Raw genomic sequence first — 56,511 nt, forward strand, 5'->3', positions numbered from 1 at the left:
ATCCTTCAAAAAGGGACCCGCCGTAAGGGCGGAAAGGTGACTATGCGTCGACATCGCCAATGAATGCGCATACAACTCGCAAAACAACCAACAACCTCAACTATCCCGCCGCAAATCCTCAGGAATCGGCAAATCCTTGTTCAACGGATCAGGCGCCTTACCCCTCCCCGCCCGATACTGCCGAATCTGGAACACATAAGCCAACACCTGCGCCACCGCCAGGTAAAGCCCCGCCGGAATCTCCTGCTCAAGCTCGGTGGAATAGTAGATCGCCCGCGCCAGGGCAGGCGACTCGAGAATCTGCACCTTGTGCTCCACCCCGATCTCGCGAATCTTCAAAGCCATGAAATCCGTGCCCTTGGCCAGCAGCAACGGCGCCGAACCACCCTTCTCGGGGTCGTACTGCAAGGCCACCGCATAGTGGGTCGGGTTGGTGATGATCACGTCCGCATCCGGCACCGCCGCCATCATCCGCCGCTGCGACATCTCACGCTGCAACTGCCGGATCCGCTGCTTGACCTCAGGCTTGCCCTCGCTGTCCTTGTATTCGTCCTTCACTTCCTGCTTGGTCATCTTCATTTTCTTGTTCGTCTGGAACAGCTGGTACGGCACGTCGATCGCCGCGATCAGCAACAACCCAGCCGCCATCCACAAGGCACTCCAACCCACCACCTGGACAGCATGGATGATCGCCTGCTCCATGGGCTCGTTGGCGATTGCCAGCAACGCCTCGCGGTCGCTGGCCAGTACCAGCAACGCCACCATCAAGATCATGATGAACTTGGCCACCGCCTTGAGCAGCTCGGTCAGCGCATTCATCGAGAACATCCGCTTGATCCCCGACAGCGGGTTCATGCGACTGAACTTCGGCTGCAGCAGACTCCCGGAGAACAGGAAGCCGCCCAAGGCAATGGGCGCGACGAAAGAGATGACGAACAACAGGATCAGGATCGGCTGCACCGACCAGATCGCCATCTTGCCCGAGGCCAGCAGGAACGCCCCCATGCTCCGCTCATCGACGATCACCTCGCGGGTCAGGCTGAAATTCATGCGCATCAACGTCATCAGCGTCTCGGCCAGGTAGCCGCCGAAGGCCAATAGCCCACCCGCCCCCGCCAAGGTCACCGCGACGGTATTGAGCTCCTTGGACCGGGCAACCTCACCTTTCTCGCGCGAGTCGCGCTTGCGCTTCTCGGTGGGTTCCTCTGTCTTGTCCTGACCGCTCTCGCTTTCTGCCATGCTCAGCGCGCCCGTGCCAGTTCACGCAGCCACTGCAGCGCTTCGCTGGCCAGTGCCTGGTAGTGGGAAAGGATATCGGCCAGGCCAACCCAGAAAATGCCCATGCCCAGCACCAGGGTCAGCGGGAAGCCAATGGAGAAGATGTTCAACTGCGGCGCGGCCCGGGTCATCACGCCGAAGGCGATGTTGACCACCAGCAGCGCGGCGATGGCCGGCAGGATCAGCAGCAACGCCGCCCCCAGCACCCAGCTCAGGCGCCCGGCCATTTCCCAGAAGTGACCCACCACCAAGGCATTGCCCACCGGCAAGGTGGTGAAGCTCTCGGTCAACACCTCGAACACCACCAGGTGGCCGTTCATCAGCAAAAACAGCACGCTGACCAACATGGTCATGAACTGGCTGATTACCGTGACGTTGACACCATTGGCCGGGTCGACCATGGAGGCGAACGCCATGCCCATCTGCACGGCGATGATCTGTCCGGCGATGACGAACGCCTGGAACAGCAACTGGAGGGAGAAACCGAACAACGCACCAACGATGACCTGCTCGGCGCACAGCAACATGCCGCGCAGGCTCAGCGGGTCGACTTCAGGCAACGGCGGCAGGCCCGGCACGATCACCACGGTGATCGCCACGGCGGCATACAGGCGCACCCGCGCCGGCAACATCTTGGTGCCGAAGATCGGCATGGTCATCAACACCGCCATCACCCGGAACAACGGCAGGATGAAGGTGGCGACCCAGGTACCGATCTGTGTGTCGGTCAGCTCCAGCATGGCGGCATCAACCGATCAGCTGCGGAATGCTGGTGTACAGGCCGATGAAGTACTCCATGAACTTCTGCACCAGCCAGGGCCCGGCGACGATCAGGGTGATCAGCATCACCAGCAGGCGCGGCAGGAAGCTCAGGGTCTGTTCGTTGATCTGCGTGGCCGCCTGGAACATCGCCACCACCAGGCCGATAAGCAGGCTCGGCACAACCAGCACGGCCACCATCAAGGTAGTCAGCCACAAGGCGTCGCGGAACAGGTCGACGGCGACTTCAGGTGTCATGCGAAGCTCTCCTTGACGGCGTCAGACACCGCCGAAACTGCCGGCCAGGGTACCCATGATCAGCGCCCAGCCATCGACCAGGACGAACAGCATGATCTTGAACGGCAACGAGATGATCAACGGCGACAGCATCATCATACCCATGGCCATCAGCACACTGGCGACCACCATGTCGATGATCAGGAACGGGATGAAGATCATGAAGCCGATCTGGAACGCGGTCTTGAGCTCCGAAGTGACGAACGCTGGCACCAGGATGGTCAGCGGCACCTGCTCGGGTCCGGCGATGTCGGTGCGCTTGGACAGGCGCATGAACATGTCCAGGTCGCTTTGCCGGGTCTGCGTCAGCATGAACTCCTTCAGCGGTCCCTGGGCCTTGTCGATGGCCTGCTGGGCGGTCATCTGCTCAGCCAGGTATGGCTGCAGCGCGTCCTTGTTCACCCGCTCGAACACCGGCGCCATGATGAACATGGTCAGGAACAGCGCCATGCCAGTGAGCACCTGGTTCGACGGCGTCTGCTGCAAGCCCAGGGCCTGACGCAGGATGGAGAAGACGATGATGATGCGGGTGAAGCTGGTCATCAGGATGACGAACGCCGGAATGAAGCTCAGCGCCGTCATGATCAGCAAGATCTGCAGGCTGACCGAATATTCCTGCTGCCCGTCCGCGCCATTGGACAAGGTGATGGCCGGAATCGACAGCGGGTCGGCGGCCAGGGCCAATGGCGCAGCCAGCAGCAGCGCCAGGGTCAACAACACGCGCAGTGCGCCGCTCATCACTTCTTGTCCTTCTGGTCCTTGCCCATCAGCTCGAGCAGCCGCTGGGCGAATTCCGGCGCGGCCTGGCGGGCGCCGGCGGGCACGTCGACAGGCTCGGCCAGCACATGCAAGGCCTCGATACTACCTGGGGTGTGGCCGATGAGGATCTGCTCCTTGCCCACCTGCACCAGCAGCAAGCGATCACGCGGGCCAATGGCGCGGCTGCCGACGATCTCGATCACCTGGGCGCCACGCTGCACCGAGCCTTGCATGCGTCGCAGCAGCCAGGCCAGGAAGAAGATCAGGCCGACCACCAGCAACAGGCCGAAGACCATCTGTGCCAGTTGCCCGCCCAGCCCGCCAGGCGCGGGCGCCGCGGTCGGCACGGCAGCGACTTCGGCGGCGATCACCACCTCGCTGGACAGCAGCGTAACCAGGGCCGTGAAGGCCCGCACCATGCCCTTCACTCAGCGCAGCTTCTTGATACGTTCGCTGGGGCTGATCACGTCGGTCAGGCGAATGCCGAACTTCTCGTTGACCACCACCACTTCGCCGTGGGCGATCAAGGTTCCGTTGACCAGCACGTCCAGCGGCTCGCCGGCCAGGCGATCGAGCTCGATCACCGACCCCTGGTTGAGCTGCAGCAGGTTGCGGATGCTGATCTCGGTGCTGCCCACTTCCATGGAGATGCTCACCGGGATGTCCAGGATCACGTCCAGGTTCGGGCCTTCGAGGCTGACGTTCTCGTTGGGCTTGGGCGAGCTGGCGAACTCTTCCATCGGCAGGCGGCCGGTACCCGAGGCGTCGGCAGCCAGCAGCGCGTCGATGTCGGACTGACCGGCATCACCGGTCTCTTCCAGGGCCGCGGCCCACTCATCGGCCAGGGCCTGTTCCTCGGGAGAAGTGATCTCGTTTTCGTTAGCCATGATTTCCTCGACAGGCATTCAATACGTTAGAGCGACCGGCACGCCGTCAGCGGCGTTCGATCGGGTCGATGATCTGCAGCGACAAGGTGCCCTTGTGCGAACCCAGCCGCGCCTTGAACGACGGCACGCCATTGGCGCGCAGCACCAGGTGCTCGGGGAGCTCCACCGGGATCACGTCGCCCGGCTGCATGTGCAGGATGTCACGCAGCTTGAGCTGGCGCCGGGCAACCGTGGCCGAGACCGGCACGTTGACGTCCAGCACGTCCTCGCGCAGGGCCTTGACCCAACGCTCATCCTGGTCGTCCAGATCGGACTGGAAGCCCGCGTCGAGCATTTCGCGCACCGGCTCGATCATCGAGTAGGGCATGGTCACGTGCAGGTCGCCGCCGCCGCCGTCCAGCTCGATATGGAAGGTCGAAACCACCACCGCCTCGCTGGGCCCGACGATGTTGGCCATGGCCGGGTTGACCTCGGAGTTGATGTACTCGAAGTTGACCGGCATGATCGCCTGCCAGGCTTCCTTGAGGTCGACGAAGCACTGGTCCAGGACCATGCGCACCACGCGCAGCTCGGTCGGGGTGAACTCACGGCCCTCGATCTTGGCATGACGCCCGTCGCCACCGAAGAAGTTATCCACCAGCTTGAACACCAGCTTGGCATCGAGGATGAACAGCGACGTGCCGCGCAGCGGCTTGATCTTGACCAGGTTCAGGCTGGTCGGCACATACAGCGAATGCACGTACTCGCCGAACTTCATCACCTGCACGCCGCCCACCGCCACGTCGGCGGAGCGCCGCAGCAGGTTGAACATGCTGATGCGCGTATAACGGGCGAACCGCTCGTTGATCATTTCCAGGGTCGGCATGCGCCCCCGGACGATACGATCCTGACTGGTCAGGTCGTAGCTCTTGATGCTGCCGGGTTCGGCGGCACTTTCGGTTTGTACCAGCCCATCGTCCACCCCATGCAACAGGGCGTCGATCTCATCCTGGGACAGCAGGTCCTGCACGGCCATCTATGTGCTCCTACTGCAATACGAAATTGGTGAACAGCAGCTGGTCGACGACCGGCCTGCCGACTTCTTTCTGTGCCACTTCCTGCACCACCGCGGTGGCTTTCTGACGCAGCATCTCTTGGCCGACCGGGCTGCTGGCGAGAGTATCGAAGCCCTGGCCGGAGAACATCATCACCAGGTTGTTGCGGATCACCGGCATGTGCACTTTCAGCGCGTCGAGGTCAGCCTGGCTGCGCCCCTGCATGGTGATGCTCACCTGCATGTAGCGCTGACGGCCATTCTGGTTGAAGTTGACCACGAAGGCCGGTGCCAGGGGCTCGTAGATCGCCGCCGCCTTGACGTTGCTCTGGGCCGCATCTGCCGCGGGCGCCGACTCGCTCTTATGCATGAAGAACCAGGTTGCGCCCACCGACAGACCGACCGCCAGGAGCAGGGCCAGCACCAGCAGCAGGATCAGCTTGAGTTTGCCTTTAGTGGCGGGGTCTTTCACTGCGTCGCTCTTCGCCATGCCAATAATCCGTCGTCCATCGCGGTTTCAAAGAAGGATGACGTGGCTTGAGCAAGTGTTATGCCAGATTTGTCAGAAGCTTACTGCGCGCCCCTGCAGGAGCGGCCTTGTGTCGCGCAAGGCCGCTCCTGCAGGGGCGTGGGCACAAAGCCGTGGAACATCAGGCGTAGTAGTCGACCGCGCTGTCGCCCACCACCATCTGTTGCTCTACCGGGCCCGCAGCACCGGCCACTTCGCCGCCCTCGGCGCCCGCCTCGGCACGCCGCGCGGCGACGCCCGACAGGTTGCTCGAACCACCCTGTTGCGCCTGCTGTTGCTGCTGGCCGCGAGACTGGTCGGCGACGCTGACATCCGGCTGGGCCAGCCCCTGCTGGGTGAATAACTCGCGCAGACGATGCACCTGGCTGTCGAGCGCATCACGCACACCGGCGTGACCGCTGACGAAATGAATCTGCGTCGACTGGTCCGCCGCGACATTGACGCGAATGTCCAGGCGCCCCAGCTCAGCAGGCTCAAGCTGGATGTCCGCCGACTTGAGATTCTGGCTGGACAGGTACATCACCCGGTTGACCAGACCCTCGGTCCAGGCCCCCTGGTTCATCGCCAACGGCTGCTGCAGCGGGCTCGGGTTGACCGGCGCGGCGTTGGCGACCTTGGCGGTCACCGCCTGGCTGAGGTTGGCCAGGCGATTGGCGAAGTCATCGACCCGCGTATCGCTGCTGGCTCCCTTGATATCCTTGAGACCGTCGTCGAGCAGGCCGGCGAACGCCTTGTCGCCGTGCTCGGCATGCCCCGCCTCTGCTTCGCCCTTGCCAGCGAGATTCGCCAAGGTATTGACGGCAACGTTGGTCGGGTCGGCGGGTTGCTGACTAGGCTCACTACGCGGGCTTACCGCATGGGCCGAGGTCGTGCCCTTGGCCTGGGCGTCCTGTTCGAGCGCCAGGCGCAGGGTCGGCATGTCGGCCAGCGGGTCGGCATCAGGGTCGAACGCGGTCTTCGCCGCCTCATCCACCGCACCGAGCGCTACCGGCGCAGGTGCCGGCTGCAGCGGTGACTGCACCGCCGCCTGTAATACCGGCGCCACCGCCTCGGCCTGGGCCTGGAGCAACTGCGCCCCCGGCTGGGCATCGGTTACCTGCCCGGCCACCAGGCTGGCGTCGAGCGGCGCGGTTGCTTCGCCGTCGTCGCTGTCGCTGTCGCTGGCGGGTAGCGGCTTGATAGTGGATGGCAAGCGCTTGCCGTCATCGGCAACCGTCGGCGCACTGCTGCCGCCCGGCTTGCCGTCGGCGGCAGGCTCCGCCGCGTCACGTTTCTTGCCTGGCGCGGCCTTGTCGTCACGCCCCGGCACACTGTCACGCCCCTGATTGGCCATGACCTTGTCGAAGCCGGCCCCCTGCTCGGGCGCCGCCTGCTGCGGCTTGTCCGCAGCGCCGACAGCCGGGCGAGGGGCCTTGCTCAGCAGGCCGGCTTGCAACAATGGATTGGGTGCGACAGGCATTGAAAGGTCTCCGCGCCAGAAACTGAAAAATCACATCTGGAGGAGGGAAAGCAAGACTCGCGCCAAGTTTTCGCTATTGCGCGGAAATTCGTTGTCGCTCGTCACGATAGAAGCGCTGCACCTCAAGGTATTCCTTATCGATGCGATTGATCAGGTCCTCGATGCCGTACAGTGGCTGCTGGCGCACACGATCCTCGAGCTGCTGGCACAGAGCAGCCAACCCCATGGCACCCATATTGCTGCTGCTACCTTTGAAACTGTGTGCCGCCATCCCGAGCTCACTCGCATCCTTGGCCTCATGCAACTGGCTCAGACGCCGCTCGGAATCCTCCAGAAAGGTTTCCAGCAACTGCGGGTAGCCATCTTCCATGACCTCCTGAAGGTCACTCAGCACCTTGTGATCGATATTCACGTCCACTTGCTCACTCCCTGATCAAGCCTGATTACACCGGAGCCCGCACCCATTCACCATTCAAATTCCACCTGCGCCACCCGCCCACCCTCCAACCAGCGGGCCTGGCTCCCCAGGCGTCGCACCAGGCTCAGCCCTCGACCGCTGAAACCGCGGTCAGCCGGACTATCGGCCAGCACCTGCGCCACATCGAATCCGCTGCCACTGTCCCGGACTTCAATCATCAGACGCCCTCCGTCCCCCTGCGGTTCCACCCGCAAGTCAATGCTGACGAAGCCTGCGAGCGGCCCCGCCAAGCGCTCGGCGCGCTGGCGATAGTACTCCGCGAACCCCTGCGCGTCTCGCTTGAGCCGTGAATTCAGCCCAAGCACACCGTGCTCGAGGGCATTGGAGTACAACTCGCTGAGCACATTGTGCAATCGGCCGCTGCTGGGCCGCAGGCCATGGATCTCTTGCAGCAGTTGCACCAGGTAAGGCACGGGGTTGAAACGCCGCAAACTCTCGCCACGCAACTCGAAACGCAGCGACCAGTCCAGCGGGCTGGAACGCCCGCTGTCGGAGTAGACCACCGCCGGCGCGACCACCTGCCCAGGCCCGAGCATGCGAATATCGCACAGGCTGATGTCATCGCGCGTCTGGCCGCCGAAACACGCCAACGCCTGCATGACCTCGTCGAACAGGCAGGCCGGCTCGCGATTGCTCGCCAACACCTCACGCAAGCGCTGAACGCCGAACAGCCGCTCCTGGGCATCCGCGCTATCGACCACGCCATCGGACAACAGGAACAACCGCTCGCCAGCCGCCAGCGGCATGACCTCGGTGCTGTCGTCGAACTGCTCGGCACTCAGGATGCCCAGCGGCAGATGCCGCGAAGGCAGCACCGCCAGCACCTCACCCGCGGCGGACAAGCGGTAGCCATCGGGCATGCCGCCATTCCAAACCTCGACCGTGGCGCGCTGGAAACTCAAGTTGAGCAACAGCGCGCAACAGAACATGTCCACGGGCAGGATGCGCTTGAGCTTGGCATTCATCTCGCGCAATGTCTCGACCAGGCCGTAGCCCTTGGCGGTCATGCCGTAGAACACCTCGGCCAGCGGCATGGCGCCCACCGCGGCAGGCAGGCCGTGGCCGGTGAAGTCGCCGAGCAGCACATGCATGTCGCCAGACGGCGTGAACGCAGCCAGCAGCAGGTCGCCATTGAACAGCGCATAAGGCGATTGCAGGTAGCGGATGTTCGAGGCATTCAGGCAACCGGCATGGGCGACCTTGTCGAACACCGCCTTGGCCACCCGCTGCTCGTTGAGCAGGTGATGGTGGTGCCGGGTAATCTGGTCGCGCTGCTCGAGCACCGTGGCCTGCAGCCGGCGCAAGCGGTCCATGGCGCGGATCTTGGCGTCGAGGATCACCGCGCTGTAGGGCTTGGCCATGAAGTCATCGCCCCCGGCCTCGAGACAACGCACCAGCGCCTGCTCCTCGTTGAGCGAGGTGAGAAAGATGATCGGCACCAGCGCCTCGCCGGCCAACGCCTTGATCCGCCGCGCCGCCTCGAAACCGTCCATCACCGGCATCAGGGCGTCCAACAACACCAGTTGCGGACGCCGCTCGGCAAACAGCGCAACCGCCTGCTCGCCGTTTTCCGCGGTGAGCACCTCATGGCCTTGACGGCGGACGATCTGCGCAAGCAACAGGCGATCAGCGGCACCGTCCTCGGCCACCAGCACGGTCAACGCCTGTTCGGCAGGCACGATGACACTCAACTGATGTCGAACAGTTTTTCGAAATTGGAAATGGCCAGGATCTTGCGCACATCCGGGCTGGCGTGGACCACGCGGATATCCGGCTCCTCGCCGCCGACATGGTCGCGCAGCAGCAACAACATCCCCAGCGCCGAGCTGTCGAGATAGGTCGCTTCCTTGAGGTCGACCACCACCGAGTCCGGGCGCGGGCGCTGGCGCTCGTAGGCGTCCCGGAACTCCTGATGCTTGCCGAAATCGAAACGACCCTTGACCTTGATCGTCAGTTTTTTCCCGTCCTGTGAGAAATCAGTTTCGACTGCCATACGAGCGATTCCTTCGATAATGGCGAATGCAACTCCTGAAGGTTTAGCAGCCAGCCAAGCACCCCGCAAGCCGTAGCAGCCAGCCTTGCTGGCGAACCGGGCAACACCGTGCCTGGCACCGGCTGCGCCGGTGTTCGCGGCTAAGTCCGCTCCCACAGGGATCGCGCCAGATCGAGAAATATCAGCAAGGCAGTTGCGCCGACAAAGGGCGCCGCTAGATATGCCCTTGGCGCGGCAAGCGCTGGGACAGTTCGTCGAGCAGTTTCTGCTCACGCTTGTCCTCGGCCCGGCGCGCCTCGTCCATATACCGCTGCACCAGCTTGCGCAACCCTTCGACCCGGGCATAGGTCTGCTGCCAGGTATTGCGCGCGTTATTGAGGTTGGTCTGATGCCAGGCCATGCTTTGACGCTGCTGGGTCATCGCTGTTTCCAGCTGCCCGAGGAAGCGCTGGTAGTTGACCAGCCAGTTACCGTCGACCCCTTGCGAGCCTCGGTTGATCCACTGCTGCTGGTAGGCCTCGCGAAAACTCTCGAGCTCGGCCAGCTTGGCCTGGGCATCACCGAGCAACTTCTGGAAATGCCCCAGGCGCTGGGCAGCCTTGCGCTCAGCCTCCTCGGCCATCTCCACCACCGGCGCCAGGCGCGCGGCTCGGCTGGGCTGGGCCATGGCCTATCAGCCCGCCGGCGGCGCGAACACCGCGGCCAGTTCTTCACGGCTCTGCGCCATGCCGACGTTTTCATCCAGGCGCTGACGCAGGAAGTCCACCAGCTTGGGCTGCAGGGCGATGGCCAGGTCGGTTTCCGGATCGCCACCCGCCACATAGGCACCGACGCTGATCAGGTCGCGGCTCTGCGACAGGCGCGACCACAACTGCTTGAACTTCTGCGCCTGGCGCAGATGGTCCGGATCGACCACCTGGGGCATGACCCGGCTGATCGAGGCCTCGATGTCGATGGCGGGGTAATGCCCTTCCTCGGCCAAGCGCCGAGACAGCACGAAGTGACCGTCGAGCACACCCCGCGCCGAGTCGGCGATCGGGTCCTGCTGATCGTCGCCTTCGGACAGCACCGTGTAGAAGGCCGTGATCGAACCGCCCCCCGGCTCGCCGTTGCCGGCACGCTCCACCAGCTTGGGCAGCTTGGCGAACACCGAAGGCGGGTAACCACGGGTGGCCGGCGGCTCGCCGATGGCCAGGGCAATCTCGCGCTGGGCCTGGGCGAAACGGGTCAGCGAATCCATCAGCAACAGGACATTTTTGCCCTTGTCGCGGAAATACTCGGCAATTCGCGTACAGTACATGGCCGCGCGCAACCGCATCAGCGGCGCGTCGTCCGCGGGCGAAGCCACCACCACCGAACGCTTGAGCCCCTCCTCGCCAAGGATGTGCTCGATGAACTCCTTGACCTCGCGGCCCCGTTCACCGATCAGCCCAACCACGATAATCTCAGCCTCGGTAAAGCGGGTCATCATGCCCAGCAGCACCGATTTACCGACACCGGTACCGGCGAACAGGCCCAGACGCTGGCCACGGCCAACGGTGAGCAGGCCGTTGATGCTGCGGATGCCCACGTCCAGCGGCTGGCTGATCGGGTCGCGATTGAGCGGGTTGATGATTGGCCCATCCATCGGCACCCAATCCTCGGCCTTCATGCCGCCCTTGCCGTCCAGCGCGCGCCCGGCGCCATCGAGCACCCGGCCAAGCATGCTCATGCCCATGGGCAGGCGACCGCTGTCGTCCAGCGGCACCACTCGCGCACCCGGCGCCAGGCCGACGATACTGCCGACCGGCATGAGGAACACCTTGCTACCGGCAAAGCCCATAACCTCGGCCTCGACCTGCACCGGATGGTAGCTGTCGTCGTTGATCACCAGGCAGCGGCTACCCACCGCCGCGCGCAAGCCTTCGGCCTCGAGGGTAAGGCCGACCATGCGCAGCAGGCGACCTTCGACGATCGGCTGCTCGGGCAGCTTCACCGCGTCGGCGTAGCCTTCCAGGCGCTTGCCGAAACTGGTGCGATCAAGGCGCATCGGCTTGATCCTGGGCGGCGTGAAGTTCGACCGAGATGTCCGGCGCCGCCGGGTGCAGCGCCTGGTCATGGGATTGGTCGAACAATTGCGCGATGGCCTTGTCGATCCGCGTTTCCATGGTCGCGTCGATGCGGCTATGGGCGGTTTCGATGCGACAGCCACCTGGCAGCAGCGCCTCGTCCTCGAGCAGCTTCCAGTTTTCCTCGTGACGCTCGCGCAGGGCCTTGGCCAGCTCGAAGTCCTGGGGGTTGAGGTGGATGCGGATATTGTCGGCACCCATCGGCAGCAGTTTCAGCGCTTCACGCAGGACATGGGTGATCTGGCTGGAGTCGCCGCGCAGCTCGCGGCCGATGACCTGGCGAGTCATGCCCGCCACCAGTTGCACCAGCGCCTTTTCGATCTGGGTGTCCTGTTCGGCGATCGGCTCGAGCAAGTGGCCCATGACCTGCTCGAGGCTGGCCAATTGGGCCGCCAAGGCCACTTCGGCCTCCTGGCGAACCTTCAGCTGGGTGCTGTGGAAGCCCTCCCGCTCACCGGTGGCGAAGCCTTCGTTGTAGGCCTCCTGGCGGATGGCCTCGAGCTCCTCGAGGGTCAGTGGCTGGACTTCATCCAGCGGCACCTCTTCGACTTCGTCCTCGATGACTTCCGGCTCGGGCTCAGGCTCAGGTTCTGGCTGCGGATCGAAGCTGGGCAACGCCCACACGTCGACGCCCTCGAGGTCGCGGGCGCGGATCAGGTCGCTGGGATGTTCGGTGGTGGACATGTTTTCAGGTACTCAAAAGCCATCTGCAAGCAACGCGCCCCCTGTAGGAGCGGCCTTGTGTCGCGAAAGGGCTGCAAAGCAGCCCCGGCAATTTTGCGGTGGCATCAAGATCGCGGGGCTGCTGCGCAGCCCTTTCGCGACACAAGGCCGCTCCCACAGCGTCACCAGTCGCAGGCTCAGATCATTTCCTCGGCGCCCTTGCCGCCAAGCACGATCTCGCCGGCCTCGGCCATGCGGCGGGCGATGGTGAGGATTTCCTTCTGCGCCGTTTCCACGTCGCTGACCCGCACCGGCCCCTTGGCCTCCAGGTCGTCGCGCAGCAGCTCGGACGCACGCTTGGACATGTTCTTGAAGATCTTGTCCTTGACCCGCTCGTCGGCACCCTTGAGCGACACCACCAGCACGTCCGAGGACACCTCGCGCAACAGTGCCTGGATACCACGGTCGTCGACATCGGCCAGGTTGTTGAAGACGAACATCAGGTCTTCGATCTGCTCCGACAGGTCGCTGTCGATCTCGCGGATCGCGTCCATCAGCGCACCTTCCACGGAGCTATCGAGGAAGTTCATGATGTCCGCGGCGCGCTTGATACCACCCAAGGTGGTACGCGCGGCGTTGGAGTTGCCCGAGAACTGCTTCTCGAGGATCTGGTTCAGTTCTTTGAGCGCCGCCGGCTGCACGGTGTTGAGCGACGACACGCGCAAGACGATGTCCAGGCGCACCTTGTGGTCGAAATTACTCAGCACCTCGCCGGCCTGGTCGGGGTCGAGATAGGCGACCACGATGGCCTGGATCTGCGGGTGCTCGTAGCGGATGACGTCGGCCACGGCGCGCGGCTCCATCCACTTGAGGCTGTCCAGGCCGCTGGTGTTGCCACCGAGCAGGATACGGTCGATCAGGCCGTTGGCCTTGTCCTCGCCCAACGCCTGGTTGAGCATCTTGCGGATGTAGCCGTCGGAGCCGACGCCCAGGCTGGTCTGGTCGCCGACGATCTCGACGAACTCGCTCATCACCTGTTCGACCTGCTCGCGATGGACGTTGCCCATCTGCGCCATGGCCACACCGACCCGCTGCACTTCCTTGGGCCCCATGTGGCGCAGCACCTGCGCGGCATCGGTCTCGCCGAGCGAGAGCAGGAGGATGGCCGCCTTGTCGACGCGGCTCAGCTTGGCGGTAATGGCTCGATTGTCACTCATCGGCGTTGATCCACTCTTTCACGACCTGGGCCACGCGGCCCGGGTCTTCGGCCACCAGGCCCTTGATTGCGTTGAGCTGTGCCTCGTAACCCTCGCTCGGGCTTGGCAACAGAATGCTTGTCGGGCCACCCAGGCTGACGCGGTCGTTGGCCAGTTCGCCATCCAGACCGATCATGCCGCCCAGCTCCATGTCGCTATCCGTGGCCGCCTGCTTGCCGCCACCTGTGATGTTGTTGAGCACCGGACGCAGCACGCCGAACACCAGTACCAGGATGAACAGCACGCCCAGCACCTGCTTGACGATGTCCCAGAACCACGGCTGCGAGTAGAACGGAATGTCGCCCAGCTCGTCGCCACGGTCGGCGGCGAACGGCACGTTGATCACGGTCACGCTGTCGCCGCGGCTGGCATCGAAGCCCACCGCGTCCTGCACCAGGCGGGTGAAGCGCGCCAGGTCCTCGGCGCCCCATGGGGTGCGGGTGGCTTCGCCGCTGGCGGCGTCCAGCTTGACCTGGTCGTCCACCACCACTGCCACCGACAGGCGGGTCAGGCGACCCTGCTGCTGGCGAGTGTGGCTGATGGAGCGGTCCAGCTCGAAGTTCTTGGTGCTTTGCTGGCGCTTGTCGCTCGGGTACGGAGCCAGCATTGGCTGGCCGGTGGCCGGGTCCATGATCTGCTGGCCGTTGGCATCCACCAGCGGCTGACCAGGCTGGATGGCGCCGGCCGGGGTGGCGGTGGCCTTGGCATTTTCGGGCGCGGAGGCGCCGGCCGGCGGCTGGTTGCTCAGCGCGCCCGGCACACCCTGCGGACCCTGGCTGCTGGCACGCTGTTCGTTGACCGACTGCTCGCTGCGCAGGGCCGGTTGGTCCGGATTGAACTGCTCGGAGGTGGACTCGACGGCGCTGAAGTCGACATCGGCCGACACCTCGGCCTTATAGCGGTCGTTGCCCAGCACCGGTTGCAGGATGTTGTGCACGCGCTGGGTGAGCAGGCCTTCCATGCGGCGGCTGTAGTCGAACTGCTTGCCGGCCATGGTCAGGGCGGTGTCCTGCAACTGGTCGGAGAGCAGATTGCCTTTCTGGTCGACCACGGTCACCTGGGACTTGTCCAGTTCCGGCACGCTGGTCGCCACCAGGTTGACGATGGCCATCACCTGGCCAGCCTCCAGGGCGCGACCCGGATACAGTTCGACCAGCACCGAGGCGCTGGGCTTGCGTTCGTCACGGACGAACACCGAGCTTTTCGGAATCGCCAGGTGCACGCGGGCGGCCTTGACATTGTTCAGGCTCGAAACGGTGCGTGCCAGCTCGCCTTCCAGGCCACGGCGGTAGCGGGTGGCTTCCATGAACTGGCTGGTACCCAGTCCCTGGTCCTTGTCGAGCAGCTCGAAGCCGACGTTGCCGTCGCTGGGGGCCACGCCGGCGGCGGCGAGTTTCAGGCGCGCACGGGAGAGGTCGTCGGCCTTGACCAGCAGCGCGCCGGAGTTGGGCTCCACGCGGTAGGGAATGTCGGCCGAGGCCAGGGTATCGATCACCTGCTTGGTGTCCATGCCCGCCAGGCTGCCGTACAGCGGCCGGTAGTCCGGCTGCTGCGACCAGAGCACCACGGCAAAGCCGATGGCCACGCTCGCGGCCAGGCCGACCAGCAGGCCAACCTGACGCAGCATGGGCATCTGCGAGATGTTTTCCAGGAACGCCATGCCGAACAGCGGCGGCTTGGCGACTGGCGGGCCACTTTTGGCGGGGGCGTTATCGACGACTGCTTCGGCCATGACTCACTCTCGCCCTTATACCGGCATCTGCATGATGTCCTGGTACGCCTGTACCAGCTTATTGCGCACCTGGGTCAGGGCCTGGAACGACACGGAGGCTTTCTGCGAGGCAATCATCACATCGGTCAGGTCGACACCGCTCTTGCCGATCTCGAAGGCATTGGCCAGTTGGGTGGACGCCTGCTGCGTCTCATGCACCTTGCCAATGGCCTGGCCGAGCATGTCGGCAAAACTGCTCTGCCCTGGCGCCAACTCGTGCGCGGCAGCCACCTTGGGCAGGGACATGGCATCGGCCTGCATGGCACGCATGTCCAACATCAGACGATTGAATTCAACACCTTGGGTCATGGACTTCTCTCTCCGGCGGCCGCATTTTTTTGACACTCATGCAGCGAATGAGCTGGAACTAGCAAGAGGAGTGCCAGCCAGCCCAGGGACTATTCAAAACAGTGGCTCAACCGAACAGGCTGGCCTCGACATCGAAGCCGGCGTCACGCATCTGCGCCAGCTTGTAGCGCAGCGTGCGCGGGCTGATCCCCAGGCGCTCGGCGGCTTCCTTGCGACGCCCGCGCTCGGCGCGCAGGGTGTCGATGATCATCTGGAACTCGTGGCGGCGCATGTCGCCTTCCAAGCCGCCTACCTCTGCCCCCGCCCCGCCAGCCGTATCGACGGATAATGGCTCAATAGTGGCCACTTTCGCCGACGACAATGGAATGGCGCCAGCCAGACAGAAATCCGCCGCCTCGATGACGCCACCCTGCTGCAGGATCAGCGCCCGCTGCAGGGCGTTGTCCAGTTCACGCACGTTGCCTGGCCAGGGGTAGGCTTGCAGGCAGGCACGCGCGTGCGCAGACAGCGTTACCCGGGCATGGCGCATCTTCGCCACATGTCGCGCCAGCAGGCGCTCGGCCAACGGCAGGATATCGGCAGGCCGCTCGCGCAATGCCCGCCAGGCCATGGGGAACACCGACAGGCGATAGTAGAGGTCTTCGCGGAAACGCCCCGCCGCGACCTCGCCAGCCAAGTCGCGGTTGGTGGTGGCCAGCACCCGGATATCCAGCGCGATCGGCTTGCGCCCGCCGACCCGCTCGACCTCGCGCTCCTGTAACACACGCAGCAACTTGGCCTGCAAGCCCAGCGGCATTTCGGAAATCTCGTCCAGCAGCAAGGTGCCACCATCGGCCTGCTCGAACTTGCCCGCCTGGGCGGCAATGGCCCCGGTGAACGCGCCCTTCTCGTGGCCGAACAACGTGGCCTCCAGCATGTTGTCGGGAATCGCCGCGCAGTTGATCGCGACGAAGGCCTGCCCGGCCCGCGGCGACTGCTGGTGGATATAACGGGCGAGCACCTCCTTGCCCGTGCCCGACTCACCGGAAATCAACACCGTGGAATCGCTACGCGCAACACGCACGGCCAATTCCAGCAATTGCCGACTGGCCGGCTCGCAGGCCACCGGCCCCTCCTCTTCCGCCGCGCCCACGGCATGCCGCGCCACCAGGCTGAGCAGGGCCTTGGGCTCGAATGGCTTGACCAGGTAATCGGCGGCGCCTTGGCGCATGGCGTCGACCGCCCGCTCCACCGCGGCGTGGGCAGTCATCAGCAATACTGGCAGCTGCGGCTGCTGGCGACGCAATTGCGCGAGCAACTGATGACCGTCCATGCCCGGCATGTTCACATCGCTGACCACCAGGCCGAACGCCTCTTCATCCACCACACGCAACGCCTCTTCGGCGCTGCCAACGGCACGGTGGGCGAACCCGCCGATCTCCAGGGTATCGGCCAGGGCCTGACGCAACACGCGATCATCCTCGACCAGCAGCACCTTGATACTCATCACCCCCTCTCCTCACGCGCCTCGAACAGCGGCAGCACCACCGTCACACAGGTACCGCGCCCAACCTTCGAACGCAGGCGCAACTCGCCACGATGGGCGCGGACCACGGCCTGGACCACCGCCAGGCCCAAGCCGGTGCCAGTGGCCTTGGTGGTCAGGAACGGCTCGCCCAGACGCTCCAGCAACTGCGCATCGATGCCGCTGCCGGCATCGCTGACACACAGCTGCAAGCCCCCCTCGCGGCGCATCAGGTGCACCTTCAGCCGCGCCGGCTCGACGCTGGCCTGCAAGGCGTTCTCGATCAGGTTGAGCATGGCGCCGACCAAGGTATCGCGATTGCACAACACCTCACCCAGGTGGCTATCGCACTGCCAACGCACCGCATGCCCCTGCACATGGGCTTGCGCCGCCTGCTGCAAGGCCTGGAACAACGCCTTGGGGCTGACCCGGTCGTTGAGCGGCAGCTCGCCGCGGGCGAACACCAGCATGTCGCGCACCTGGTGCTCCAGTTCGTGCAGGCGCTCCTTGAGATTACCGGCGAAACGCTGGCGGGTTTCCCCTGGCAGTTCCTGCGCAGGGTCCGCCAAGTGGCTGGCATAGAGCATCGCGGCCGACAGCGGCGTGCGGATCTGGTGGGCCAGCGAAGCCACCATGCGCCCCAGCGACGACAGGCGCTGATGGCGCGCCAATTGATCCTGTAGACGACGGGTTTCGGTCAGGTCGTTGAGCAGCACCAACTGCCCGGGCTCGGCATCCAGCGAGCGCGTGGCGATCGACAGGCGCCGACCGTCACGCAGGGAGACCTCATGGCCATCGTCCTCGCGCGGCGCGAAGCTGCGAGCGATCACTTGCCGCCAGAGCTGCCCCAGCAACGGCTCGCCAAGCAACTCGCAAGCGGCCGGATTGGCCTCGCGCACGTAACCGTCGCCATCGATCACGATCACCCCGCCGGGCAACAGGTCGAGCAGGTTTTGCAGGCGATTGGCCAGGCGCTCCTTCTCATCCAGCTCGGCCATGCGCTGACCACTGACCACCGCCAACTCACCCTTGAGTTCACTGACCCGGGCCTCGAGCAGGTTGTAGGACTGACTCAGCTGGCTGGAAACCTGGTCGAACAGGGCGAATGCCTGTTCAAGGCCCTGCCGGCTTTCCTGTTCGAGCGGGGTGTGCCCGCGCGGATCGGGGGCTGGGGAACGGTGGGCGGCCTGGGGCATCGTGCTCTCTCGCATGGCTGACCGTCATAAAAACGGTATGTTACCTGCGGTGTAGCAATAGCCGTGCCGGAGATGGGGATAAAGGAAGGTTGGCGGGCGGGTTGTTGATCAGGCTCAAGGGGCTGGCCATAAGCCTGACCCGACCTGATTTCTGTGTGAGCGGCCCCTAATTACAGCGCTGAGCCGATGCCGCCAGGGCCGCTGCGCGCCCCTTTCGCGACACAAGGCCGCTCCTACAAGGTACGCGCAAACCTGCCCAGCCGGCAGCCCATCACTCGTCGGCCTGTTCCTCGCCGCCTTGGCGGCTCATGCCGTACTTGCGCATCTTCTCCACCAGCGTGGTGCGGCGAATGCGCAGACGCTCGGCGGCACGGGCGACGATGCCGTTGGCATCGTCCAGCGCCTGCTGGATCAGCCCCTGCTCCAGGCTGCCAAGGTAGTCCTTGAGGTCCAACCCTTCGGGCGGCAGCATGGCATGGTTGGCGAAGTTCGGCGCGTGGCCATTGATCGCCACGCGCTCCTCGAGATCGGAACGCAGGCTGTCGACCAACTGCTCGTCCTCGTCATCCACATAGCGGAACTTCTTCGGCAGTTCCGCCACGCCAATCACCCCGTACGGATGCATGATCGCCATGCGCTCCACCAGGTTGGCCAGCTCGCGCACATTGCCCGGCCAACCGTGACGGCACAGCGACATGATCGAGGCAGAGTTGAAGCGAATCGAACCGCGCTTCTCGTGCTCCATGCGCGAGATCAGCTCGTTCATCAGCAGGGGGATGTCTTCCACCCGCTCACGCAACGGCGCCATCTCGATGGGGAATACGTTCAACCGGTAATACAAGTCTTCGCGGAAGGTACCGTCCTCGATCATGCTCTCGAGGTTCTTGTGGGTCGCGGCGATGATGCGCACGTCGATGCTCTGGGTCTTGTTGCTGCCCACGCGCTCGAAAGTACGCTCCTGCAACACCCGCAGCAGCTTGACCTGCATCGGCAACGGCATGTCGCCGATCTCGTCGAGGAACAGGGTGCCGCCGTTGGCCAACTCGAAGCGTCCGGCACGGCTGGTGATCGCCCCGGTGAAGGCGCCCTTCTCGTGACCGAACAGCTCGCTCTCGAGCAGTTCCGCCGGGATCGCCCCGCAATTGACCGGCACGAACGGCGCCTCGCGACGCTTGGAGTGGTAGTGCAGGTTGCGCGCTACCACCTCCTTGCCAGTGCCGGACTCACCGAGGATCAACACGCTGGCGTCGGTGTCGGCCACCTGCTGCATCATCTGCCGCACGTGCTGGATGGCACGGCTGGTGCCCACCAGGCTGCGGAACAGATTCGGCTCGCGCTGACGACCGCGCTCGCGGGCCTGGTCGTACATCTCGCGATAGACCTGGGCACGGTGCAGCGAATCGAGCAACTGGCTGTAGCTGGGCGGCATCTCCAGGTTGGAGAGCACACGACGGCGCAGGTCCTCGGGGAACTCCGCGGAAGAAATTTCACCCAAAAGCAGCACCGGAAGGAACTCATCCCAGCCAGCCACTGTCTTAAGGAGCCCCAGCACACTGGCTGGCGCATTTACGGTCCCGATCAGGACACACAGCACTTCACGGCTGGAAGACAAACCTTCGACCACCTGCTGCCAGTCCTGGCTGGAGCAAGAAAGGTTTTCTTCGCCGAGAAAATTCAGGACCACCGCCAGATCGCGGCGGCGTTCGCTGTCGTCATCGATCAGGAGAATCTTGGTTTCACGCCACATGCAATAGCAACTTCCCTAGTCATATCGGCGCCCGAAGGCGTGCACGACATCATTCCGACTGAATGGTCAGTGTTCGGACGTCTGAATTTCGAAAACAGCCACTAGTAAAGTCAAAAAGACCGTAACAGTCAAATTTATGGCGCATCTTACTCAGTTCGGTGCATCTTAACTGAATAAATGGTAAACCTTCGAAGCATTCTTTGCTTGCTTGATCTGGGTCATCTCATCGGCGATTGCCTGGCGCTCGCCGATGGTGGCATCGAGCAGGTCGCGGTAGACCTCCAGCAGCCCCTCCAGACGCTCCTTGACCAGCGCTTCGTCGAGGCTTGGCGCACTGAGCATGTCGTCGATGCAGGTGCGGCAACTCTCGTCGAGCGTGCGAATGGCCTCCCAGTCACGGGCAGCCAGGGCATCGCGCAAGGCGTCCTGGGTTTCTTCGAAACGTTGCAGCGCGCTGCTCATGGTTGACTCCTCAGCCGGCCGGCTGTGCATCGGCAATGGCATCCCAACCGCTCTTGACGGTGATCAGCAGTTGCGCGACCTCGTCGATGATCGCCGGGTCGTTGTCGATGTTAGCCTGCATCAGGCGGTTGGTCATGTAGGCGTACAGGCTCGACAACTGCTCGATATAGGCAGGGTCCGCGCTCTTCTGCGCATCGAGACCGTCGCTCAGGCCAATGATGATATCGATCGCCTTGCCCAGCATCAGGCCTTTTTCGGCGATGTCGCCACGGGCCAGCGCACCTTTGGCCTGGGCCATGCGATCGAGCCCACCCTCCATCAGCATCTGCACCAGGCGATGGGGCGTGGCTTCGGAAATCTGGGCATGGGAATTGACCTTCTGGTACTGACGAAGGGCTCTCATGGGATTCATCTTGCGACCTCGTGACGGGCAAAAACGACTGGTTCGATAGTCTTTGTATCGGGCCGGCGAAGAAAAACTTTACCGACCGCTGAGCTGAAGCCGGGCATCATGCCCGGACTTCAGCCGACGTTCACGGATTATTTATCGTTCTTGGCGTTGTTCAACGCGTTGAGCGTCCCCAGCACGTTCTGCTGCTGCTGACGCAGCTGCGAGACCAGGGTATCCATGTGGTTGTACTTATCCTGCAAGCTGACCCGCAGGGCTTCCATGCGTGTATCGAGGGTGTCCTGCTCGGTCTTGAGCTTGGTCAGGCTTTCAGACAGCGTTTTGGAACGCTCAGCGAGGGTACCGGTGCTGGCCTTGGCATAAGGTTCGGTGACCTTCTGCAGGCGAGCGAGCATGCCGTCCTTGCCATTGAAGATACTGGTCAGGTCAGCGGCATTGGTGGCCGCGGCCTTGTCCCACTTCTTGTCGTCCAGGCTCAGTAACCCACCATCCTGTGACGAGGTGACGCCAAACGCGGCCAGCGACTTCATCGTGCCGTTGCCGGACAGCGCGTTCATCTCTTCACGGATCGACGATACCAAGGCACGCATGGAGGCATCCCCGGTAAGCGCCGCCGGCGTCATGGTACCATCGGCGTTCTTGGTCACCCGGGTTTCGGCATTGACCACTTTCATCAGTGCGTTATAGCTGTCAATAAAGCCCTTCAGGCCCGACTTCAGCGCAGTGGTGCTGGTGGTCAACGACAGCGTGGTCTTGACCAAGGCTTCGCCTTCCTTTTCCTTGGGAGAGACACCCACCAGCTTGATATTCAGACCGCTCACCGCGTCACTGATATCGTTGGTCTTGGACTCCATGGCAATGCCATCAAGCGTGTACTTGGCGTTCTCAGGCTTATCCACAACGGTGTAGCCAGTATCAAGACCGGAATTGCCCGACAGGGTGATATCGGAGCCAACGCCCATCTTGTTGGAGGTGATCACCAGGCGCGAACCCGAGGCATCGGTCAACACGTTGGCACTCAGACCGGCGGTCCCGAACTGACTATTGATCGCCTCGCGCACCTGTTGCAACGTGGCGCCCGGCGGGATGCTGACGTCGTGATCCTTGCCATTCTGGGTGATCGTCAGCTTGGTGGCGGTGGTCCCGGGGTTGACCACGCTGTTCGCGCCATTGGAGTAAACCTTGGTGGACACCTTGGATGCAGACGCCAATTTTTCCACTTGCAGACTGAACGAGCCATTGGCCGCGCCCGCGCCAGCGGTAATGGTGGCAACCTTCTCATCCGAAGACTTCAATGCCAAACCGCCGAAGCTGTTGTCGTTGGTCATGCTGGTCAACGCGCCACGGAAGGCATCCAGGGCCGCCTGGATCTTGCCGATCGAGGACAATGTGGTGGTTGCCTTCAGTGTCTGGGTATTGATCTGTGCCTGCTTCGGCGCCTTTTGCGCGTCCACCAGGGACTTCACAATCGCCTGGGTATCGATGCCCGAACCGATACCGCTGATTGTTGAACCTGCCATCATTGCTCTCCTTGTACGGTGGCTGCCGGATCCTTGGCGGAAAAATCCCTAGAAAGATCGGCAGCAACAAAAATCATGCCAGCCCGTCGAACAGCAGGCTACTGGCTTCACTGAGGCTTTGCGCCAGCTTCAGCGCGGTTTCCGACGGAAGTTGGCGGATCACGTCACCCGATTCGGTGGCGATCACCTTGACCACGACCCGGCCGGTGGAATCATCGATGGAAAAATCCAGCTTGCGCTGGCTCGACTGGACGAAATCACGAATTTCGCCAACCGCCTTTTCCAGATCCTCGCGGGTATGCGGCTTGTCGTCCGCGGCCGCCGCCTCCTGCACCTTGACAGGCGCCAGTGGCTCCTTGACAGCGGTCACCGCCTGGGGCTGCAGCGAAGGATACACCTGGTTGAGCTTGACACTCATGTCCATGTTTCGAACTCCTCATGTCAAAAAGGCGAAAGGGCACGTAAACGCGCCCTTCCACCTCTTACTCAGACGCCTGAATTACTGAAGCAGTTTCAGGACCGAGGAAGGCAGCTGGTTAGCCTGCGACAGGATCGCAGTCGAAGCCTGCTGCAGGGTCTGCTGCTTGGTCAGCTCTGCAGTTTCCGAAGCGAAGTCCACGTCCTGCACGGTGGAGCGGGCAGCGGTGGAGTTCTTCTGGATGTTCTGCAGGTTGTCGACAGTGGTGGCCAGACGGTTCTGGGTAGCACCCAGGCCCGAACGGACGCTGTCAATCGAACCAATGGCCTTGTCGATAACGGCCAGGGCGTTTTGGGCCTTGGTAGCGTCGGTGACGTCGGTGTTGGAGATGGTGGTTTTAGACGAAGTGGCCGCAGTGGTACCAGCAGCAGCAAACAGACTGTCAACACCAGCACCGTTCAGAGCGTAGCCCTTGGCGGAGTCCAGCGACACAGCGCCAGTGGCGATGATGTCGGTGGCAGCCAGAGCGGTACCAGCAGCAGCGTAGGCACCTGCGCCATCACGAGTATTGACCTTGATACCAGCCTGAGCACCGGCATCGCTGGCGCTGAACTTGATGTTCTCACCGGTATCGGACTTGATCGACAGGGCGCCGTTCGACTCGTCGTAGTTGACGCTGATACCCAGCTTGGCGGCGTTGGACTTCAGCTGGTCAGCCAGACCGGCAGTATCGGTTGCGCCAACGATCTTGACCGACTGGCCACCGACGTCCAGGGTGAAGTTAGCCGACTTGGTGGCAGCACCAGCGATGGCGGTGGCGTCCACTTCCAGCTTGACTTCGGTGCTGGCGGTAGCGGTCAGGCCACCGATTGCGCCGTTCATGTTGGCAGCGATTTTCTTGGCCGAATCACCAGCAGCGACGGCTACGTCTTTGGTCTGGCCGTTACCGGTAACGGTGATGGTGCCAGCCTTGACGCCAGTGTCGTTAGGGGTGATAGCAACGCTCTTGATCTGCTGGGAACCGATGTTGCTGGCAGCAACGTTTTCCAGAGTCAGGTTGATGGTTTCGTTGGCGTTGGCGCCGACCTGGATGGCCTTGGTGCCGTAGGAACCGTCCAGCAGCTTCTGGCCACCGAAGGTGGTGGTAGCGGAAATACGGTTCAGCTCGGCGGTCAGAGCCTGGTATTCGTCGTTGTTCGACTTACGGTCGTCGGGGCTCAGGGAGCCAGTGGCCGAGGACAGAGCCAGGGTACGCATTTTTTGCAGGATGTCGGTCGAAGCCTGCATCGCGCCTTCGGCGGTCTGGGCGATCGAGATACCGTCGTTGGCGTTCTTGACTGCTTGGCCCAGGCCGTTGATCTGGCTGGTCAGGCGGTTGGCGATCTGCAGGCCGGCAGCGTCGTCTTTGGCGCTGTTGATGCGCAGGCCGGAAGACAGGCGCTGCATCGAAGTGGTCTGGGCGGTGCTGGCCTTGTTCAGGTTAACCTGAGTAGTAACCGAGGCAATGTTGGTGTTTACAGTTAAAGCCATGACGAAATCCTCGTTGGATGGGTACTGCGGCTTCCGGCCCTGGCATCCGCCGGGTATGGCCTAGAGAACCTTCGTAATGGTTATCGTCGTTTGCGGGGGTTGCTTGAGGGCATTTTCAAAAAAAAAATGCCATCACCCCGCCACCCCTACAAAATCAGGGGGTTAAGGTACCGATAGACGATCAACGGGCAAAAAAAGCGCCTGGCGGGATACGCCAGGCGCTGCTTCGTGCAAGCGCTGATTCAGCCCCGGTAAAGGATCGCCGAACCCCACGACAGACCGACACCGAAGCCACTGATGGCCACGCGCTTCCAGGTACTGTCGAGCATGTGCTTCTGCAACAGCAACGGCACGCTGGAGGACACGGTATTGCCGGTCTCGAGCATATCCTTGACGAACTTCTCCGGGTGCTGCTCTTCAAAGCGGCGCGCCACGGCATCGACGATGGCCGCACTGCCCTGGTGAATGCAGAACGCGTCGATATCCGCCGACTGCAGGCCACTGGCCTCGAGCAGCTCATGCAGGTGCGCCGGCACCTTGACCAGGGCGAAGTTGAACACCTGGCGGCCATTCATGAAGAAGGTGCCATCGCTGACCTTCAAATGCTCGGCACCCGAGCCGTCGGTGCCGAAACGCGCCTCGCCCAACTGCCACACGGCATCTTCGCCCATCCAGGTGGCGGTGGCGGCATCGCCGAACAGCATGGTGGTGTTGCGATCTTCCGGATCGACGATCTTCGAATAGGGATCGGCGGTGATCAACAGGCCGTTCTTCAGCCCCGCCGCCTGCATGAAGCCCTTGATGGCATACAGGCCGTAGACATAGCCGGAGCAGCCCAGCGACACGTCAAAGGCCGCCACGCGGGTCGACAGGCCCAATTTGTTCTGCACGATCGCCGCCGTGTGCGGCAGCCCTTCTTCGTCACCGTTCTGGGTGACCACGATCAGCACATCGATCGCCTGCGGATCCAGCTCCAGGTTGTTGGCGAACAACGCGCGGGCGGCCTCGACGCAGAGGTCGGAGGTTTCCTGCTCATCGGCCTTGCGCGGCAGGAACGAGGCACCGATCTTGCCGAACATGAACGCTTCGTCCTTGCCGAACTTCGCACCCTGGACGTAGTTGTCCAGGCCAGCGGTAGGCACGTAACTCGCAATGCTTTTGATGCCAATCATTCTGGCTTCCCAATGAAAACAGCCAAAGACCACCACTCGATGAATTGAGGGCGCCAATACCGGGTCGAAACCACTGCAGCCCGAGACAGGCCGAAACCAGACTGTCGCTCGCACACCGGTAACAAAATGCTGCAGCAGCTGCCGCATAGAATACAGGGAAGATGCGCGTTTTGACTCATTGGTCACACTCATTTATCGGCAAAAGCGCCCCAGCGCCGCGCCACAGACACGAAAAAGCCCCGGCAGCACACAGCTGACCGGGGCTTTTTTAGCGCAGGCGCGATCAGAGCTTGTTGAACAGGCTCAGCTGCGAGATCCGCGAGAACGCCAGTTGCGAGGCCTCGAGCATGGCTTGCTGCAAGGTCAGCATGATCGATGCTTCGGCCATGTCGGTGTTACCGATGGCATCCTGGGTGACCTTGTTGGCCGTGCTCAGGCTGGTGTTTTCCTGACGCTGGATATCCAGCGAGTTGCCACGGGCGCCGATCGAGCCCCGGGTGATATCGACCTGTTCGCGCGCGCTGGCCAGGTTGGCCACCGCCGAGGCGACGGCGTTCTTGATGGCGAGGTTGTTGCCCGCGGTGCCGGGCGGCGCGTCCAGCGCCGAGCGCAACTGGCTGATGGTCTCCAGCACGCTCTGGTTCTGGTGGTTGTTGGCGTTGATGGCGAACTGATCACCCGCCTGCGGCGCGCCGGACACCTGGTAGGTCACGCCAGCGACCGTCAACGACGGCGCGGTGAACGTACCGCTGGCCACCGGCTTGCTGTCGGCGGTCAAGGGCTGGGCGTAGAACTCGTAGGTGTTGGCCCCGGTGAACTTGATCACCGCGCCATTGCTCGGGAAGGTGCTGCGGTAAGCCGCCTGGTCGGTCACGGCGCTGCCGGTCACCTGGGCGCTGGACGGGTTGCCGGCACCGCGCACGCTGGTCAGCGAATCGGGGCGCGCCTGCACGCTGAATTCACGGCCAGCGACGATGGCATCGGCGTCCTCGCCCTCTTTGAGCGACACATTGACTTCGAACTCGACGCCGCGCAGGGCGATGCGGTTGCCACCCTCGGTCTTGCTGTCGAAGGTGCCGTTGGTGGGCGTCTCGGCGGTGATATCGTTGCCCAGGGCATCGGTCACCTTGTACTGGGTGGCACTGGTGAAGGTGATCTTGTACGGCTGGCCTGCGGTGAAGCTGTCGTTGAAGCTATTGTTCGAGGTCAGCAGGCCCGGCGACAGCGCGACCTTGCCATCGTCGACCGGCGGCGCCACCAGGGTGGACTCGGTACGGCTCTTGTTCTTGGCCGAATCGAAAATGCTGAAACCGGTGTCGTTGGTCGCCAGGCTCAGGGTGTCGGACACCTGCAGGCTCAGCTGGGTCTGGTCGCCCTGGTAGCTGTAGGTGCCGTCGGCATTGCGCACATAGGGCGGCGACGAGGTCTTGGTGCCACCGAACATGTAGTCGCCGTTGGCGTCGCGGGAATTGAGCAGGCCGAAAATGTTGGCCTCGATCTCTTTCAGCTCGCCACTGATGGACACGCGGTCGGCATCGGTCACGCCAGCCCCGCCAGCGCGCAGGGCCAGTTCACTGGCACGCTGCATGGCTTCGTTGATGGTGGCCAGCACGCTCTCTTCCTGCAGCAGCGAGTTGTTCACCGTGGTCATGTTGCCATCGTACTGCTTGAGCAACGCCTGCTGCTGCTGCAGCAACAGCAGGCGCGCGGCACCGACCGGATCGTCGGCGGCGGTCTGGATACGCACGCCGCTGTCGATCTGAGTCTTGCTCTTCATCAGGTCGGCGAAGTTCTTGGTGTAGCTACTGGCGCTCGCCTCATAGAACTGAGCGGTGGAAATACGCACGATGGCTACTCCTTACAAAGCGTTGATCAGGATGCTGAAGGTTTCTTGCGCCGCCTTGATGATCTGCGACGACGCGGTGTAGTAATGCTGGAACTTGATGAGGTTGGCCGCCTCATCGTCCAGGTTGACACCGGAAACCCCGTTGCGGCTTTCCTTGGCCGAGTCGAGCACGGCCTTGGTCGCAACGGTATCGATTTTGGCCTGGTTGGCCTTGGCGCCGACGCGCTCGACCAGCGAGGCATAGGCCGAGGTAAAGCTGGAGCCGGTACCGGAGTTCAGGCCCACCGTGGACTTGGTCTGCAACCCGAGCAGCGCCTGGGCGTTGCGGTTGTCGGACTTGCCGTCGGCATTGAAGCCGAAGGTAAAGCTGTCGTTGGTCGCCGGGCTGCCGCCAACAGTGGTCTCGACGCTGAAGGTCCGCGGATTGCCGCTGCCATCGAGGATCGGCGCTCCCGCGGCATCGCGCATCGGCACATTGATGGTCAGCTTGTTGTCCTGGCCCGGCACGATGGTACCGGTGCCGATGGCCACACCCTTGGAGTCGTACAGGGTGTAGCCCTGGGTGCCGCCGCTGGCGCCCTGGAACACCATGCGCACCGGCATCGAGTGCTTGATCGAGTCCTGGATCAGCGCGGTATCGGCACCGCCGTAGATATCCAGCTTGGCCCCCAGGTTCGGCTGGGTGATGGTGCCACTGCCGGTGTTGCCACTACCGACCACGCCGTTGATCGGCCCGGCGAAAGCCAACTTATTGGCATCGGTGAGCACGGTATTGATCGAGCCTGCCGCCGAACGGGTCGGGCTGACCTTGAAGCTGTCGCCAGCCGCCAGAGCGCCCCCTTGGAGCTTGAGGGTGAAGCCGTCGATCACCGGCGGTGGCGTGGTGGTCAGGTCGAAGCTGCCCATGTCGGTACCGTCGGAGCGACGCACGCTGTACTGGTTGGGGCCGGTGAACTTGACTTCGTAGTCGTAGGTGGTGAGCGCACCGCTGTTGGCGATGGTCACGTCCAGGTTACCGGAGCCGGCGCTGTTGTTCGACGAGGCCAGGCTGCGCTGGCTGATTGCCGCGGCGCTGTTGATGCTGGAGAACAGCGCACTGCCGAACTGCCCATTGGCGTCCAGGCCCTGCCCCAACTGGCTGTTGATACTGTCGGCCACCACCAGGGCGACACGCCCCAGCTCGTTCATCGACGGGTTGAGCACGTCGTTGCGATAGCGCAGCAGACCGCCGATCTGCCCACCACTGACCACCGAAGTGACGTCCGAGGAGAAGTTCGGGTAGTTGATCTGCAGGCTGTACTGGCTCTTGTCGGCAGCGCTCGGCACGGCGCTCAGGGTGTTGGCGCGATTACCGGTGACCAGCGACTGGCCATTGCCCATGTACACATCGTAATTGCCGTCGCGCTCCTGCACGGTAACGCCGACCAGCTCGTTGAGCTGGCGCACCGCTTCGCTGCGCGCATCCAGCAGGTTGTTCGGCGAAGCGCCGGACGCCGACAACTGGGTAATCTGCTTGTTGAGATCGGCGATGCTCGAGGTCAACTTGTTGACCTGGCCGGACAGCGTATCCAATTGGCTGTTGATGCTGTCGTTCTGCTTGCTCATCTGGCTGGAGATGGCATTGAAGCGGTTGCTCAAGGTCTGCGCCTGGGTCAGCAGCAGTTGCCGCGACGCCACATCGCTGGGCTTGGCCGACGCGGTCTGCAAGGCCGAGAAGAAGGCGGTCAGTACCGAGCTGATGCCGGTGTCGCTTTCGGCCAGCAACTTGTCGATACCCGTGATCTGATCCTGGAACGCCGCCGCATCGGTATTGAGCGAAGTCGCGGTCTGCAGCTGGTTGTCCAGGTAGGCGTTATAGATGCGACGCACATCCGACAACGTAGTGCCCGTGCCCACGAAGCCCGTGCCGATGTTGTGCGACGGCCCCGTAGTCTGGATGGTTTGCTGCCGCGAATAGCCGGAAACCGCCGCGTTGGCGATGTTGTTACCGGTGATGGCCAACGCGGTCTGGCTGGCATTCAGGCCCGACAGCCCGATCGAGATCAGGTTAGACATGGTTCAATCCTTATAGATTCGTGGTAGTGCCAGCCATGGCGTATTCCTGGGTCGGCTGCAGTTGCCGGGCAATGCTGATGATCTTGCGGGCGTAGTCCGGGTCGGTGGCGTAGCCAGCCTTCTGCAGCTCTCTTGCAAACTGTTCCGGTTTATCGGCCGAGCCGACCGCATCTTTATAGCGACTGTTGTTCTGCAACAGGCTGACCAGGTCGTGGAAGCTGTCCTGGTACGAATCGTAGGAACGGAACGCCGCCGTCTCCTTGACGAACTGGCCACCGCGGAATTCGCTGGTGATCGCCCTCGCCTCGCCACCCTGCCAGTTGCCGGTGGCCTTGATGCCGAACAGGTTGTGGCTGCTGCTGCCATCGGGGTTGCGCATCACCGACTTGCCCCAACCGGTTTCCAGCGCGGCCTGGGCCACCAGGTAACGCGGGTCGATGCCAATGCGCTTGGCCGCTTGCTCGGCCATCGGCAGCATGGTGGCAACGAACGCGTCGCTGTCGCTGAAGGCCTTGTTCGGCGCCAGTGGCGGCTGGGCCACGGCGCGGCCGAGGATGCGCATGCCCTCGCGCTCACGCGGCGCGGCGAAGCTCTGCGCTGGTTGCCAGTCGCCGCGGGCGACACCGGCCAGCGATGGTCCGCTGCGCTGTGGCAGGGCCGTGTCGCCTGCCGCGGCGGCCGACGGCACGATGCCGGCCAGCAGGCGATCGGTAAGCTTACCCGGCAGCGCCAGGCGCCGTGAATTGAGCGCCGCCACATCGTTGCGCCCGGCCGCGGCCTGCTCGCCACGCAGCGGCTGGGCGACACGACCGCCGCCCCACAGCGCTGGCGCCGGGCCGTCGATACGCGGGAACGGGCTGTTGTTGGGCGCAGCGCCCTTGTTCTTGCTCAACTGGCGCACCAGCACGTCCTGCAGGCCGATACCACCACCTTCGCGGGACATGCTGACCGCCAACTGCTGGTCGTACATGTCGCGGTACTGCTTGGTGGTGTCGCTGTTCATCGGGTTTTCTTCGTCGGCCAGCACATCGCTGGCCTTGCGCGAGGCCTTGAGCATCTCGCTGACGAACAAGGATTCGAACTCCTGGGCCACCTTGCGGATATTGCCCTCGCTGTCGCGATCACCGTGCTTGAGCGAACTCAGGCGATTGAGGTCGGTGAAGGCACCGCTGTCGGCCGGGCTGGAAATCAGGCTCTTCGGGTTCATCCCAGGCGTCCTCAGATCACGATCAGGTCGGCTTGCAACGCGCCGGCCTGCTTCAGGGCTTCGAGGATCGCCATCAGGTCGCTGGGCGCCGCGCCGACCTGGTTCACCGCGCGGACTATCTCATCCAGCGTGGTACCCGGGCCGAACTTGAACATCGGCTTGGCTTCCTGCTCGGCATTCACCCGCGAGCGCGGCACCACCGCGGTCTGGCCGTTGGAGAATGGCCCCGGCTGGCTGACGATCGGGTCTTCGGTGATGGTCACGGTCAGGCTGCCGTGGGTCACCGCCGCCGGCGACACCTTGACGTTCTGGCCGATGACGATGGTACCGGTGCGCGAATTGATGATGACCTTGGCCACTGCCTGGCCCGGATCGATCTCGAGGTTCTCCAGGATCGACAGGTAGTCGACACGCTGGCTCGGGTCCATCGGCGCGGTCACCCGCACCGAACCACCATCGATGGCCTGGGCGACACCCGGGCCGAGCAACTCGTTGACCTTGTCGACGATGCGCTTGGCGGTGGTGAAGTCCGGGCGATTGAGGTTCAGGGTCAGGCTGTTGCCCTGGTTGAAACCACTCGGCACCGCACGCTCGACGGACGCGCCGCCAGGGATCCGCCCGGCCGACGGAACGTTGACGGTGATCTTCGAGCCGTCGCGACCCTCAGCATCGAAACCACCCACCACCAGGTTGCCCTGGGCGATGGCGTAGACGTTGCCGTCGATACCCTTGAGCGGCGTCATCAACAGGCTGCCGCCGCGCAGGCTCTTGGAGTTACCGATGGACGACACGGTGATGTCGACCACCTGGCCCGGCTTGGCGAACGCCGGCAGATCGGCATGCACCGATACCGCGGCGACGTTCTTCAACTGCACGTTGCCCGACCCCGGCGGCACCTTGATGCCGAACTGCGAGAGCATGTTGTTGAAGGTCTGCAGGGTGAATGGCGTCTGGGTGGTCTGGTCACCCGTGCCATTGAGCCCCACGACCAGGCCGTAGCCGATCAATTGGTTGGCGCGCACGCCAGAAATGCTGGCGATATCCTTCAGACGCTCGGCGTGGGCACCGAACGCGCAGGACAGGAGCAAGGTCGCGGCAATCAACCGCCTAGCGTTGAACATGGTCATCCGTACTCAGAAAGGCCAGAGCGGGCTGATGAAGAAACGGTCCAGCCAACCCGGCTGGCTGGCATCGGCGAACGAGCCGGTGCCCGAATAGGTGATGCGCGCGTCGGCCACGCGGGTGGACGGCACGGTGTTGTCGGTGGCGATGTCGTCGGCGCGCACCAGGCCAGCGATGCGTACCAGTTCTTCACCGGTGTTCAAGGTCATCCACTTCTCGCCACGCACGGCGATGATGCCGTTGGGCAGCACCTCGGCCACGGTGACGGTGATCGAACCAGTCAGGGTGTTGCCCTGGGTGGCCTTGCTGTCGCCCTTGGTGCTGCGGTCACCGCTGTAGCCGGCTTCCAGGCTCAAGTCGCCGCCACCCAACGGGTTGTTGGTGTTGGGCACGGTACCGAACAGCGAGGTCAGGCCAAGGTTGGCCTTGCTGTTCTTCTGGATCTGCGAACCTGCGTTCTTGCTCGCCGAGGTGCGCTCGTTGAGGGTGATGGTAATGATGTCGCCGACCCGGAACGCCTTGCGATCGGTGTACAGGCCCTGCTCGAAGCCGGCCTGGTAGATCGAGCCGTTGTTGGCCGCCGCCGGCAGCGGGGTGCGCGGCAGCACCGGCGCATAGTACGGGTCGTTGGGCTTGGGCGTCGGCGCGACGCAACCGGCCAACAACACCACCCCCCCCAGGGCGAATACGGACAACGAACGCATCATGACACTTACCTCACGGTGAAACAGGCGCTGCAACAACGAGCGCAGAGTCAACGGCCCACGCCAGGCGGGCCGCCAGGGCTTACAACTGCTGGGTGACGAACGACAGCATCTTGTCGGCGGTGGAGATGACCTTGGAGTTCATCTCGTAGGCGCGCTGGGTGGTGATCATGTTCACCAGTTCCTCGACGGTGCTGACGTTGGAGGCTTCCAGGGTCTGCTGCTCGGTGGTGCCGAAGCCGTTCAGGCCTGGGGTGCCGACCTGCGGCGCGCCGCTGGCGGCGGTCTCCAGGAACAGGTTGCCGCCGATGGCCTGCAGGCCGGCCGGGTTGATGAAATCGGCGGTCTGGATGTTGCCGATGACCTGCGCGGCCGGGTTGCCCACGGTAGTGATCGAGACGGTACCGTCCTTGCCGACGGTGAAGGTCTGCGCATCTGGCGGCACGACGATGGCCGGCTCCAGGGCAAAGCCGTTGGCGGTGACGATCTGACCGTCGGAGTTCAGGTGGAAGGTACCGTCACGGGTGTAGCTCACGGTGCCGTCCGGCTGCAGGATCTGGAAGAAGCCACGGCCGTTGACCGCCATGTCCAGCGGGTTCTCGGTGGTCTGCAGGCTGCCGGCGATGAAGCTCTTCTGGGTGCCGACGATGCGCACACCGGTACCGACCTGCAGGCCCGAAGGCAGTTCGCTGTCCTGGGTCGACTGAGCGCCAGGCTGACGCTTGATCTGGTACAAAAGGTCCTGGAACTCGGCGCGATCACGCTTGAAGCCGGTGGTCGAGACGTTCGCCAGGTTGTTGGAGATGACCGCCAGGTTGGTGTCCTGGGCGGACAGGCCGGTTTTCGCGACCCAAAGAGCTGGAAGCATTTAGTGTTCTCCTCGTGCGCCTGATTTTCGGCACCCGTTCAAATGTGATTAGCCGATTTGCAAGACGCGGGCCATGGCTTCATCGCCTTCCTTGGCCGCGTTCATCATCTTGACGTGCAGTTCGAACTGGCGGGACAACGCCAGCACCGAGGTCATTTCCTCGACGGCGTTGACGTTGCTCGACTCCAGGAAGCCCGAGACCACGCGGACATTTACGTCGGCGTCGGCAGGCTGGCCATTGCTGGTGTGGATCATGCCGTCCAGGCCCTTGGTCAGGCCCTTGATGTCGGGGTTGACCAGCTTGATGCGGTCGACCTCGGCCATCACCCGCGGATCCTCGCCCATGGCGCGGATGCTGATGGTGCCGTCGTCACCCACCTCGACCTGCTGCTCCGGCGGAATGGCGATCGGACCGCCATTGCCAATCACCGGCATGCCGTTGCCGGCACGCAGCACGCCCAGGGCGTCGATGTTCAGGCTGCCGGTGCGCACGTAGGCCTCGCTGCCATCGGGCGCCTGCACGGCGATGAAGCCCTTGCCGGCCACGGCCACGTCCAAAGGACGGCCGGTCTCGACCAGGGCACCTTCGCTGAAGTCGGTGGCCGGACGCTCGGTCATGGCGAAGGCGCGCGCCGGAAAGCTGTCGCCGAACACCGGCATCGAACGCGCCTGCTCCAGGTCACGCTGGAAGCCATTGGTGGAAACGTTCGCCAGGTTGTTGGCATGGGCCTTCTGCGCCAGCGCGTTCTGGCTGGCGCCGGTCATGGCCACATAAAGCATCTTGTCCACAGCATCTCCTCTACGCGAACCTTGCCGCGCTGTCGTTGGCAAGGATGAAGCAATTATCGAACCAAACTGACAAAGCCCTTTAACACGGGGCTTTCAGCGGCCCGCGCCAAGGCAAGCGTCAGTTTGTCGGCGAATCGTTGCCGCTGGCGGCAACGCCCGCGTCAGTCGGCGCGACACGCACCATTGGTGTAGGGGCCGGAATGACGCTTCCAGCCCTCCCCCGGGTCGCTGGCCGAGCACATGTAGCGCCCGGTCGCCAGGCTCTGCCACTGGTACCAGGGCGCCGGCGCGGCCTGCAGCGACAGCGCCAGCAACAAGGCGCCGGCAGCCACCAGCATCGACTTGTTCATGGCATCAACCTCCTCTGCCAGACGTGAAAAAGCCCCTGCAAGCAGGGGCTCGATCACGCCACGCTCATCAGGTCATCTGGATGATGGTCTGCATGATGGTGCTTTCGGTGGAAATGGTCTTGGCGTTGGCCTGGTAGTTGCTCTGCGCCTTGATCAAGTTGACCAGCTCGCCGGTCAAGTCGACGTTGGAGTCTTCCAGGGAGCTGCCGGCAATGCGGCCCAAGGTGCCGGTGTCTGGCTCACCAATGATCGGCACGCCCGAGGCGTAGGACTCTTTCCAGGCAGTGGCGCCGACCGGGGTCAGGCCTTGCAGGTTGGCGAAGTTGGCGATCACTACCTGGCCGATCACCTTGTTCTGGCCGTTGGTGAAGTTGGCGAACATGTTGCCGCTCTGGTCGACGGTCAGGCCGGCGAGCTCACCGGTGGCGTAGCCATCCTGGTCCTTGGCGGTGGTCGCCGAGGCCGCGTTGAACTGAGTGGTGGCCAGCATATCCAGGACAACACCACCAGGACGCATGACAGCACCGTTACCAACCCAGGCACCGGCCGCATTCTTCTCGGCAGGCACCCAGTTATCGAGCTTGAAGGTCTTGTCGGCTGCGATGGTCAGACCACCTGTGACAGCACCAACAGGCATGGCCGCCGTATCCAGCTTACCCGCCGACGTAAAGGGCAAAGTGTTTTTCAGTGGCGTAGGCAGGGTCGGGTCGGCCGGGTTACGACCATCGATGGTGGTGTACATGGTCCAGGAGTTGGTGCCGGCATCCTTGACGAAGTACTGGTTCATCTGGTGCTCGTTACCCTGGCTGTCGTACACCGGGGTGTTGAAGGTGTAGTTGTAGCTGTTGACATTGGTCGGGTCGAACGGCGAAACCGAAGGCGCTTTGGCGCTGGAGTTCAGGTTGACGGTCTCGGAAATGCGCCCGGTCGGCTTCGGCGCCAGGTTCGAGGTGTCGATCTTCAGGTCGGTCAGCACGCCCGGGATGACCTTGCCGTTTTCATCCACCGGATAGCCCTGCAGGTTGGCGCCACTGGCGTTGACCACGTAGCCTTCCTTGTCGCTGTAGAAGGCGCCGGCACGGGTATAGATGCGCGAACCGTTGTCGTTCAGGGCAAAGAAGCCGTTGCCATCAATGGCCATGTCCAGCGCCTGGCCAGTACCGTTGATGTTGCCGGGGTTGAACATCTGCGAGACCGCCATGGTCTTCACGCCGCTGCCGACCTGGGTCTTGCCGCCGGCAGTGCCGCGGATCGATTGCGAATATTGGTCGCCGAACTCGGCGCGCGACGATTTGAAACCGGTGGTGGCGACGTTGGCAATGTTGTTGCCGGTAACGTTCAGGGATTTGTTCGCCGCATAGAGACCGCTAAGGCCGATATTGAAAGACATGTACTCGCTCCTTGTGCCGATTCTGCGGCGTTAAATTCCGATGGTGGTGACTTTGGAGATACCGACTTTGCCGATACCGGCCAGGTCGAGCATCATCTCGCTGCCATTCTGGAAGCTGACACTGTTGACCTTGGCCGGCAGCAGCGTGGCCAGCGTCTTGGCCTTGCCGTCGACCTTGGTCTCGGCGCTGAAGGTGTAGGTGCCCGGCTCGACCACCTCGCCCTTGTCGTTCTTGCCGTCCCAGATGAAGTCGGCGGTACCAGCCTTGCGCGCACCCAGGTCAATGGCCTTGACCACGTTGCCATCCTTGTCCTTGATGGTGACCTTGCCCTCGGTGATGTTCGAGGGCACCACGACCTGGCCGTTGAAGCTCTTGGAGGTGTCGACCACTGCCTTGTCGCTTGCCACGATCACCGAGCGACCGACCAGCGAGGTGGCCTGCAGCGCCTGGGACGAACCGATGCCGGTGAGGATGCCGTCAACCGACTCCTTGAGCGACTGGATACCTTCGAGGCTGCTGAATTGCGCCAGCTGCGCGACGAACTCGCCGTTGTCCTGAGGATCGAGCGGGTTCTGGTTCTTCATCTGCGTCACCAGCAACTGCAGGAACGCATCCTTGCCCAGCGCACTGCCGGCCTGGCCGGTGCTGGAGTCGGTCTTGCTCTTCTGCTTCTGCAGCGACTCCAGGTAACCACTGCCGACTTGTGTATTGGTATTGGTGGTAGTCATTGCGGCTCCCTGCTTACTGACCCAGGGTCAGCACTTTCTGCATCATGTTCTTGGCGGTGTTCATCAGCTCGGCGTTGGTCTGGAACGCACGGCTGGCGGAGATCATGTCGGCCATCTCCTCGACCACGTTGACGTTCGGGTAGTAGACGTAGCCGTCCTTGTTCGCCGCCGGATGGTTCGGCTCGTAACGCGCCTCGAGGTTGCTCTGGTCCTCGATGATGCCCTTGACCTGCACGCCCTGCCCCGCCTCGCCCTGGTCCTCGAACAGCGACTGGCCGGCGCCGGCCTGGGCCTGCTGGAAGGTGGTGGCGAACACCGGGTGACGGGCGCGGTAGGTCTGGTCGATGCTCGACGAGACGGTCTCGGCGTTGGCGATGTTCGAGGCGACGGTGTTCAGGCGCGTGTTCTGCGCGCTCATGCCGCTACCGGCGATATTGAAGACACTGGCAAGGGACATGGTCACTCTCCGCGCAGGGCCGATACCAGCCCTTTGAATTTACTGTTGAGCAGGGTGAAGCTGGCCTGGAAGCCAACGGCGTTTTCCGTGTAGTTCGATTGTTCGATCTGCGCGTCCACGGTGTTCTGGTCGATCGACGGCTGCATCGGCGTGCGGTACTTCAGGGTGTCATCCATCATCGCCAGGCCTTCGGCCTCGATATGGCGATTGTTGGTGCGATCCAGGGCAATGCGGCCTTTCTGCTGTTTGTCGGACTCGGCGGCGAGCACCGACGAGAAGTCCATGTCGCGCGCCTTGTAGTTCGGTGTGTCGGCGTTGGCGATGTTGTTGGCCAGCACCTCGGCACGCTGGGCACGGAAGCCCAGTGCCTTTTCGTGGATGCCAAGCGCCTTGTCGAAGCTGATGCTCATGTCGGGGAACCTTCGAAGGTTGACCAGAGTTTCGTTGGCTAACGCTAAAGCAAGGGCTGTGCCAACCAACAAAACCCCCATGAACACGGGGCCGCGCCCAGCAGCTCTACGCCCTCCTGCCAGAAAAGCGGCAAAGTGCTTCCGCCTGATAGCGACCAAGCGGCAATCGGCAGGCGGCAAAAGCGGCAATCCAAAAAATTGACGTCAATCATGCATGCCATATCGCCATCATTGGCGATAGCATTCGCACCCTCGCGCATCCGCTCAAACCAACACTGCATGTCGTCGCACGGATGCGCGCCGCTTTCACAACGTTTTCAAGACCAACCGCGGCAAGATGATCACTACCAGCCTCGACGGCGGCGCCCTCAAAGGCGATCAGCAAACCTACACAGACGATCTCGAGTTCGCCGGACGCTTCACTGGCCGTAGTCGCCAATCTTGGTGCCGGTGATGTGAATGCCGTCGCCGTGATGAATCATGGCGGACCCCAACGGCAGGCAAATCAGGCTTCGATGCCGATGTATTCTCGGCCCACGTACAGTACGCTTTCTGATTACTCGCGCGGTACCGCACAAATGAAAAGGCCGGCATCTCGCGATACCGGCCTTTTGGTCCTCACTTGGCCTGGTAGATGATCCCCGGACTGCACTGCACCATCTGGTAGTGGTCCGGCAGGCCATTGAGCGCCTCGGACGCCCCCAGGAACAGGTAGCCGCCCGGCTTGAGCGTGCCATGGATACGCATGAGGATGTCCTTCTTGACCTGGGCCGAGAAGTAGATCAGCACGTTGCGACAGAACACGATGTCGAACTTGCCCAGCGGCGCGTAGCTGTCGAGCAGGTTGTACGAGCGAAACTCGACGCGGCTGCGAATCGGCGGCTTGACCGCCCAACGCCCAGGCCCCTTGGTATCGAAATAGCGCTGCAGACGCTCCTGGGACAGCCCCCGAGCAATAGCCAGGCTGTCGTACTCACCAGTCTTGCAGTTGTTGAGCATGGCGCCAGAGAGATCGGTGGCAACGATCTGCGCGCCCATCTTCAACTGGCCCAGATTGGCGCGCTCGAACTCGTCGATGGCCATGGAGATGGAATACGGTTCCTGCCCCGACGAACAGGCCGCCGACCAGATACGCAGACGCTGGCCGGGATTACCCTTGATGAACTCCGGGATCACCTTGTTCTTGAGCACTTCGAACGGATAGGTGTCGCGAAACCACAGCGTCTCGTTAGTGGTCATGGCATCGACCACCTGCTCGCGCAGGCCACCGCGCGGCTGGGTCTGGATACGCTGCACCAGCTCGCCCAGCGACTTGATGCCCTGCTGCTCCATCAGCTTGTTGAGACGGCTAGAGACCAGGTACTGCTTATTCTCGCCCAGCAGGATGCCACAGGCTTTCTCCAGGAAGACCCGGAACTGTTCGAAATCCAAATTACCCGTAGACAATGCTGCCGCCTCTTCTTATATGTCGCGTGCGCCGGAGCCAGGCCCCGGCCGTTTCAATGTGCCGCCTTGATCCGGTCGACCACGCGCTGGGCGAGGTCGTCCGGCTTGAACTTGGCCAGGAAGTCGTCGGCGCCGACCTTCTTGACCATTGCCTGGTTGAATACCCCAGATAGCGAAGTATGCAGGCAGATGTGTAGTTTTTGCATGCGCGGATCGCTGCGGATCTCCGCCGTGAGGGTATAGCCGTCCATTTCCGGCATTTCAATATCGGAAATCATCATGAGGAACTCCTCCTCCGGACGCTTGCCCTCGTCCACCAGCTTGCGCAGGTAATCCAGGGCCTGACGACCGTCATTGAGCGCCACGACCTCGACCCCCACCGTCTGCAGGCAGCGGCTGACCTGCTTGCGCGCCACCGACGAGTCATCGACCGTCAGCACCCGCAACAACACCGCCTTGTCCTGCACCTCGGCATCGATCACCCCTTCGGACACCGACTCGGACGACGGCGCCACTTCGGCCAGCACCTTCTCCACATCGATGATCTCGACCATGCGGTTGTCGACCCGGGTGACCGCGGTCAGGTAGTGATCGCGCCCGGTACCCTTGGGTGGCGGATGGATCTCTTCCCAGTTCATGTTGACGATGCGCTCCACCGAGTGCACCAGGAACCCTTGGGTCTTGGTGTTGTACTCGGTGATGATGACGAAGCTCTTGCGCGTCTCTTCCTGAAGGCCCGGCAAGCCGGTGGCCATCGACAGGTCGAGGATCGGGATGGTCGCCCCGCGAATGTTGGCCACGCCGCGCACCACCGGATGGGACTTGGGCAGCAGGGTCAGATCCGGGCACTGCAGCACCTCGCGGACCTTGAACACATTGATGCCATAGAGCTGGTCGCCATTGAGGCGAAACAGCAGCAGCTCCAGGCGATTCTGCCCCACCAGCTGCGTGCGCTGGTTGACCGAATCCATCACTCCAGCCATGCCGGACTCCTTCAATGATTGCCTAAGTACCAAGTCGGCACGGGCTTTGCTTTTTTGAGCGCCATGTACACGAAAACGACATTTTTCCGACGACTGACGCGCCTGCTGACCGGTTCCCTGGCCGCATTGTGCCTGTTGGTACCCGGCACCCAGGCGCTGGCGGACGCTTTTACCTTGCCTGAACAGCTTATCGGTGTCACTCAAGGGTTTCTTGAATTCACCGTGGAGGATTATCTGGCGACCACCCAGACCCAGGGTCGCTACGAGATCCAGGTGAACAAACTCGATCCGCGCCTGCGCATGCCGCAGTGCAGCCAGCAACTGGACGCCTCGCTGGAGGGTTCCACGCCGCTGGGGCGGGTGACGGTGAGGGTGCGCTGCGACGGCGCGGCGCCCTGGACAGTGTTCGTGCCGGCCCAGGTGCGCCTGCTGCGCGACGTGGTGGTCATGACCCGCCCGCTCAAGCGCGACAGCGTCATCGGCGAAGGCGACGTGGCCCTGCGCGAGCGCGATGTCGGCAGCCTCGGCCAAGGCTACCTGACCCAACTGGACCAGGCCGTGGGCCTGAAATTGCTGCGCCCGACGGTGGTCGACCAGTTGCTCACCCAGCAACATCTGGAGCAGGCCGAGGTGGTGCGCAAGGGCGATCACGTGGTGATCGTCGCCCGCAGCGGCAGCCTCAGCGTACGCATGCCCGGCGAAGCACTGGACAAAGGCGGGCTGCAAACCCAGATCCGGGTGCGCAACCTCAATTCCAAACGAGTGGTCAAGGCCAGGGTGACCGGGCCAGGACAGGTCGAGGTGGCCATGTAGCCCAGGCTGCAGGACGATGACGGAAAGCTGGCGGTAAGGAACCGCGGGCCCTAAACTGTGTCTGAAATCGGGTTGCGCGGGCCGGCTTTGAGGCAGTGATGCATTCCTGTCTAAAGTTTCTTTCGGGTTGGCCGAAAACAAGGCATGCGTCCTAATACCCAGGGGTTCTGATCATGGTCATCGACTTCAGTCGTTTGAATAATTCTCCGTCCATCACGGGCGGCGTTCGCGGCAATGCCGCGCCAGGCACCGCCGAAAAAGCCGGCGAGGCCAGCGAGGCGCCCAAGCACGCCAGCGCCAGCGGAGAAGCGGTACATCTGAGCCCTGAGGCCCAGCAATTGCAGAAGATCAGCGACAAGCTGCGCGATCAGCCAAGCGTCAACAGCGCCCGTGTGGCCGAGTTGAAACAGGCTATCGCCGACGGCAGCTACAAGGTCGATGCCGACCGGGTCGCCAGCAAACTGCTTGATTTCGAAGCCCAGCGCTAACCTTCAGGCGCGCTGACTTCAAGGACGCAACACGCCAAGAGTTAGCCATGCACGACATCACTCTGCTGCAACTGATCGAAAACGACATCGCGCCCACGCAGGAACTGCTCGAGCTTCTGCAAAACGAAGCGATAGCCCTGCACGGCCGCGACATGGGGGTGCTGGAACAGATCCTGGCCCGCAAGCAGTCGTTGATCATCTTGCTCGAGCAGCAGGGTCGGCGCCGCAGCCAACTGCTCGCCAGCCTCGGCCTCAGTGCCGATCGTGCTGGCGCAGAAACCCTGGCGGCCCAGTCGAGCAATGGCCCGGCGATCCTCGCCCGGCTCGACGAACTGAGCCAACTGATGGATGCCTGCCAGCAGGTCAACGCCACCAACGGCCAGATCATCCAGGTGCAGCAGCACGTCACGGCCAACCAGGTCAGAATCCTTCAGGGTGGCGATTCTCCGTCGCTCTACGACAGCCGTGGCGGCACCTCGCCGATGGCCAAGCCCCGGGCGATCAGCCAAGTGTGATTAGTGGTATCAAGGCACGGAACATACTGGCAAAATGCCGTTAATTGCGTGTGTCGTTTTTGCCTGGAGATTGAAAACCCGTGTTCAATGAATCCGATGCTCCCCAGCCACCAAAGGTGCTGAGCACTCCTTTGGAGATTGCGGCCAACCTGCGCCAGTTGCTGGAGAGCCACGACCCGCTGATCATCAGCTTCCACGAACGCAGCCAGCGCTTCCAAAGCTACGTGGTGCATGTCGACCGCGAGGCCGGGGTACTGGCGCTGGACGAGATGATCCCGCGCGACGGCGAAAAATATATCGAGAACGGCGAGCCGTTTCGCATCGAAGGTTTCCATGACGGCGTGCGCATCGCCTGGGAAAGCGACATCCCACTGACCATCAGCGAGATCGACGGCCACCGCTGCTACCGCGGCCCACTGCCCACGGAAGTCACCTACCATCAGCGGCGCAATGCCTTCCGCGCCGCGCTGAAGCTGTCGCAACTGGTCGACGTGACCCTCGACGGCACCCACCTCAAGGGCAACGGCGCCCTGCGCGGTAAGCTGCTGGACATCTCCGCCACCGGCTGCAAGCTGCGCTTCGAAGGCAATGTCGAAGAGCGCCTGCAACTGGGCCAGGTCTATGAGCGCTTCAAGGCTGGCAACCCGCTGGGGCTAGCCGACACCATGGTCGAGCTGCGCCATCTGCATTTCGAGGAGCGCATCAATACCACCTTCGCCGGCGTGCGCTTCCATAATCTCAACGGCCAGGCGCAGCGCAAGATCGAAAGCTTCGTCTACCAGCTACAGCGCGAAGCGCGCCGGTTCGACAAGGACGACTACTAAGCAAAACGCCACCCTCGGGTGGCGTTTTCGCTCATGGGGCAACAGCAGGTGCCGGCCTTGCCGGCGAACCAGCAAGGCTCGCTCCTACAGTTTCGGGAACGCGCCCTGCTCGGCCTCAGCCGCCGTTGCGCAAGCGCCCTTGTCCTCATCCTCGGTATCTTCCGCCGCCACCGGCGCCTGCATCACCTCCTGCACCGTTTGCTCATCGACCCGCGGGTCGAGCGCCGCCGACAGCGGCGAACCCGCCGCCGGCATCGCCACGTGGCCGAGGGGAGCATCCTGGACCTGGTGCAAGCCGGTCACCGCTTTCGGCCGGATTCGCCAGACCAGTACCAACGCGAAGAACAGGAAGAAGGCATACAACATTTGTGCGCCGAACAGCTTCATCAACACACCGGCAGCCAATGGCCCGATGCAGGCGCCAACGCCGTAGGTCACCAACAGCATGGCCGTCAGCGACACCCGCCGTTCGCTCTCCACATGGTCATTGGAGAACGCCACCGCCAACGGATACAGGCAAAACTGCAACAACGAAATGACAAAGCCGATGCCGAACAGCAGCGCCAGCGGCACGCTCGGCAGGATGGCCAAGGGCGCCGACGCCAGCGCCAGGCCACTTGCCACGCTGCGGATCAGCACCGCGCGATCGTAGCGGTCGGAGAGCCAACCCAACGGCCATTGCACCACCAAGCCGGCGAAAATACAGCTGCCCATGAACAAGCCGACCTGCTCGGTGGACAGCCCCTGGTTGGCCGCGTACAGCGGCGCCAGGCCATAGAAGGAGCCGACGATCAAACCCGAACCCAACACCGTGGACAATGACTGCGGCACCCGCTTGATGAAGAACTTCGGCTCCATCGGCGCCGGCCGCAAGGGCGCAGGGTGAATACGCCGGGTCATGGCCACTGGCACCAGGCACAAGGCGAAGCACATGGCCACCAGCATCAGCAGCTCCGGCCCCAACTGCGGGTGCACCACCAGGATCAATTGGCCGAGCACCAGGCCCAGGTAGGACGCGATCATGTAGCCGCTGAACACCGCCCCGCGGTGCTTGGCATCGGCCTGTTCGTTGAGCCAGCTCTCGATGACCATGTATTGGCACATCATGCCCAGGCCAACGATCATCCGCAGCCCGACCCAGGCAGGTAGCCAACTGGTCAAGCCATGGCCGAGCACCGCCGCGCCGACGATGCCGGCACAGGTCGCGTAAGCCCTGATGTGCCCCACCCTGCCAATCAACCGGTGGCCAATCTTGCCGCCCAGGGCCAGGCCGAAATAGTTGGCGGCCATCAGCGCACCGACCCACAAGCTGTCGACATGCTCGGCGGCCAGGCGCAATGCCAGGTAGGTACTGAGCAAGCCTGAACCGATCAACATCATCAAGGCAGCGAAATACAGCGACTGAAACGGCTTCCAGATATTGCGCATACGTCCCGTCGGGCTCCTTCGTCAGGTGGCGTGGGGTGCAGAGCTAGCATAAGAGCAAATCATCCAACGCGCAGGCCCCAAACCGCGAAATGCGCCGCCGACGGCGCGCCCGCTACAGGTAGTGTCGCGCTCAGGCCTGCGCCGCCAGTACGCGCCGCTCCCACGGCGTGATCTCGTCGAGGAAGTCGCTCAGCTCGAGGGTCTTGGTGGCGATGTAGCCTTCGATGAACTCATGGCCGAACAGTTCCCGCGCCAGGGCACTGTGCTTGAGGCGCTGCAGGGCCGCATGCAGGGTGCAGGGCAGGCTCAGGTGCTCAGGCACCTCGAACTCGCCCTGGATGGCCGCGGCCGGCACGATCTGCCGCTCGATGCCATGCAGGCCGGCAGCCAGGCTCGCGGCGATCGCCAGGTAGGGGTTGGCATCGGCGCCCGGCAAGCGGTTCTCCACCCGCCGCGCCACTGGCGCGCTGGCGGGGATACGCAAGCCGGCGGCGCGGTTGTCCTCTGACCAGCAGGCGTTGTTCGGCGAGGCGTATGGATGGCACAAACGCTGGTAGGAATTGACATTGGGCGCGAACAGCGCGGTGAAGTCGGCCAGGCAAGCCTGCAAGCCACCGATGAAATGGTGGAAGGTATCGGTCGGGGCGCCGTGTTCGTCGCTGAACAGGTTACGCCCGCTGGCGTTGTCGACCAGGCTCTGGTGAATATGCATCGAGCTGCCGGGGGTGCGCGCCAGCGGCTTGGCCATGCACACCACGGTCAGGCCGTGCTTGAGCGCGACCTCCTTGAGCAAGTGCTTGAACAGGAAGGTCTGGTCGGCCAACAGTAGCGGGTCGCCGTGCAGCAGGTTGATCTCGAACTGGCTGACGCCCATCTCGTGCATGAAAGTGTCGCGCGGCAGGCCCAGCGCCGCCATGCAGCGGTACACCTCATGGAAGAACGGGCGCAGGCCGTTGTTGGAGCTGACGCTGAACGCCGAATGGCCCATTTCCCGACGCCCATCCTTGCCCTGCGGAGGCAAGAACGGCTGGGTCGGGTCGGCGTTGGGCGCAAAGACGAAGAACTCCAGTTCGGTGGCCACCACCGGCGCCAGGCCGCGTTCGGCATAGCGGGCGATTACCGCCTTCAACTGGCCGCGACTGGACAACCCCGACGGCCTGCCATCGAGCTCGACCGCGTCGCAAATGGCCAGGGCACGGGGCTCGTCGCTCCAGGGCAGGCGGTGAATCTGCGCCGGGTCAGCCACCAGCGCCAGGTCGCCATCGTCGCTGCCGTAGAACTTCGCCGGCGGATAACCACCCATGATGCATTGCAGCAACACCCCGCGCGCCATCTGCAAGCGCCGGCCTTCGAGGAAGCCCTCGGCAGTCATCACCTTGCCGCGGGCGACGCCGTTGAGGTCGGGGGTGACGCATTCGATTTCATCGATGCCCTGCAGCTGTTGTGCCTGGTGATGCGGGCCTGCGGTCGTCATGACGCTGTCCTTATTGTTGTGCTGGCATGCCGGAGTGGCGATGAACACAACATAGGCCTGGGGTGTTTAAAATATCAAGCACCTGCCCTTTACCTGTAGGAGCCGGCTTGCCGGCGAACCCCCTTCACTGCTCGCGCAAGGTCATACCATTGGCCGGCAGCGGCAACGCGGTCTTGTAACGCACCTGTTTCAAGGCAAAGCTGGAGCGAATGTTCGCCACCCCCGGCAACCGCGTCAGGTAATCGAGAAACCGCTCCAGCGCCTGGATGCTCGGCAGCAGCACCCGCAGCAGGTAATCCGGGTCGCCCGTCATCAGGTAGCACTCCATCACTTCCGGGCGCTCGGCGATCTCCTCCTCGAAGCGATGCAGCGACTGCTCCACCTGCTTCTCCAGGCTGACATGGATGAACACATTGACGTCCAGCCCCAATGCCTCGGGCGACAACAAGGTGACCTGCTGACGAATCACTCCCAGCTCCTCCATGGCCTTGACCCGGTTGAAGCACGGCGTGGGCGACAGGTTGACCGAGCGTGCCAGCTCCGCGTTGGTGATGCGGGCGTTTTCCTGCAGGCTGTTGAGAATGCCGATATCCGTACGATCCAACTTACGCATGAGACAAATTCACCTGGTTTTTGTGTTTGTGCGGAATGTTTATCTTCCTCGCTCGGCAAAGGCAACGAACTTGAGAGAAAAATTCTCCGGCCATCCCCCTATGATGTAAAAGACGCTGACTTGCCAGTCACGAGCCGGTACTCAGCGGCGACCGCTTCAAAGCTCACAAAAACAACATTCGAGCGAGCGTAAAAAGCAATGAACGAGTACGCCCCCCTGCGTCTGCATGTGCCCGAGCCTACAGGCCGGCCAGGCTGCCAGACCGATTTCTCCTACCTGCGCCTGAACGACGCCGGTTCTGTGCGTAAACCGCCCATCGATGTCGAACCCGCCGATACCGCGGACCTCTCCTACAGCCTCGTGCGTGTGCTCAACGAACACGGCGACGCCGTTGGCCCCTGGGCCGAGGACATCGATCCGCAGGTGCTGCGCCAGGGCATGCGCGCCATGCTCAAGACGCGCATCTTCGACAGCCGCATGGTGGTCGCCCAGCGCCAGAAGAAGATGTCCTTCTACATGCAGAGCCTGGGCGAGGAAGCCATCGGCAGCGGTCAGGCCCTGGCCCTGAACCGCAGCGACATGTGCTTCCCCACCTACCGCCAGCAGAGCATCCTCATGGCCCGCGACGTGTCGCTGGTGGACATGATCTGCCAGCTGCTGTCCAACACCCGCGACCCGCTCAAGGGCCGCCAACTGCCGATCATGTACTCGGTGCGCGAAGCCGGCTTCTTCACCATCAGCGGCAACCTGGCCACTCAGTTCGTCCAGGCGGTCGGCTGGGCCATGGCCTCGGCGATCAAGGGCGACACGAAAATCGCCTCGGCCTGGATCGGCGACGGCGCCACCGCCGAGTCCGACTTCCACACCGCGCTGACCTTCTCCCACGTGTACCGCGCCCCGGTCATCCTCAACGTGGTCAACAACCAGTGGGCGATCTCGACCTTCCAGGCCATCGCCGGTGGCGAGTCGACCACCTTCGCCGGCCGTGGCGTGGGCTGCGGCATCGCCTCGCTGCGGGTCGACGGCAACGACTTCATCGCCGTCTATGCTGCCTCGCGCTGGGCCGCCGAACGCGCCCGCCGCGGCCTTGGCCCGACGCTGATCGAATGGGTCACCTACCGCGCCGGCCCACACTCCACTTCGGACGACCCGTCCAAGTACCGCCCTGCCGACGACTGGAGCCACTTCCCGCTGGGCGACCCGATCGCCCGTCTCAAGCAGCACCTGATCAAGGCCGGCCATTGGTCCGAGGACGAGCACCAGGCGGTCAGCGCCGAGCTCGAGGCCGAGGTGATCAAGGCGCAGAAGGACGCCGAGCAGTTCGGCACCCTGAGCAACGGCCATATCCCCAGCGCCGCCTCGATGTTCGAGGATGTGTACAAGGAAATGCCCGATCACCTGCGCCGTCAGCGCCAGGAACTGGGGGTCTGAGATGAACGATCACAACAACAGCATCCATCTGGAAAACGCCATGTCGACCACCACCATGACCATGATCCAGGCCCTGCGCTCGGCCATGGATGTCATGCTCGAGCGCGATGACAACGTGGTGGTCTATGGCCAGGACGTTGGCTACTTCGGCGGCGTGTTCCGCTGCACCGAAGGCCTGCAGACCAAGTACGGCAAATCTCGCGTGTTCGACGCGCCGATCTCCGAAAGCGGCATCGTCGGCACCGCCGTGGGCATGGGCGCCTACGGCCTGCGCCCGGTGGTCGAGATCCAGTTCGCCGACTACTTCTACCCCGCCTCCGACCAGATCGTCTCGGAGATGGCCCGCCTGCGCTATCGCTCGGCCGGCGAGTTCATCTCGCCGCTGACCCTGCGCATGCCTTGCGGCGGCGGCATCTACGGCGGCCAGACCCACAGCCAGAGCCCCGAGGCGATGTTCACCCAGGTCTGCGGCCTGCGCACCGTGATGCCATCGAACCCCTACGACGCCAAGGGTCTGCTGATCGCCTCGATCGAATGCGACGATCCGGTGATTTTCCTCGAGCCCAAGCGCCTGTACAACGGCCCGTTCGACGGCCATCACGACCGCCCGGTGACGCCGTGGTCCAAGCACCCACACAGCGCGGTGCCGGACGGCTACTACAACGTGCCGCTGGACAAGGCGGCGATCACCCGCCCGGGCAACGACGTCACCGTGCTGACCTATGGCACCACCGTGTATGTATCGCAAGTGGCGGCCGAAGAAAGCGGCGTCGACGCCGAGGTCATCGACCTGCGCAGCCTGTGGCCGCTGGACCTGGAGACCATCGTCGCGTCGGTGAAGAAAACCGGCCGCTGCGTGGTCGTGCACGAAGCCACCCGCACCTGCGGCTTCGGCGCGGAACTGGTATCGCTGGTCCAAGAGCACTGCTTCCATCACCTCGAAGCGCCGATCGAGCGCGTCACCGGCTGGGATACCCCCTACCCCCACGCACAGGAATGGGCGTATTTCCCAGGCCCTTCGCGGGTAGGCGCGGCACTGAAACGGGTCATGGAGGTCTGAATGGGCACGCACGTCATCAAGATGCCGGACATTGGCGAAGGCATCGCGCAGGTCGAGTTGGTGGAATGGTTCGTCAAGGTCGGCGACCTGATCGCCGAGGACCAGGTAGTGGCCGATGTCATGACCGACAAGGCCACCGTGGAAATACCTTCGCCGGTCAGCGGCAAGGTGCTGGCCCTGGGCGGCCAACCAGGTGAAGTGATGGCGGTCGGCAGCGAGCTGATCCGCATCGAGGTCGAAGGCAGCGGCAACCATGTCGACACGCCTCAGGCCAAGCCGGCCGAGCCTGCACCCGCACCTGCAGCGGTGCAGGCCGCGGCCCGCCCCGAGCCACGCGTCGAGCCCCAGCCGCAGGTTGCCGCAACCCACGCGACCGCGCCCATCGTGCCGCGCGAGGCCCATGACAAGCCACTGGCCTCCCCGGCGGTACGCAAGCGTGCCCTGGATGCCGGTATCGAGCTGCGCTACGTGCACGGTAGCGGCCCGGCTGGGCGCATCCTGCACGAAGACCTCGACGCCTTCATCAGCAAGCCGCAGAGCAGTGCCGGGCAGGCACCCGGAGGCTACGGCAAACGCACCGACAGCGAGCAGGTACCGGTGATCGGCCTGCGTCGCAAGATCGCCCAGCGCATGCAGGACGCCAAGCGTCGTGTCGCCCACTTCAGCTACGTCGAGGAAATCGACGTCACCAACCTGGAAGCCCTGCGCCAGCAGCTCAACGCCAAGCATGGTGACAGCCGCGGTAAGCTGACCTTGCTGCCGTTCCTGGTGCGCGCCATGGTCGTCGCCCTGCGCGACTTCCCGCAGATCAACGCCACCTACGACGACGAAGCCCAGGTCATCACCCGCCACGGCGCGGTGCACGTCGGCATCGCCACCCAGGGTGACAACGGCCTGATGGTGCCCGTGCTGCGCCACGCCGAAGCCGGCAGCCTGTGGAGCAACGCCAGTGAGATCGCCCGTGTCGCTCACGCGGCGCGCAACAACAAGGCCAGCCGTGAAGAACTGTCCGGCTCGACCATCACCCTCACCAGCCTCGGCGCCCTTGGCGGCATCGTCAGCACACCGGTGGTCAACACCCCGGAAGTGGCGATCGTCGGCGTCAATCGCATGGTCGAGCGGCCAATGGTGATCGACGGCCAGATCGTCGTGCGCAAGATGATGAACCTGTCCAGCTCTTTCGACCACCGCGTGGTCGATGGCATGGATGCCGCACTGTTCATCCAGGCCGTGCGCGGCCTGCTGGAACAGCCCGCCTGCTTGTTCGTGGAGTGATCATGCAAGAGCTCATCAACACCACCCTGCTGATCATCGGTGGCGGCCCCGGCGGCTATGTGGCCGCCATCCGCGCCGGGCAACTGGGCATCCCCACCGTGCTGGTCGAAGGCCAGGCCCTGGGCGGCACCTGCCTGAACATCGGCTGCATTCCGTCCAAGGCGCTGATCCATGTGGCCGAGCAATTCCACCAGGCCAGCCGCTACACCGAACCTTCGCCGCTGGGCATCAGCGTGTCCTCGCCGCGCCTGGACATCAGCCGCAGCGTCGAGTGGAAGGATGGCATCGTCGACCGCCTGACCAGCGGCGTCGCCGCACTGCTGAAGAAACATGGCGTGAAGGTGATCCACGGTTGGGCGAAGATCCTCGACGGCAAGAGCGTCGAAGTCGATGGCCAACGCATCCAGTGCGAACACCTGCTACTGGCCACTGGTTCCAACAGCGTCGAACTGCCGATGCTGCCGATCGGTGGGCCGATCATCTCATCCACCGAGGCCTTGGCACCCAAGGCACTGCCCCAGCACCTGGTGGTGGTCGGCGGCGGCTACATTGGCCTGGAACTGGGCATCGCCTACCGCAAGCTCGGTGCCAAGGTCAGCGTGGTCGAAGCACGCGAGCGCATCCTGCCGACCTATGATGCCGAGTTGACCGCGCCGGTGGCTGAGTCGATCAAGAAACTGGGCATCGCCTTGTACCTGGGCCATGGCGTCGAAGGCTATGCCGACGGCTGCCTGCTGGCCAGCGATGGCCAGGGCGGTCAACTGCGCCTGGAAGCCGACCAGGTATTGGTTGCCGTGGGCCGCCGTCCACGCACCAAAGGTTTCGGCCTGGAAAGCCTGGACCTGCAGATGAACGGCGCGGCCATTGCCATCGATGAGCGTTGCCAGACCAGCATGCGCAATGTCTGGGCCATAGGCGACGTGGCCGGCGAGCCGATGCTGGCGCACCGGGCCATGGCCCAGGGCGAGATGGTCGCCGAAATCATCGCCGGCAAATCCCGGCGCTTCGAACCCAGCGCCATCGCTGCGGTGTGCTTCACCGACCCGGAGGTCGTGGTCGTCGGCAAGACCCCGGAGCAGGCCAACCAGCAGGGCCTGGACTGCATCGTCGCGCAGTTCCCCTTCGCCGCCAACGGCCGGGCCATGAGCCTGGAATCCAAAACCGGCTTCGTGCGGGTGGTGGCGCGTCGCGACAACCATCTGATCCTTGGCTGGCAGGCTGTGGGGGTGGCGGTGTCCGAGCTGTCCAGCGCCTTCGCCCAATCACTGGAGATGGGCGCGCGCCTGGAAGACATCGCCGGCACCATCCATGCTCACCCGACCCTCGGCGAGGCGGTACAGGAAGCAGCACTACGGGCCCTGGGGCACGCACTGCATATCTGAGTCACTGAAGCGGTAATTTGGCCCGCTGCGCCCCCGGCGCCGCGGGTCTTTTTTTATCATCGTCCAGCGCGTCGCCAGCAAGGCTGGCTCCTACGCTGAGATATGCCACAAACATTGTAGGAGCCGGCCTTGCCGGCGAACACCGGCATAGCCGGTGCCATTCATAGTGTCACTCAGCCATGGCGTTCTTGCCATCGGCCTTGGCCCGGTACAACGCCTGGTCGGCGCGTTCGAGCAAGCGCGCGGCGTCGTCGCCTTCCTGCCATTGCACCACGCCATAGCTCATGGTCAGCTGGCAATCATCAATCGCCACCATCGGCCCCATCGCCTGGCGAAGAGCCACGGCCAGCGCACGGGCCTCGTCAAGACCGCCACCCGGCAGCACCACCGCGAACTCATCCCCGCCCCACCGGGCCAGCAGGTCCTGAGGCCGCAGACAGGTGCGGATGCGCTCGGTTACCTCGATCAACGCAGCATCGCCCCGGGCATGACCATGGCGATCATTGATCGGCTTGAAGTCATCCAGGTCCATGGCGATCAACGCCAGCGGCTCACGGAAGCGGGCGGCGCGCTCGCATTCGCGCTGCAGGGTCTTTTCCAGGCAATAGCGGTTGGCGGTGCGGGTCAGCGCATCGCGTTCGGCTAGTTCACGGTTCTCGTCCAACTGCCGCTGCAATTGCTGGTTGACCCACGACAGCTCGCGGGTGCGTTCGGCGACCTAGGTCTCCAGCGACTGGTTGCGTTGCTCCAGGCCCGCCACCAGGCGCTTGCCAGCATCGATATTGCGGTGCGCGCCCAGCATTCGGGCCACCGAACCATCGGCGTTACGGGCAATGATGTGGCCGCTGTCCTCGATCCACAGGTAGCTGCCATCCTGGCAGCGGCAGCGGTACTCGATGCGGTAACGCTCGTTACGCTGGTTGATGTAGGCCTCGAAGTGCGCCATCACCCGTGGATAATCCTGCGGGTGGATCACGCTTTCCCAGCTCAGCACCGAGTTGGCCATGGAGTGGCTGGCGTAACCCAGCATCGCGTACCAGCCCGGGTTACGTTAGACATAACCGCTGTTGGCATCCCAGTCCCAGATACCATCGCTGATCAGGTCGAACAGGGTGTGCGTTGCTGCTCGGTAAAGCCCGCCGGAACCGGATGGGGTGGCTGACTCATGGACGCTCTCCTTGGTATCCAGCAACTGCGCCCCGATTACGGTGCTGCCAATATTCATGACAATTGCCGCAGGCGGCAAGCCTGCGCCTCTTGCAGGCAAGCATATGCCGAGCGCATAGCGCCAGGAATAGCCCGAAGGGGCTATTTCACGACAGATTACGCCCTGGCACAGCTTTTGCCCCTTTCGCCGGGTCCTACGTAGCAGTCCATGGAGGAAACCATGCTTATCGGCGCAACCGGCCTGAATTGGCAAACCGTGCAACAACCCCAGCACAACGGCAACGAACCAGTGACCAACCCCGCCCCTGGGTTCCCGGCCATCACCGCGACCGGCAAGGCCCAGACGCAGCAGCACAGCCAAGGCGGCACATCGCAACAGCACGCCGAGGATAACCGCAAGGAGGCCTTTGCCAAGATGCGGGTCTCGCTGGACAACCCGCAGACCGACACGGCCTCGCAAACTCGCGCAGGCAAGCAGAAGGCATCCGACGCCGCGCAGGAATTTCACGACTACATGGCCAAGTCACCGGCGCAGAAGATCAAGGAAAAGATGCTTCAGGAGTTGGGCCTGACGCCGGAGGAATACGATGCGCTGCCACCTGAGCGGAAAATGCGCATCGACGAGAAGATCGCCCGGCGCGTCCAGGAAGAAGCCGAGCTGAAGACCCAAGCCAAGATCGAACAGGAACAGCATCGCGTGCAGGCTGCCAACCTGGCGGGTGACGAGCCAGAGAAAGCCACTGTTCAGGACATCGAGCAGCGATATTCCGCCAACCTTTGAGCACTGACGGCGCGATTGCACTGGGAGGGGAAATGAGAATGGCGTCCCAGGCAGGATTTGAACCTGCAACCTTCCCCTTAGGAGGGGGATGCTCTATCCAATTGAGCTACTGAGACATGCAAGCCGCCAGCGAAGGCTGTACGACGCAACGGCAAGCATGTTAACCAGCATGCCGCCGTTTGTCATGCCTCAATCGGGCAAATTGCATGTCGGTTTTTTCACCAGGCTCGAGCGGATTACCCCCTGCTCGCCCAGCAAGCAGAGCAAGGCGCGCAATGCTTGTGCCAATGTAGCCGAATTGTCGAGCACATGGACGTCGGCATCATAGGCTTGCAGGCTGGTATTGCGGGCCAGTCGCTGCTCGATGTCCTGCAGGCTTTCTCGCCCCCTGGCCAGCAAACGCTCGCGCAAGACCCCTGGCGATACCGCCAGGCCCACCGCCAGCAGGTCGGGATACCGGCGCCGGGCGGCGGCCAAGTGACCACGAGAACCGTTTATCAGCACCGACTTGCCGGCATCAAGCCAACTGTCGATCTGTATAGGAATGCCATAGCACAAGCCATTGGCCTGCCAATCCAGGGCGAACGCCCCGGCTTCGCGCATGGCCTGGAACTGCGCCTCGCTCACACCGTGGGCGTCTTCGCCCTTGGCCTCGGCCGAGCGGGTGATGACCCTGCGGGCCACTTCCACCCCATACGCGCGCAATGGCTCACGCGCTGCGTCTATCAGGGAATCTTTTCCCGAGCCAGACGGTCCTATGAGCAATATCACACGCGCCCTTGAGATCGTCCCACTGCTTGCGTCATATTGCATAGCCACTATGCTCAATGTGAAGGAAACCAGCAAATTGTAAGCTTTTCCCTTGGCTTTTGTTGCCTTTTACCAGATTTTGACGACAAACGTCTGACACTACCGAACACGGATGTATGTGAAACTTTTCAAACCAGTGCTCATTTCTGATAATTGGTACTGGCAAAAAGCCTTTATCCGGCTCACTATTTGTCACAGAATTGACGCCAAGGAAACGGCGACCATGAGGCAAGATGAACATCCAAAATCACATCACGGTTGAACATTTTGTCGTCGCCGCGGTCGTACTTCCACCGTGCGGCCAATTTGAGAACCGCTTCCCCTGAACCAGAACAACCGGTCAATTTATATGCGCCCAATGAAACAGGCTATCTATTCGAGCCGCACCGCTGACAAGTTCGTCGTTCGCCTGCCAGACGGGATGCGTGAGCGCATTGCCGAGGTAGCGCGCAACCATCACCGCAGCATGAACTCCGAGATCATCGCACGCCTGGAACAGAGCCTTATCCAGGAAGGTGCGCTGGGCGACGAGCTGAGCATGCGCCTGGACAGCCCAGAGCTCAGCCTGCATGAACGCGAGCTGCTGCAGCGCTTCCGTCAACTGTCTCACCGCCAGCAGAATGCCCTGGTCGCCCTCATCGCTCACGATGTGGAAATGGCGGCCGACGCCTCCTGACTCAGGCACGCAACAGTCGCACACAAAAAAGCCAGCGCAAGCTGGCTTTTTTGCATCTGGTGATTGCGGGGTTCACGGCGGGGTAACGCACGCTCTTTGTAGGAGCGGCCTTGGGTCGCTCCTACAACAGGAACAGCGTAGCCAGGCCGAGGAAGATAAAGAATCCGCCACTGTCGGTCACGGCGGTGATCATCACGCTCGAGCCCATGGCCGGATCGCGCCCCAGGCGCGTCAGGGTCATCGGGATCAACACCCCCATCAAGGCGGCGAGCAGTAGGTTCAAGGTCATCGCCGCGGTCATCACCAGGCCCAATGACCAACTGCCATACAACCAGAACGCCACGACGCCAATCACCCCACCCCAGATCAGGCCATTGAGCAGCGAAACCGCCAGCTCCTTGCGCATCAGGCGACTGGTATTGCCCGGCGATACTTGGTCCAGGGCCATGGCACGGACGATCATGGTGATGGTCTGGTTACCCGAATTGCCACCGATACCCGCCACGATCGGCATCAGCGCGGCAAGGGCGACCAACTTTTCGATGGAGCCTTCGAACAGGCCGATTACCCGCGACGCCACGAAGGCGGTGATCAGGTTGATGGCCAGCCAGGCCCAACGGTTGCGCAGCGATCGCCAGACCGAGGCGAAGATATCTTCCTCTTCGCGCAGACCAGCCATGTTGAGCACTTCGCTTTCGCTCTCCTCACGAATCAGGTCGACCATCTCGTCGATGGTCAAACGGCCGATGAGGCGGTCGCTCTTGTCCACCACTGGCGCGGAAACCAGGTCGTAACGCTCGAACGCCTGGGCGGCATCGTAGGCATCTTCCTCGGGATGGAAAGTCACCGGGTCATTGGCCATGACCTCCGCGACTTTCTTGTCCGGGTCGTTGACCAGCAACCGCTTGATTGGCAGCACGCCCTTGAGCTTGCCATCGTAGTCGACCACGAACAGCTTGTCGGTATGCCCCGGCAACTCCTTGAGTCGACGCAGGTAGCGCAACACCACTTCGAGGCTGACGTCCTCACGGATGGTCACCATCTCGAAGTCCATCAGCGCACCGACCTGCTCCTCGTCATAGCTCAGGGCCGAACGCACGCGCTCGCGCTGCTGCGCATCGAGGCTTTCCATCAGCTCATGAACAACGTCGCGCGGCAGCTCAGGCGCCAGGTCGGCGAGTTCGTCGGCGTCCATTTCCTTGGCGGCGGCCAGCAACTCGTGATCGTCCATGTCGGCGATCAGGGTCTGGCGAACGGCGTCGGAAACTTCGAGCAGAATGTCGCCATCACGATCCGAGCGCACCAACTGCCAGACCGTCAGGCGATCGTCCAGTGGCAGGGCTTCGAGGATGTAGGCAATGTCGGCAGGGTGCAGATCATCGAGCTTGCGCTGCAGCTCGACCAGGTTCTGGCGGTGGACGAGGTTTTCCACCAGGTCATGATGATGACCTTCCTGACGGTGTGTCAGGTCTTCGACCACGCGCTGGCGCTGCAGCAGTTCGATCACCTGGGCCAGACGATCCTGCAGGCTGTCTTGAGTTTTCTTTACTTCGATTTCGGTCATAGGCGAACTCCACTCCCAGCAGCGGAGCACGCCGGGAGAATCAATCGGTCAGATCTTGCGGTATGAAGCGTGTTAGCGAGTAACTACTGGGTAAGTCCATGGTGGGATTCCACAAGCCCCGGCGGGGCTGACGGGCGCAATCATACACTGTGCAAGCTGTCGGATCGCTTAAATTTTTGGCCAGAACAATCGTTTGCGCGATAAAGCTATGACAACGCTCGAAGCCATCAGTGCGACGGTGGGTTGGGCGGAAAAAGCACATCGCTTTCAGGGCCCCGAACAATTCGCGACTGACCTCGACCTGTAGGAGCCAGCCT

At 63.0% G+C, this 56,511-nt stretch carries 56 protein-coding genes, 1 tRNA gene and 1 pseudogene; 10 read left to right on the forward strand and 48 right to left on the reverse strand.

All coding sequences use genetic code 11. The annotated features are described in order from the left end of the window. Positions 1-96: 96 nt before the first annotated feature. The 41 genes from flhB to ACODS5_RS18790 form a co-directional block, all read right to left on the reverse strand. Positions 97-1,239 (reverse strand): flagellar biosynthesis protein FlhB, encoded by a 1,143-nt coding sequence (flhB, locus tag ACODS5_RS18590; RefSeq protein ID WP_134690814.1) that lies wholly within the window; start codon positions 1,237-1,239, stop codon positions 97-99. 2 nt (positions 1,240-1,241) lie between these two features. Continuing rightward, positions 1,242-2,018: a flagellar biosynthetic protein FliR gene (gene fliR, locus ACODS5_RS18595; protein WP_134690816.1), complete on the reverse strand. Its 777-nt coding sequence runs from the start codon at positions 2,016-2,018 to the stop codon at positions 1,242-1,244. 7 nt (positions 2,019-2,025) lie between these two features. Then, complete coding sequence (gene fliQ, locus ACODS5_RS18600; RefSeq protein WP_023630488.1) at positions 2,026-2,295, reverse strand: flagellar biosynthesis protein FliQ; 270 nt, start codon at positions 2,293-2,295, stop codon at positions 2,026-2,028. A gap of 21 nt (positions 2,296-2,316) precedes the next feature. Beyond that, positions 2,317-3,072 carry a flagellar type III secretion system pore protein FliP gene (gene fliP, locus ACODS5_RS18605; RefSeq protein WP_217848996.1) on the reverse strand — a complete coding sequence of 252 codons (756 nt, stop codon included), beginning with the start codon at positions 3,070-3,072 and terminating at the stop codon, positions 2,317-2,319. Beyond that, positions 3,072-3,521, reverse strand: a complete 450-nt coding sequence (gene fliO / locus ACODS5_RS18610) for a flagellar biosynthetic protein FliO (RefSeq protein ID WP_489109364.1) — start codon at positions 3,519-3,521, stop codon at positions 3,072-3,074. Before fliO ends, fliP begins: the two co-directional genes overlap by 1 nt. After that, positions 3,522-3,980, reverse strand: a complete 459-nt coding sequence (fliN, locus tag ACODS5_RS18615; RefSeq protein WP_134690820.1) for a flagellar motor switch protein FliN — start codon at positions 3,978-3,980, stop codon at positions 3,522-3,524. A gap of 46 nt (positions 3,981-4,026) precedes the next feature. Further along, on the reverse strand, positions 4,027-4,995 hold the full coding sequence (gene fliM / locus ACODS5_RS18620; protein ID WP_134690822.1) for a flagellar motor switch protein FliM: 969 nt from the start codon (positions 4,993-4,995) through the stop codon (positions 4,027-4,029). Between the two features lie 10 nt (positions 4,996-5,005). Further along, entirely contained in the window at positions 5,006-5,503 is a 498-nt protein-coding gene (gene fliL, locus ACODS5_RS18625; RefSeq protein WP_134690824.1) for a flagellar basal body-associated protein FliL, read from the reverse strand. 160 nt (positions 5,504-5,663) lie between these two features. Continuing rightward, positions 5,664-7,001 carry a flagellar hook-length control protein FliK gene (locus ACODS5_RS18630; RefSeq protein ID WP_489109365.1) on the reverse strand — a complete coding sequence of 446 codons (1,338 nt, stop codon included), beginning with the start codon at positions 6,999-7,001 and terminating at the stop codon, positions 5,664-5,666. Between the two features lie 73 nt (positions 7,002-7,074). Continuing rightward, a complete protein-coding gene (locus ACODS5_RS18635) occupies positions 7,075-7,371 on the reverse strand; it encodes an Hpt domain-containing protein (protein ID WP_489109378.1) in 297 nt (98 codons plus the stop codon). A 95-nt stretch (positions 7,372-7,466) separates the two neighbouring features. Then, positions 7,467-9,158, reverse strand: coding sequence for an ATP-binding SpoIIE family protein phosphatase (locus ACODS5_RS18640; protein ID WP_489109366.1), 1,692 nt, complete (start codon positions 9,156-9,158; stop codon positions 7,467-7,469). Positions 9,159-9,166: 8 nt separating this feature from the next. Continuing rightward, entirely contained in the window at positions 9,167-9,472 is a 306-nt protein-coding gene (locus ACODS5_RS18645; RefSeq protein WP_023631003.1) for an STAS domain-containing protein, read from the reverse strand. 214 nt (positions 9,473-9,686) lie between these two features. Beyond that, positions 9,687-10,139 carry a flagellar export protein FliJ gene (fliJ, locus tag ACODS5_RS18650; protein ID WP_104445087.1) on the reverse strand — a complete coding sequence of 151 codons (453 nt, stop codon included), beginning with the start codon at positions 10,137-10,139 and terminating at the stop codon, positions 9,687-9,689. A gap of 6 nt (positions 10,140-10,145) precedes the next feature. Next, positions 10,146-11,501 (reverse strand): flagellar protein export ATPase FliI, encoded by a 1,356-nt coding sequence (fliI, locus tag ACODS5_RS18655; protein ID WP_104445086.1) that lies wholly within the window; start codon positions 11,499-11,501, stop codon positions 10,146-10,148. After that, positions 11,491-12,264 carry a flagellar assembly protein FliH gene (gene fliH, locus ACODS5_RS18660; protein ID WP_134690832.1) on the reverse strand — a complete coding sequence of 258 codons (774 nt, stop codon included), beginning with the start codon at positions 12,262-12,264 and terminating at the stop codon, positions 11,491-11,493. The genes fliI and fliH overlap by 11 nt, the downstream gene beginning before the upstream one ends. A 176-nt stretch (positions 12,265-12,440) precedes the next feature. Next, entirely contained in the window at positions 12,441-13,460 is a 1,020-nt protein-coding gene (fliG, locus tag ACODS5_RS18665; RefSeq protein ID WP_028692791.1) for a flagellar motor switch protein FliG, read from the reverse strand. Continuing rightward, positions 13,453-15,231, reverse strand: coding sequence for a flagellar basal-body MS-ring/collar protein FliF (fliF, locus tag ACODS5_RS18670; protein WP_489109367.1), 1,779 nt, complete (start codon positions 15,229-15,231; stop codon positions 13,453-13,455). Before fliF ends, fliG begins: the two co-directional genes overlap by 8 nt. Positions 15,232-15,246: 15 nt before the next feature. After that, a complete protein-coding gene (gene fliE, locus ACODS5_RS18675; protein WP_489109368.1) occupies positions 15,247-15,579 on the reverse strand; it encodes a flagellar hook-basal body complex protein FliE in 333 nt (110 codons plus the stop codon). A gap of 106 nt (positions 15,580-15,685) precedes the next feature. Further along, positions 15,686-17,065 (reverse strand): sigma-54-dependent transcriptional regulator, encoded by a 1,380-nt coding sequence (locus ACODS5_RS18680; RefSeq protein WP_489109369.1) that lies wholly within the window; start codon positions 17,063-17,065, stop codon positions 15,686-15,688. Continuing rightward, positions 17,065-18,279, reverse strand: a complete 1,215-nt coding sequence (locus tag ACODS5_RS18685; RefSeq protein WP_489109379.1) for a sensor histidine kinase — start codon at positions 18,277-18,279, stop codon at positions 17,065-17,067. The genes ACODS5_RS18680 and ACODS5_RS18685 overlap by 1 nt, the downstream gene beginning before the upstream one ends. 271 nt (positions 18,280-18,550) lie before the next feature. Next, positions 18,551-20,026 carry a transcriptional regulator FleQ gene (gene fleQ, locus ACODS5_RS18690; protein WP_134690838.1) on the reverse strand — a complete coding sequence of 492 codons (1,476 nt, stop codon included), beginning with the start codon at positions 20,024-20,026 and terminating at the stop codon, positions 18,551-18,553. 165 nt (positions 20,027-20,191) lie between these two features. Further along, positions 20,192-20,488 carry a flagellar protein FliT gene (gene fliT / locus ACODS5_RS18695; protein ID WP_104445079.1) on the reverse strand — a complete coding sequence of 99 codons (297 nt, stop codon included), beginning with the start codon at positions 20,486-20,488 and terminating at the stop codon, positions 20,192-20,194. 10 nt (positions 20,489-20,498) lie between these two features. After that, a complete protein-coding gene (fliS, locus tag ACODS5_RS18700) occupies positions 20,499-20,900 on the reverse strand; it encodes a flagellar export chaperone FliS (RefSeq protein ID WP_104445078.1) in 402 nt (133 codons plus the stop codon). Between the two features lie 128 nt (positions 20,901-21,028). After that, on the reverse strand, positions 21,029-22,417 hold the full coding sequence (fliD, locus tag ACODS5_RS18705; protein WP_134690840.1) for a flagellar filament capping protein FliD: 1,389 nt from the start codon (positions 22,415-22,417) through the stop codon (positions 21,029-21,031). Positions 22,418-22,490: 73 nt separating this feature from the next. Beyond that, positions 22,491-22,841, reverse strand: coding sequence for a flagellar protein FlaG (locus ACODS5_RS18710; RefSeq protein ID WP_104445076.1), 351 nt, complete (start codon positions 22,839-22,841; stop codon positions 22,491-22,493). Positions 22,842-22,916: 75 nt separating this feature from the next. Next, a complete protein-coding gene (locus ACODS5_RS18715) occupies positions 22,917-24,365 on the reverse strand; it encodes a flagellin N-terminal helical domain-containing protein (RefSeq protein WP_489109370.1) in 1,449 nt (482 codons plus the stop codon). Positions 24,366-24,607: 242 nt separating this feature from the next. Beyond that, positions 24,608-25,537, reverse strand: coding sequence for a ketoacyl-ACP synthase III (locus ACODS5_RS18720; RefSeq protein ID WP_489109371.1), 930 nt, complete (start codon positions 25,535-25,537; stop codon positions 24,608-24,610). A 283-nt stretch (positions 25,538-25,820) separates the two neighbouring features. Beyond that, on the reverse strand, positions 25,821-27,383 hold the full coding sequence (locus ACODS5_RS18725; protein ID WP_134690845.1) for a flagellar hook-associated protein 3: 1,563 nt from the start codon (positions 27,381-27,383) through the stop codon (positions 25,821-25,823). A gap of 12 nt (positions 27,384-27,395) precedes the next feature. Next, positions 27,396-29,438, reverse strand: a complete 2,043-nt coding sequence (gene flgK / locus ACODS5_RS18730) for a flagellar hook-associated protein FlgK (protein WP_489109372.1) — start codon at positions 29,436-29,438, stop codon at positions 27,396-27,398. Between the two features lie 10 nt (positions 29,439-29,448). Next, positions 29,449-30,645 carry a flagellar assembly peptidoglycan hydrolase FlgJ gene (flgJ, locus tag ACODS5_RS18735; protein WP_489109373.1) on the reverse strand — a complete coding sequence of 399 codons (1,197 nt, stop codon included), beginning with the start codon at positions 30,643-30,645 and terminating at the stop codon, positions 29,449-29,451. Between the two features lie 11 nt (positions 30,646-30,656). Further along, positions 30,657-31,766 carry a flagellar basal body P-ring protein FlgI gene (locus ACODS5_RS18740; protein ID WP_104445339.1) on the reverse strand — a complete coding sequence of 370 codons (1,110 nt, stop codon included), beginning with the start codon at positions 31,764-31,766 and terminating at the stop codon, positions 30,657-30,659. A 12-nt stretch (positions 31,767-31,778) separates the two neighbouring features. After that, positions 31,779-32,474 (reverse strand): flagellar basal body L-ring protein FlgH, encoded by a 696-nt coding sequence (gene flgH, locus ACODS5_RS18745; RefSeq protein WP_104445070.1) that lies wholly within the window; start codon positions 32,472-32,474, stop codon positions 31,779-31,781. A gap of 79 nt (positions 32,475-32,553) precedes the next feature. Continuing rightward, a complete protein-coding gene (flgG, locus tag ACODS5_RS18750) occupies positions 32,554-33,339 on the reverse strand; it encodes a flagellar basal-body rod protein FlgG (RefSeq protein WP_134690851.1) in 786 nt (261 codons plus the stop codon). Positions 33,340-33,387: 48 nt separating this feature from the next. Further along, on the reverse strand, positions 33,388-34,128 hold the full coding sequence (gene flgF / locus ACODS5_RS18755) for a flagellar basal-body rod protein FlgF (protein WP_104445068.1): 741 nt from the start codon (positions 34,126-34,128) through the stop codon (positions 33,388-33,390). 161 nt (positions 34,129-34,289) lie between these two features. Beyond that, a complete protein-coding gene (locus ACODS5_RS18760) occupies positions 34,290-34,478 on the reverse strand; it encodes a hypothetical protein (RefSeq protein ID WP_489109374.1) in 189 nt (62 codons plus the stop codon). Between the two features lie 67 nt (positions 34,479-34,545). Further along, complete coding sequence (gene flgE, locus ACODS5_RS18765; protein WP_134690855.1) at positions 34,546-35,868, reverse strand: flagellar hook protein FlgE; 1,323 nt, start codon at positions 35,866-35,868, stop codon at positions 34,546-34,548. 30 nt (positions 35,869-35,898) lie between these two features. After that, a complete protein-coding gene (gene flgD / locus ACODS5_RS18770; RefSeq protein WP_134690857.1) occupies positions 35,899-36,597 on the reverse strand; it encodes a flagellar hook assembly protein FlgD in 699 nt (232 codons plus the stop codon). Positions 36,598-36,610: 13 nt separating this feature from the next. Beyond that, the gene (gene flgC, locus ACODS5_RS18775) at positions 36,611-37,054 is read right to left on the reverse strand and encodes a flagellar basal body rod protein FlgC (protein WP_104445064.1); all 444 of its coding nucleotides are present in this window, start codon (positions 37,052-37,054) and stop codon (positions 36,611-36,613) included. Positions 37,055-37,056: 2 nt separating this feature from the next. Further along, positions 37,057-37,464 carry a flagellar basal body rod protein FlgB gene (gene flgB / locus ACODS5_RS18780; RefSeq protein WP_104445063.1) on the reverse strand — a complete coding sequence of 136 codons (408 nt, stop codon included), beginning with the start codon at positions 37,462-37,464 and terminating at the stop codon, positions 37,057-37,059. Between the two features lie 618 nt (positions 37,465-38,082). After that, positions 38,083-38,910 carry a protein-glutamate O-methyltransferase CheR gene (gene cheR / locus ACODS5_RS18785; protein WP_489109375.1) on the reverse strand — a complete coding sequence of 276 codons (828 nt, stop codon included), beginning with the start codon at positions 38,908-38,910 and terminating at the stop codon, positions 38,083-38,085. A 53-nt stretch (positions 38,911-38,963) separates the two neighbouring features. Then, the gene (locus ACODS5_RS18790) at positions 38,964-39,893 is read right to left on the reverse strand and encodes a chemotaxis protein CheV (RefSeq protein WP_104445061.1); all 930 of its coding nucleotides are present in this window, start codon (positions 39,891-39,893) and stop codon (positions 38,964-38,966) included. Positions 39,894-39,956: 63 nt separating this feature from the next. Between ACODS5_RS18790 and flgA the strand changes: the two genes are divergently transcribed. From flgA to ACODS5_RS18810, 4 genes are all read left to right on the forward strand, one after another. Next, positions 39,957-40,706, forward strand: a complete 750-nt coding sequence (gene flgA / locus ACODS5_RS18795) for a flagellar basal body P-ring formation chaperone FlgA (RefSeq protein ID WP_134690859.1) — start codon at positions 39,957-39,959, stop codon at positions 40,704-40,706. A 173-nt stretch (positions 40,707-40,879) separates the two neighbouring features. Then, positions 40,880-41,194 carry a flagellar biosynthesis anti-sigma factor FlgM gene (gene flgM / locus ACODS5_RS18800; protein ID WP_134690861.1) on the forward strand — a complete coding sequence of 105 codons (315 nt, stop codon included), beginning with the start codon at positions 40,880-40,882 and terminating at the stop codon, positions 41,192-41,194. A 47-nt stretch (positions 41,195-41,241) separates the two neighbouring features. After that, positions 41,242-41,709, forward strand: a complete 468-nt coding sequence (locus tag ACODS5_RS18805; protein ID WP_104445058.1) for a flagella synthesis protein FlgN — start codon at positions 41,242-41,244, stop codon at positions 41,707-41,709. Between the two features lie 80 nt (positions 41,710-41,789). Next, positions 41,790-42,533, forward strand: coding sequence for a flagellar brake protein (locus tag ACODS5_RS18810; protein WP_134690863.1), 744 nt, complete (start codon positions 41,790-41,792; stop codon positions 42,531-42,533). A gap of 84 nt (positions 42,534-42,617) precedes the next feature. Here the strand turns inward: ACODS5_RS18810 and ACODS5_RS18815 are convergent, their stop codons facing one another. The 3 genes from ACODS5_RS18815 to bkdR form a co-directional block, all read right to left on the reverse strand. Beyond that, positions 42,618-43,961, reverse strand: coding sequence for an MFS transporter (locus tag ACODS5_RS18815; protein WP_104445056.1), 1,344 nt, complete (start codon positions 43,959-43,961; stop codon positions 42,618-42,620). A gap of 130 nt (positions 43,962-44,091) precedes the next feature. Beyond that, positions 44,092-45,333 (reverse strand): glutamine synthetase family protein, encoded by a 1,242-nt coding sequence (locus ACODS5_RS18820; RefSeq protein ID WP_489109380.1) that lies wholly within the window; start codon positions 45,331-45,333, stop codon positions 44,092-44,094. Between the two features lie 226 nt (positions 45,334-45,559). After that, positions 45,560-46,048, reverse strand: a complete 489-nt coding sequence (gene bkdR, locus ACODS5_RS18825; protein WP_028691050.1) for a Bkd operon transcriptional regulator BkdR — start codon at positions 46,046-46,048, stop codon at positions 45,560-45,562. A gap of 198 nt (positions 46,049-46,246) precedes the next feature. Here bkdR and ACODS5_RS18830 point away from each other — a divergent pair, with 198 nt between their 5' ends. From ACODS5_RS18830 to lpdA, 4 genes are read left to right on the forward strand one after another with little or no spacing between them, the layout of a single operon-like run. Continuing rightward, entirely contained in the window at positions 46,247-47,479 is a 1,233-nt protein-coding gene (locus ACODS5_RS18830) for a 3-methyl-2-oxobutanoate dehydrogenase (2-methylpropanoyl-transferring) subunit alpha (protein ID WP_489109376.1), read from the forward strand. Position 47,480: 1 nt separating this feature from the next. After that, positions 47,481-48,539: an alpha-ketoacid dehydrogenase subunit beta gene (locus ACODS5_RS18835; RefSeq protein WP_104445054.1), complete on the forward strand. Its 1,059-nt coding sequence runs from the start codon at positions 47,481-47,483 to the stop codon at positions 48,537-48,539. Next, positions 48,540-49,814: a dihydrolipoamide acetyltransferase family protein gene (locus ACODS5_RS18840; protein ID WP_134690869.1), complete on the forward strand. Its 1,275-nt coding sequence runs from the start codon at positions 48,540-48,542 to the stop codon at positions 49,812-49,814. 2 nt (positions 49,815-49,816) lie between these two features. Next, positions 49,817-51,196, forward strand: a complete 1,380-nt coding sequence (gene lpdA, locus ACODS5_RS18845; RefSeq protein ID WP_134690871.1) for a dihydrolipoyl dehydrogenase — start codon at positions 49,817-49,819, stop codon at positions 51,194-51,196. Positions 51,197-51,365: 169 nt separating this feature from the next. On the opposite strand, the pseudogene ACODS5_RS18850 reads toward lpdA, so the two are convergent. Beyond that, positions 51,366-52,363, reverse strand: a pseudogene (locus tag ACODS5_RS18850) (sensor domain-containing diguanylate cyclase). A gap of 220 nt (positions 52,364-52,583) precedes the next feature. Here ACODS5_RS18850 and ACODS5_RS18855 point away from each other — a divergent pair. Continuing rightward, positions 52,584-53,144, forward strand: coding sequence for a hypothetical protein (locus tag ACODS5_RS18855; protein ID WP_489109377.1), 561 nt, complete (start codon positions 52,584-52,586; stop codon positions 53,142-53,144). A 39-nt stretch (positions 53,145-53,183) separates the two neighbouring features. Here ACODS5_RS18855 and ACODS5_RS18860 read toward each other — a convergent pair. Both ACODS5_RS18860 and phnN read right to left on the reverse strand, forming a co-directional pair. After that, positions 53,184-53,260, reverse strand: a tRNA-Arg gene (locus ACODS5_RS18860). A 73-nt stretch (positions 53,261-53,333) separates the two neighbouring features. Continuing rightward, on the reverse strand, positions 53,334-53,957 hold the full coding sequence (gene phnN, locus ACODS5_RS18865; protein ID WP_489109381.1) for a phosphonate metabolism protein/1,5-bisphosphokinase (PRPP-forming) PhnN: 624 nt from the start codon (positions 53,955-53,957) through the stop codon (positions 53,334-53,336). A gap of 346 nt (positions 53,958-54,303) precedes the next feature. Here phnN and ACODS5_RS18870 point away from each other — a divergent pair, with 346 nt between their 5' ends. Continuing rightward, entirely contained in the window at positions 54,304-54,630 is a 327-nt protein-coding gene (locus ACODS5_RS18870; protein WP_003254499.1) for an Arc family DNA-binding protein, read from the forward strand. A gap of 121 nt (positions 54,631-54,751) precedes the next feature. Here ACODS5_RS18870 and mgtE read toward each other — a convergent pair whose 3' ends face one another. Further along, positions 54,752-56,194, reverse strand: a complete 1,443-nt coding sequence (gene mgtE, locus ACODS5_RS18875; protein ID WP_104445047.1) for a magnesium transporter — start codon at positions 56,192-56,194, stop codon at positions 54,752-54,754. Positions 56,195-56,511 lie beyond the last annotated feature (317 nt).

This window comes from Pseudomonas sp. FG47, assembly GCF_057809115.1.

Bases quoted from the DNA above. Each gene is read 5' to 3' on its own strand.
- fliH (WP_134690832.1), bottom strand. From the start codon at position 12,264: ATGTCCACCACCGAACATCCCAGCGACCTGATCCGCGCCCGCGACCTC.
- flgH (WP_104445070.1), bottom strand. From the start codon at position 32,474: ATGATGCGTTCGTTGTCCGTATTCGCCCTGGGGGGGGTGGTGTTGTTG.
- ACODS5_RS18630 (WP_489109365.1), bottom strand. From the start codon at position 7,001: ATGCCTGTCGCACCCAATCCATTGTTGCAAGCCGGCCTGCTGAGCAAG.
- ACODS5_RS18715 (WP_489109370.1), bottom strand. From the start codon at position 24,365: ATGGCTTTAACTGTAAACACCAACATTGCCTCGGTTACTACTCAGGTT.
- ACODS5_RS18870 (WP_003254499.1), top strand. From the start codon at position 54,304: ATGCGCCCAATGAAACAGGCTATCTATTCGAGCCGCACCGCTGACAAG.
- ACODS5_RS18840 (WP_134690869.1), top strand. From the start codon at position 48,540: ATGGGCACGCACGTCATCAAGATGCCGGACATTGGCGAAGGCATCGCG.
- fliE (WP_489109368.1), bottom strand. From the start codon at position 15,579: ATGACCCAAGGTGTTGAATTCAATCGTCTGATGTTGGACATGCGTGCC.
- fliQ (WP_023630488.1), bottom strand. From the start codon at position 2,295: ATGACACCTGAAGTCGCCGTCGACCTGTTCCGCGACGCCTTGTGGCTG.
- fliM (WP_134690822.1), bottom strand. From the start codon at position 4,995: ATGGCCGTGCAGGACCTGCTGTCCCAGGATGAGATCGACGCCCTGTTG.
- fliG (WP_028692791.1), bottom strand. From the start codon at position 13,460: ATGAGTGACAATCGAGCCATTACCGCCAAGCTGAGCCGCGTCGACAAG.
- flgC (WP_104445064.1), bottom strand. From the start codon at position 37,054: ATGTCCCTTGCCAGTGTCTTCAATATCGCCGGTAGCGGCATGAGCGCG.
- ACODS5_RS18805 (WP_104445058.1), top strand. From the start codon at position 41,242: ATGCACGACATCACTCTGCTGCAACTGATCGAAAACGACATCGCGCCC.
- fleQ (WP_134690838.1), bottom strand. From the start codon at position 20,026: ATGTGGCGTGAAACCAAGATTCTCCTGATCGATGACGACAGCGAACGC.
- ACODS5_RS18815 (WP_104445056.1), bottom strand. From the start codon at position 43,961: ATGCGCAATATCTGGAAGCCGTTTCAGTCGCTGTATTTCGCTGCCTTG.
- fliJ (WP_104445087.1), bottom strand. From the start codon at position 10,139: ATGGCCCAGCCCAGCCGAGCCGCGCGCCTGGCGCCGGTGGTGGAGATG.
- fliL (WP_134690824.1), bottom strand. From the start codon at position 5,503: ATGGCGAAGAGCGACGCAGTGAAAGACCCCGCCACTAAAGGCAAACTC.
- fliI (WP_104445086.1), bottom strand. From the start codon at position 11,501: ATGCGCCTTGATCGCACCAGTTTCGGCAAGCGCCTGGAAGGCTACGCC.
- ACODS5_RS18790 (WP_104445061.1), bottom strand. From the start codon at position 39,893: ATGGCTGGAGTGATGGATTCGGTCAACCAGCGCACGCAGCTGGTGGGG.
- fliF (WP_489109367.1), bottom strand. From the start codon at position 15,231: ATGGCCGAAGCAGTCGTCGATAACGCCCCCGCCAAAAGTGGCCCGCCA.
- fliD (WP_134690840.1), bottom strand. From the start codon at position 22,417: ATGGCAGGTTCAACAATCAGCGGTATCGGTTCGGGCATCGATACCCAG.
- ACODS5_RS18685 (WP_489109379.1), bottom strand. From the start codon at position 18,279: ATGCCCCAGGCCGCCCACCGTTCCCCAGCCCCCGATCCGCGCGGGCAC.
- ACODS5_RS18635 (WP_489109378.1), bottom strand. From the start codon at position 7,371: ATGGAAGATGGCTACCCGCAGTTGCTGGAAACCTTTCTGGAGGATTCC.
- ACODS5_RS18835 (WP_104445054.1), top strand. From the start codon at position 47,481: ATGAACGATCACAACAACAGCATCCATCTGGAAAACGCCATGTCGACC.
- ACODS5_RS18855 (WP_489109377.1), top strand. From the start codon at position 52,584: ATGCTTATCGGCGCAACCGGCCTGAATTGGCAAACCGTGCAACAACCC.
- bkdR (WP_028691050.1), bottom strand. From the start codon at position 46,048: ATGCGTAAGTTGGATCGTACGGATATCGGCATTCTCAACAGCCTGCAG.
- ACODS5_RS18820 (WP_489109380.1), bottom strand. From the start codon at position 45,333: ATGACTGCCGAGGGCTTCCTCGAAGGCCGGCGCTTGCAGATGGCGCGC.
- fliR (WP_134690816.1), bottom strand. From the start codon at position 2,018: ATGCTGGAGCTGACCGACACACAGATCGGTACCTGGGTCGCCACCTTC.
- lpdA (WP_134690871.1), top strand. From the start codon at position 49,817: ATGCAAGAGCTCATCAACACCACCCTGCTGATCATCGGTGGCGGCCCC.
- flgE (WP_134690855.1), bottom strand. From the start codon at position 35,868: ATGTCTTTCAATATCGGCCTTAGCGGTCTCTATGCGGCGAACAAATCC.
- phnN (WP_489109381.1), bottom strand. From the start codon at position 53,957: ATGCAATATGACGCAAGCAGTGGGACGATCTCAAGGGCGCGTGTGATA.
- fliN (WP_134690820.1), bottom strand. From the start codon at position 3,980: ATGGCTAACGAAAACGAGATCACTTCTCCCGAGGAACAGGCCCTGGCC.
- flgJ (WP_489109373.1), bottom strand. From the start codon at position 30,645: ATGAACCCGAAGAGCCTGATTTCCAGCCCGGCCGACAGCGGTGCCTTC.
- ACODS5_RS18680 (WP_489109369.1), bottom strand. From the start codon at position 17,065: ATGAGTATCAAGGTGCTGCTGGTCGAGGATGATCGCGTGTTGCGTCAG.
- mgtE (WP_104445047.1), bottom strand. From the start codon at position 56,194: ATGACCGAAATCGAAGTAAAGAAAACTCAAGACAGCCTGCAGGATCGT.
- ACODS5_RS18760 (WP_489109374.1), bottom strand. From the start codon at position 34,478: ATGAACAAGTCGATGCTGGTGGCTGCCGGCGCCTTGTTGCTGGCGCTG.
- ACODS5_RS18710 (WP_104445076.1), bottom strand. From the start codon at position 22,841: ATGGACATGAGTGTCAAGCTCAACCAGGTGTATCCTTCGCTGCAGCCC.
- ACODS5_RS18720 (WP_489109371.1), bottom strand. From the start codon at position 25,537: ATGATTGGCATCAAAAGCATTGCGAGTTACGTGCCTACCGCTGGCCTG.
- ACODS5_RS18830 (WP_489109376.1), top strand. From the start codon at position 46,247: ATGAACGAGTACGCCCCCCTGCGTCTGCATGTGCCCGAGCCTACAGGC.
- flgK (WP_489109372.1), bottom strand. From the start codon at position 29,438: ATGTCTAACCTGATCTCGATCGGGCTGTCGGGCCTGAATGCCAGCCAG.
- fliP (WP_217848996.1), bottom strand. From the start codon at position 3,072: ATGAGCGGCGCACTGCGCGTGTTGTTGACCCTGGCGCTGCTGCTGGCT.
- flgG (WP_134690851.1), bottom strand. From the start codon at position 33,339: ATGCTTCCAGCTCTTTGGGTCGCGAAAACCGGCCTGTCCGCCCAGGAC.
- flgA (WP_134690859.1), top strand. From the start codon at position 39,957: ATGTACACGAAAACGACATTTTTCCGACGACTGACGCGCCTGCTGACC.
- flgB (WP_104445063.1), bottom strand. From the start codon at position 37,464: ATGAGCATCAGCTTCGACAAGGCGCTTGGCATCCACGAAAAGGCACTG.
- flgD (WP_134690857.1), bottom strand. From the start codon at position 36,597: ATGACTACCACCAATACCAATACACAAGTCGGCAGTGGTTACCTGGAG.
- ACODS5_RS18740 (WP_104445339.1), bottom strand. From the start codon at position 31,766: ATGTTCAACGCTAGGCGGTTGATTGCCGCGACCTTGCTCCTGTCCTGC.
- flgM (WP_134690861.1), top strand. From the start codon at position 40,880: ATGGTCATCGACTTCAGTCGTTTGAATAATTCTCCGTCCATCACGGGC.
- ACODS5_RS18645 (WP_023631003.1), bottom strand. From the start codon at position 9,472: ATGGCAGTCGAAACTGATTTCTCACAGGACGGGAAAAAACTGACGATC.
- flhB (WP_134690814.1), bottom strand. From the start codon at position 1,239: ATGGCAGAAAGCGAGAGCGGTCAGGACAAGACAGAGGAACCCACCGAG.
- fliT (WP_104445079.1), bottom strand. From the start codon at position 20,488: ATGAGCAGCGCGCTGCAACGTTTCGAAGAAACCCAGGACGCCTTGCGC.
- fliS (WP_104445078.1), bottom strand. From the start codon at position 20,900: ATGAATCCCATGAGAGCCCTTCGTCAGTACCAGAAGGTCAATTCCCAT.